This window comes from Caballeronia sp. dw_19, from assembly GCF_018449515.1.
Classification (GTDB): domain Bacteria; phylum Pseudomonadota; class Gammaproteobacteria; order Burkholderiales; family Burkholderiaceae; genus Caballeronia.
In genome coordinates this window covers 114,948-172,148 of record NZ_JAAVUQ010000005.1, presented here as the reverse complement: position 1 = coordinate 172,148, position 57,201 = coordinate 114,948, and the positions used below count along the sequence as shown (strand labels likewise).

The window sequence follows — 57,201 nt, the reverse complement described above, 5'->3', positions numbered from 1 at the left end:
CGCCAACGCCGCCGCGCTGACCGAAGCGTGTCCGGCGGAGTATCGCGACAAGATCCGGTTGCTGATGGAGTTCGCGACCCGTGACGACAGCCGTGTGGTCGTCGACCCGTATTTTGGCGGCGACGAAGGCTTCGAGCGCGTGCTCGATCAGTGCGAGGATGCCTGCGAAGGCTTGCTGCGAGCGCTTCGCACACAGTTGGTGGTCTGATCGCGGCCCCGGAAGCAGGTTTCAATCGGTGCAATATTCTCAGCAAATTCCTAAGAAAATGCCTGTAGATACTTGACTAAATCCGTAGGCTATTTATACTTGACCAAAATCATCCAGTATTAGCCGTAGCCCCCGGTAGCTTACAAACTATGAGACTCACCACGAAAGGCCGTTTCGCCGTCACGGCGATGATCGACCTGGCTTTACGCCAGGAGCAGGGCCCGGTGACGCTGGCAGGAATCAGCCAGCGCCAGCATATCTCGTTGTCCTATCTCGAACAGTTGTTCGGCAAGTTGCGCCGGCACGAGATTGTCGAGTCGGTGCGCGGTCCGGGCGGTGGATACAATCTTGCGCGCCGCGCCGAGAACGTCACGGTCGCAGACATCATTATTGCGGTGGACGAGCCTATCGACGCCACGCAATGCGGTGGCAAGGGTGCTTGCGAAGGCACCAAGCAGCACGACGGCCACTGCATGACCCACGAACTCTGGTCTACGCTCAATCAGAAGATGGTCGAGTATCTCGACTCGGTCTCGCTGAAAGATCTCGTCGACCAGCAGCGCGCACGCGAAGGATCGCCAGCGGTATTGCGCGACCGGCGTACCGAATCGGCGGGCGTGGAACCGGTGCGCGTGGCGCCGAAAGGACCGAATTCCGTTTTCAACCTGGCCGGCTGACGGCTGCCGCGTTTATTTGAGTATCTATTCAATGACGCGGCCGTCTCGCCTTGAACGAGCCAATTGAGTCATATCCCCGGAGCAACTGATGAACAACGACATTCCCCACCTGCCCATTTACATGGACTACAGCGCAACGACCCCGGTCGATCCGCGCGTGGTGGACAAGATGATTCCGTATCTGCGCGAGCAGTTCGGCAATCCGGCATCGCGTAGCCACCAATACGGCTGGGACGCGGAGCGGGCTGTCGAGGAAGCGCGCGAGAACGTCGCGAAGCTGGTCAATTGTGACCCGCGCGAAATCATCTGGACGTCGGGCGCCACCGAATCGGACAACCTCGCCATCAAGGGCGCGGCGCATTTCTACAAGAGCAAGGGCAAGCACATCATCACGGTGAAGACCGAGCACAAGGCCGTGCTCGATACCTGCCGTGAACTCGAACGCGAAGGTTTCGAAGTCACCTACCTGGATGTGAAGGACGACGGTTTGCTCGACCTGGACAAGTTTCAGGCAGCCATCCGTCCGGACACCATCCTGGTTTCCGTGATGAGCGTGAACAACGAGATCGGCGTGATCCAGGACGTGGCGGCGATCGGCGAGATCACGCGTGCAAAGGGCATCATATTTCACGTCGATGCAGCGCAAGCGACCGGCAAGATTGAGATCGATCTGCAAAAGCAGAAGGTCGACCTGATGTCGTTTTCGGCGCACAAGACGTACGGCCCGAAGGGTATCGGCGCGTTGTTCGTGCGTCGCAAGCCGCGTATCCGTATTGAAGCGCAAATGCACGGCGGCGGTCACGAGCGCGGTATGCGCTCGGGCACGCTGGCCACGCATCAGATCGTCGGCATGGGCGAGGCGTTCCGGATCGCGCGCGAAGAAATGGCCGTTGAAAACGAGCGCATCCGCATGTTGCGTGACCGCTTGCTCAACGGCTTGAAGGAGATGGAAGAGGTGTATGTGAATGGCGACATGGAAACCCGTGTGCCGCATAACCTCAACATCAGCTTCAACTTCGTGGAAGGCGAATCGTTGATCATGGCGGTGAAGGACGTGGCGGTATCGTCGGGTTCGGCATGTACGTCGGCTTCGTTGGAACCGTCTTATGTGTTGCGGGCGCTTGGCCGCAACGACGAGCTCGCGCACAGCTCGATCCGTTTTACGGTTGGCCGCTTCACGACCGAGCAGGACGTGGATTACGTGATTAACTTGCTCAAGGGCAAGATTCAGAAATTGCGCGATCTGTCGCCGCTTTGGGAAATGCATAAGGACGGTATCGACATTTCGTCGATTCAGTGGGCTGCGCATTAAGCGCTTGGCTGGCCGCTTTGACGGCGGCTCATTTGCGCTCATGTTTGAACGCACACGCATACGAATTCAAGGAGTTTGATCATGGCTTATAGCGACAAGGTTCTGGACCATTACGAAAACCCGCGCAATGTCGGTTCGTTCGGCAAGGACGATGACACCGTCGGCACCGGCATGGTCGGCGCGCCGGCATGTGGCGACGTGATGAAGCTGCAGATCCGCGTGGGCGCGGACGGCGTGATCGAGGATGCGAAGTTCAAGACATACGGCTGCGGTTCGGCTATTGCTTCCAGCTCGCTCGTGACCGAGTGGGTGAAGGGCAAGACGCTGGATCAGGCGCTGGAGATCAAGAACACGCACATTGCCGAAGAACTGGCACTGCCTCCGGTAAAGATTCACTGTTCGATCCTGGCCGAAGACGCAATCAAGGCCGCCGTTGCTGACTACAAGCAACGTCATGGTGCGGGCACGGTGGAAGCTGCTCCGGTTGAAGCGAAGCAACACGCGGCTTAAGCGGTAGGTAGTAATCAGCAATCAGGTTCCGGGAAGGGCGCTTGGGTGATCAGTTAGTCGATCAGTTGACTTCAGGCGCTCTGGTTTTCGATTCAAAGCAAGGCTGCAGCGTGGCGGCCGGAGAAACGATTGACTCCGGGCGAGCGGCTGCTGATGAGAGACTATGGCAATCACGTTGACGGACAAGGCAGCACAACACGTGCAGAAGTATCTGGTTCGACGCGGCAAGGGCGTTGGCCTGCGCGTCGGCGTGCGCACAACCGGCTGCTCGGGCCTCGCTTACAAGCTCGAGTATGTGGACGAACTCGCGCCGGAAGACCAGGTGTTCGAGTCGAGCGGCGTGAAGATCATTGTCGATCCGAAGAGCCTGGCTTATATCGACGGGACCGAGCTGGATTTCGCGCGCGAAGGGCTGAACGAAGGGTTCAAGTTCAATAACCCGAACGTGAAAGACGAGTGCGGTTGCGGCGAATCGTTTCGCGTATAGCGCGGCGCAAGAACAGCAAAAGAGGCGGCGCGTGCCGCCTTTTTCTTTAATGCCGCCGGTTTAGAAGTCTCTCTTAGCCCTGCTTTCCGCTGATCTTTCACTCATTTTCAACATGGCAACGCTCAACGACAGTCACTTCGATCTGTTTGACCTCCCGCCGACCTACGCCATCGATGCAAAAACACTCGACGACGCGTACCGGACGGTGCAGGCGCAGGTTCATCCCGATCGTTTTGCGGCCGCTGGCGACGCGCAGAAACGCGTCGCGATGCAGTGGGCCACGCGGGCGAACGAGGCGTATCAGACGTTGCGCGATCCGCTAAAGCGGGCAACGTATATGTTGTCGCTGCGTGGCGTGCATGCCGACGCGGAGAACAACACCGCGATGGAACCGGCCTTCCTGATGCAGCAAATGGAATGGCGCGAAAACATAGAGGACGCGGCTGACGCCAGGAACCTTGGCGCGCTCGAAGACTTGCTCCGTGAGTTGCGCGATCAGGAACGTATCCGCTTTGAAAAACTAGCGGCGCTGATCGACAGCCATTCCGACCAGGCGGCGAGCGAAGCCGTGCGCCAGCTGATGTTCATTGAGCGCGTGGCGAGCGAGATCGGCGTGCAGATCGAGAAGCTCGACTGAGCCTGACGCCATATATAAAACCAGACGACACCAACCCCCACTAGATCAACGATGGCTTTACTGCAAATTTCAGAACCCGGCATGGCTCCGGCGCCGCATCAGCGGCGGGTAGCTGTGGGTATCGACCTCGGTACGACCAATTCGCTGGTTGCCGCCGTGCGCAACAGCGTGGCCGAAGTGCTGCCCGACGAAGACGGCCATTACTTGCTGCCGTCAGTGGTCCGGTATCTGGAGAAGGGCGGCCGGCGGATCGGCCGCGTGGCGAAGGAAGAAGCGGCGCTCGATCCGCGCAATACCATTGTGTCGGTGAAGCGCTTCATGGGCCGCGGCAAAAGCGAAGTGGAAGGGGCGGAAAACGCGCCGTACGATTTCGTCGATGCACCCGGCATGGTACAGATTCGCACCATCGACGGCGTGAAAAGTCCGGTGGAAGTATCGGCGGAAATTTTGGCGACGCTGCGATATCGCGCGGAAGACACGCTTGCCGACGAGCTGGTCGGCGCGGTGATCACGGTTCCTGCTTACTTCGATGAAGCCCAGCGGCAAGCCACGAAAGACGCCGCGAAACTCGCCGGTTTGAACGTGCTGCGCCTCCTGAACGAACCGACCGCCGCGGCGATTGCGTACGGGCTGGACAATGCATCGGAAGGTTTGTATGCCGTGTATGACCTGGGCGGCGGGACCTTCGATCTGTCGATCCTCAAGCTCACGAAGGGCGTGTTCGAAGTGCTCGCAGCGGGCGGCGATTCAGCGCTCGGCGGCGACGATTTCGATGCGATGCTGTATCGGCATGTGCTGGTGAAATCCAAGGTAACGCCCGCTACGCCGGAAGACGTGCGTCTGCTGCTGGATCGCGTGCGCACGGCTAAGGAAGCGCTGTCCGACGCGCCTGAGGCCACCATTCAAGCCACGTTGTCCGATGGCAAGCAAATCGATTTCACTATCACCGAAAGCGACTTCGCTACGCTGACTGACGCACTGGTCGCCCGCACTTTGACTCCCACGCGCAAGGCCTTGCGCGACGCCAAGGTCGCGCCCGCCGAGATCAAGGGTGTGGTGCTCGTTGGCGGTGCCACGCGCATGCCGGTGATCCGCCGCGCGGTGCAAACTTACTTCGGCCAGCCGCCGTTGACCAATCTCGATCCGGATCAGGTCGTGGCGCTCGGTGCCGCCATCCAGGCGGACCTGCTCGCGGGAAATCGTCGCGGAGAAGGCGATGACTGGCTGCTGCTCGATGTCATTCCGCTGTCGCTCGGCGTTGAGACCATGGGCGGATTGACCGAGAAGATCATTCCGCGCAACTCGACCATTCCGGTCGCACGCGCGCAGGATTTCACGACCTTCAAAGATGGCCAGACGGCGATGGCAATCCACGTCGTGCAAGGCGAGCGCGAGCTGGTCTCGGACTGCCGTTCCCTCGCGCGTTTCGAGTTAAGGGGCATTCCCGCCATGGCCGCCGGTGCTGCGCGCATTCGCGTGACGTATCAGGTAGACGCGGACGGGTTGTTATCCGTGTTCGCGCGCGAGCAATTGTCGGGCGTGGAGGCGTCGGTGGTGGTGAAGCCATCCTACGGTCTCGCCGATGACGACGTCGCCCGCATGCTGGAAGAAAGCTTCACGACCGCCGAAGTCGACATGCGCGCCCGTGCGTTGCGCGAGGCGCAGGTCGACGCGCAGCGCTTGGTGGAAGCATCGCAGGCGGCGCTCGGCGTGGACGGTGAACTGCTGGACGAAGCGGAGCGGGTCAACATTGAAGCGCTGATCGTCAAGCTCTCGGCGGTCACGGGCGGGGACAGCGTTGATGCCATCGAAACGGCGACGAAAGAGCTTGCCGCCGCCACCGATGAATTCGCTGCCCGCCGCATGAACAAGAGCATTCGCCGCGCGCTCGCCGGCCGCAGGCTCGACGAAGTCTGACTATTCACTGACGACGCGCCGAGCCTCTCACGTACAAAGAACGGAAAGAAATTCATGCCTCAGATCGTAGTATTACCCCACGTGGAATTGTGTCCTGACGGCGCTGTGATTGACGCGGATACGTCGAAGAGCATTTGCGACAACTTGCTGGACAACGGCATCGAGATTGAACATGCGTGCGAAAAATCGTGCGCGTGCACGACCTGTCACGTGATCATTCGCGAGGGTTTCAACGCGCTTGTGCCGTCGGAGGAGGACGAGGACGATTTGCTCGACAAGGCCTGGGGACTTGAGCCGACGTCGCGGTTATCATGTCAGGCGATGGCGCCGGCGGACGAGGATCTGGTTGTCGAGATTCCGCGCTACACCATCAACCACGCCAAAGAGAATCACTGAACTTAAATCAGCGACCACGAGACAGGAGCGCTCGCCATGAAGTGGACAGATACGCAGGATATCGCGATGGCACTGACCGACGCGCATCAGAACGTCGATCCGCAATTCGTGCGATTTACGGATTTGCATCGCTGGGTGACAGAGCTTCCGGGCTTCGACGACGACCCTGCAAGGTCCAACGAGAAGATTCTCGAAGCGATCCAGGCGGCGTGGATTGAAGACGCGGATTATTGAATCCGGTTGGTTTTCTCGAACCGCAAACGCTGCGGACAAGGCAAAACGGCGATTCCATCGGGAATCGCCGTTTTGCTTTTGTGGCTTCGTTTCTGAAATTTCCGGCTATAAATCAGCCCGCAGCCAGCGTGCCGTTTTCAATCCGCACGCGTTGCCCTTGACTGAACGGCGGCGCTTGGCGATACGTGAAGTAACGCGTCTTGCCGCTTTCCATCCGCACGCGTACCGAATAATCGGTTTCGCTGCGCAGATGTTTTTCGACCGCATTGCCGCCCAGGCCACCGCCGAGCGCGCCGAGAATCGTCATGCCAGTTCGACCGCCTCCGCGTCCGAACTGATTCCCGATAAGGCCGCCTGCGACCGCGCCGCCCACCGCGCCAATGCCGGTTCCCTGCCCTTCATGCCGTACGGCCGAGATCGCTTCCACCGTACCGCACGTCGAGCAATAGGCGGGTTGAGCGGGTTGCTGCTGTGCGTAGTTAGGCTGCTGCGCAGGGACAGGCTGCTGCTGTGCCATCTGAGGAGGTGCCGCCTGTTGCTGTTGTTGCTGCTGGGCTGCCGCGCGCTGCTGAGCTTGCTGTTGAGCAAGCTGGTCCTGCTGCGCCTGCTGTTGCTGAGCAGCAGTGGGCTCGGCGGGTTGCGTTGCCGGTTGCGTCGCAACTTGCGCGGCCTGGGTCTGGTCGTTGGTCGGGGACGTACTCGATGCTTTCGGGAACAGTCCGGTGACTGCTGCCGTGGCAGCAAGGCTGGCAATGATCACCGCGCCCGCGGCGGTTGCCACCAGCGGATGAATCTTGCGGTCGCGTGGCGCGTCGGGATTCGGTGAATTCGATGTGGTCATGTTGTTGCTGTTATCCATTTTTGGACCTCCGTCTCAAGGCAGAGTGTGGCATTACCGGGTGTGACGTTGCTCATTCACGAAAGCAGTGTCGAACAATCTGAAGCGTAAGGTTTGTCAATTTGTAACGTTTCCAGGTATCCATCAGTCGCAAGAAACGCACCGGATTGAAGATGTGCCGGATGGCTTTGTTTTATAAGGGTTTTCCAGATAAAGCCGGCGTCAAGCGGTAGTCTTGGATGGAGGTTTTTACCGAAAGTTACAAATCCAGCCATTCTTCAGGACGAAAAAAAGGCGCTTTCGCACCTTTTTTACAAACTTGCCGTCCCTGCGTGCGCTCAGTCTTCGCGACGCAAATGCGGAAACAGGATGACGTCGCGAATGCTTGGGCTATCGGTCAGCAACATGACCAGCCGGTCGATACCGATTCCGCAGCCGCCCGTCGGCGGCATGCCGTGTTCCAGCGCGCGAATGTAGTCGGCGTCGTAGAACATGGCTTCCTCGTCGCCGGCATCTTTCTGGTCGACTTGTTTCTGGAACCGCGCTGCCTGATCTTCCGGATCATTCAGCTCCGAGAAACCGTTCGCAATCTCACGCCCCACAATGAACAACTCGAAGCGTTCCGTAATGCCCGGAGCCGTGTCCGATGCCCGCGCCAACGGCGAGACTTCCAGCGGATAGTCGACAATAAACGTCGGCTCCCACAATTGCGATTCGGCCGTTTCCTCGAACAGCGCGAGTTGCAACGAACCGACGCCTGCGTTCAAAAACTGCGGCTGCGATGCATCGACGCCGAACTTCTTCAACTCGGTGCGCAGGAACGCGGCATCGGCGAGTTGTTCGTTCGTGTATTGCGGCGCGTATTTCTGGATCGCTTCGCAGATCGTCAACCGATGGAACGGCTTCGACAAATCCAGTTCACGCCCTTGATACACGATGTTCGCGTCGCCGCGCGCATCGATGGCCGCCTGACGGATCAGCGCTTCGGTGAAGTCCATCATCCACGTGTAGTCCGTGTACGCGGCGTAGAACTCCATCATGGTGAACTCGGGGTTGTGTCGCGGCGACACGCCTTCGTTACGGAAATTCCGGTTGATTTCGAACACGCGTTCGAAGCCACCGACAACCAGGCGCTTCAAATACAGTTCCGGCGCGATACGCAGGAACATCTGCATGTCGAGCGCGTTGTGATGCGTGACGAACGGCTTCGCTGCCGCGCCGCCGGGAATCGGATGCAGCATCGGCGTTTCCACTTCCATGAAATCCGCCTTCGCCATGAAGCTGCGGATCGACGCGAACGCTTTCGTGCGCGCAATAAACGTCTGGCGCGTTTCCGGCGTCACGATCAGGTCGACATAACGCTGGCGATAGCGCATTTCCTGATCGGCGAGGCCGTGGAATTTATCGGGAAGAGGGCGCAGCGCTTTGGTCAGCAGGCGCAGTTCCGTGCAACGCACCGACAATTCGCCCTTGTTCGTGCGGAACAAAACACCCTTCGTCGCGATGATGTCGCCCAGATCCCACTTCTTGAACGCGTCGTAGACTTCCTGGCCGACGTCGGCGGGCGTGATGAAGAACTGGATCTGGCCGCTGCCGTCTTGCACCGTCGCAAAACTGGCCTTGCCCATCACGCGTTTCAACATCATCCGGCCCGCGACCGCGACTTGCAGCGGCTCGGCTTCGAGCGCTTCCTTGTCTTTATCGGCGTAGTCGGATTGCAGCGCGGCGGCTTGGTGTGTCGGCCGGAAATCGTTCGGAAATGCGATTCCTTGCTCACGCAGCGCACGGAGTTTGTCGCGACGCTCGGCGAGGATCTGGTTTTCTTCCAGTTCGGGAGCTGCGCCCGGCTGAGTCGGTTCGGTCATGATGTGTTTGGCTTTGAGTGCGATGATTGCGGCGTGGTCGTGGGCCTGAACTGCGTCCAGGTTGTTTGCGTTTCACCGCGTGAATGACAAGGTTGAAACACAGCGCAGGAACACAGGCACACGGATGGTCGCAAAATATTAGCGATGCAATGCTGCGATGGATTGCCGTGAACGAAGCAACGTCGAAACGATGCGGTTGGCGCGGCGGCGTGTTACTGAAGCCGCGCCATTTGCTCGACTTTTGCTTATACGCCCTGTTTGAGACTCGCGCCGATGAAGTCGTCCAGGTCGCCGTCCAGCACGGCTTTCGTGTTGCTGATTTCCACGTTCGTGCGCAAGTCCTTGATGCGGCTGTTATCGAGCACGTACGAGCGGATCTGGTGACCCCAGCCCACGTCGGTCTTGCTGTTTTCCAGGTTGTCTTTCTCAACCTGCCGCTTGCGCATTTCGAACTCGTACAACTTCGCTTTCAGCATCTGCATGGCTTCGGCGCGGTTACGGTGTTGCGAGCGGTCGTTCTGGCACTGCACAACAATCCCGGTGGGCGCGTGAGTCAGGCGCACGGCCGAATCGGTCTTGTTGATGTGCTGGCCGCCGGCGCCCGATGCGCGATACGTGTCGGTGCGAATGTCGGCCGGATTGATATCGATTTCGATGGAATCGTCGACTTCCGGATACACGAAGATCGATGAAAACGACGTATGGCGTCCGCCCGATGAGTCGAAGGGCGATTTGCGTACCAGCCGATGAACGCCCGTTTCCGTGCGCAGGAAGCCGTACGCGTATTCGCCTTCAACCTTGATGGTCGCGCTTTTGATACCGGCAACGTCGCCGTCGGATTCTTCGAGAACTTCGGTCTTGAAGCCTTTGCGTTCACAGTAGCGAAGGTACTGGCGCATCAACATTGCGGCCCAGTCGCACGCTTCCGTGCCGCCGGCGCCGGCCTGGATATCGATGAAGCAGTTGTTCGGGTCGGCCGGGTTCGAGAACATCCGGCGGAATTCCATGTCTTCGACGCGTTTTTCGAGCGCTGCCGTGTCCGCTTCGCATGAGACGAGCGTGTCTTCGTCGTTTTCTTCGCGGGCCATGTCGAAGAGATCTTGCGTGTCGCGAAGATCGTTATCGAGGTCCGTGATGGTGGAGACGACGTTGTCCAGCAGCTTTTTCTCGCGGCCCAGGGCCTGGGCGTTTTTCGAGTCGTTCCAGACGTTCGGGTCTTCTAGTACCCGATTTACTTCTTCAAGACGCAAGGCCTTGTCGTCGTAGTCAAAGATACCCCCGGAGCTCGCCAGCGCGACGGCGCAGGTCGGCGAGGAGGTTCTCGATTGCGTTTAGACGTTCCGCTTCCATTTTTGATCGTTTTCAGGTTTTTTGGCTAAGAGGGAAATTATAGCTTAGGACGGGGTGCCTGCTGGACGCCCAAGGCCGCCGCCGCGGGAGCGCGCGCGGGTCGTTCGCACGGATGGCGGGGGGCATGAGTGGTCCAGGCCGGACGCGCCTTACCCCAGCGCATGTTCCACGATCATCTGTACCCGCGCGACTCCGTTCCAGGTATCGGAAACGAGCCGGTACGCCACGACGGTGCGTGTGGGCAGCGTTTCCGTGTGATTAAACCAGATAGCGTTGAACCGCTGCTGCCCGCGCCGCAATTGCAGCTTCAAATGCTTGTCCTTGACCAGCGCCTGGGACGCCACTTCAAACTCCCCGGAAAACACGGGCGCCGGAAAGCCTTGCCCCCACACCGCGCCATCGATCAATTCAACAAACTGCGGCGTGAAATAAGCGTCCTCGAGTTCGCCGTCGGTTTCGACCACCCGTGACAAGGCATCGGACGTCAACCACTCGCGCCCGACGGCTTCAAACGCCGCAGTAAACCGCGCGATGTCAGCGGTAACAATGGTCATCCCAGCCGCCATTGCGTGGCCGCCGAATTTCACGATCATCCCAGGCTCGCGCTTGGAAATCAGGTCGACCGCATCGCGCAGATGAAACCCCGGAATCGAGCGCCCCGATCCCTTCGATAAAACCCCGCTGTCATCGGCATGAGCAAACGTGAACGATGGCCGGTGAAACTTCTCCTTCAGCCGCCCCGCGACAATCCCGATCACGCCCTGATGCCACGCCGGATTAAACAGCGTCAACGTGGCTGAATCCGAAGGATCGATATTGGCAAGTTCCTCAAGCGCCTGTTCCTGCATCCCGGCTTCGATTTCACGCCGCTCGCGATTGATCGAATCCAGTTGCTGCGCGAGTTCCCATGCGCGGCCGATGTCATCGGTGATCAGGCATTCAATCCCAAGCGACATATCCGATAACCGTCCCGCCGCATTCAGCCTCGGCCCAAGCGCAAAACCGAGATCGAATCCGGACGCTGCGCGCGCATCGCGCGCAGCCGCGCGGAACAGCGCCGCGATGCCCGGTTGCATTCGTCCCGCGCGAATCCGCTTCAGGCCCTGCGCGACCAGGATCCGGTTGTTCGGATCGAGCTTCACGACGTCGGCGACCGTGCCGAGCGCAACCAGATCGAGCAGGCCGTCCAGACGCGGTTCAGGCGCGTCGGTGGTGAAAGCATCGCGACGACGCAGCTCCGCCCGCAATGCGAGCAGCACATAGAAAATGACCCCCACGCCCGCGATGCATTTACTCGGAAACGCACAGCCCGGCTGGTTCGGATTGACGATGGCGCGCGCGGGCGGCAGTTCATCGCCGGGTAGGTGGTGATCGGTCACCAGCACGTCGATACCCAACGCATTCGCAGCCTCGACGCCATCCACGCTCGCAATGCCGTTGTCCACGGTAATCAACAGATCCGGCTTCCCGCCCGCGCGGCGCGCGGCCAGAGCAACGATTTCCGGCGTCAGGCCATAGCCGTATTCGAACCGGTTCGGCACCAGGTAATCGATCTGCGCGCCGAACATCCGCAAGCCGCGCACGGCAACGGCGCAAGCGGTGGCGCCGTCGCAATCGTAGTCGGCGACGACCAGCATGCGGCGTTTCGCCGCGAGCGCGTCGGCGAGTACGGCGGCGGCTTCATCGCAACCTTTCAGCCCGACGGGCGCGTGCAATTTCTTGAGTTCGGTCTCGATCTCTTCCGGCGAACACACGCCACGCGATGCATACAGACGCGCAATGACAGGATGAACGCCATGTCGCACGAGGACGGCGGCATCGGCGGGAGAGGGCGCGCGGGTGACGATTCGGGTCATGCGGACAGGCCGGTGAGGATTCTTTTCATTCGCTTCATCTACTCGTATCGTTTATTCGCTTCGTTCATTCGATAAGCAGCGCCGCGATCGGACGCCGCCGCCAGAATTTGCGCAACGCGCCGCGCGTGACGGTCAGCGACACTGAGCCCGTGTCGCTGCACAACGTGAGGCGCAACGTGCCAAGCGTTCCGTTCTCGAGCGCGGCAAGGGCCGGCGCGAACCAGTCGCGCTCGAGCGTGCCGAGCGCGTCGTTCCAGCGCGCCCAGTCCTGCTCGATGAACGGTGCGGAAAACGGGTCGAGTTCGACAAGCGCGCGGCCATTGCTTGCCGTTGCAGAAGCCATGAAAGCGGCGAAAGAGTCCGGCGGCGCTTGCGGCACGATATCGGCTGCCAATGCGAGCCCGCGTGTGGCCGGAGCGTTCGACATTACGTGTACGAATGGGCTCGTTACGCTGCGTAGCGCGCCTTGCGCGTGCAGCCAGATGGAGTTGATCGCGGGCAAGCCACGCGCTTCACGTGCTTCGTTGAGCGGGTGTTCGAACCACGCCATCTGCACTTCGTTCTGCAGCTTCATCCACGCACGCGAGCGTTCGCCGGTGCCTGCTTCATGCGGCAACCAGATTTCGATATTGCGCCCGCTCGCTCTCAACGGCGACGCGCCCGCGAGCTTGCCGAGATTCGGTCCGGCGACGTACCAGCGTGCCGGCTGCGGTGCCTGAATGGTCAGTCCGAGGTCTTCTATCAGCGGCTTGACGACATCGAATAACGTGCGTGCTTCCTGATCGTCTACACCCAGCGTGGCCGGATCGATCAGCACCAGATGATCACGCGCGATCCGCACGTGCACCGGCTCGATGCATGCCCAAATGGTATCGCCGGGCGTTCCGCCGTCGGCGAGCAACATATAGGGCGCGAGCGGCGCTTCGTCGGAGGCTTGTCCGGGCGCCTCGTTCACGACGCCAAACTGCCGTGCGATCCAGCGCTCGTGCGGCAGAGTGCGCTGGAAATCCTCGCCGATCACGCGCTCATCGAGCGTCGCCCGGGCGAGCAGCCGGTCGAGCGCGGGGCGGTCCAGCTTGTGCAGCGCAGTGGCGGCGTCCGCAGCCGATGGCAGCGCGAACGGTAAGAGAAGGTGAAGGTCTGGGAGCTTGGACGTGGGCATGATGCTGCGCATTGTATGGCAAAGGCCCCGGTGTCTTCCGGGCGCTTGCCGTTTGCCTCGGTGCTATACGCTACATATGCGTAACAAGTAATACGTGGATAGTTGCCGGACACACAAAGTCGATCCTGGATCACGTCAAGGCTGGGCTGTGGCAGCGAAGGTGCGCGTGTTGCACGCCGGGACCGGTCCATCGCTCGCGGATCAATTCCGCTAACCCAACTCCGCAGACCTTGCCCCAAGGTTTTACGACGACACCCGGAGTCAGGTCACACCACATTTCCGTGCCTGCCTGGGTTGATGCATCACGCGCGCGACAACTCACGGGGTTCAACCTTGCGATCGATTTCACTGCGCGTTGGCAATGTTTTCAAGTCGTACATGGCTTGGAGATTCAACCAGAACTCGGGGGTCGAGTCGAAGTAGCGTGCAAGGCGATAGGCGGTGTCGGCCGTGATGCCGCGCCGTTCTTTCACGATTTCATGCAGACGCGTTGCAGGCACATTCAACGCCAGCGCCAGGGCGTTCACGCTCATTTCGAGCGGGACCAGATAATCTTCCCGCAATATCTCGCCCGGGTGAACCGGACGCATGCCGTTCTTGGACATGTGCTTTCCTAGTAGTGGTCAGTGATAGTCGATGATTTCGACGTCGACGGGACCCTTCGTCGTCCATTTGAAACAAACGCGCCATTGACCGTTGATCCGGATACTGAGCTGACCGCGCCGGTCGCCGGAAAGGGATTCGAGCCGGTTGCCGGGCGGCGACTTCAGGTCGCGTATTTCCACTGCAGCGTCCAATGCCGTAAGCCTTCTGATAGCAACATCAGCAATTGCCCGAAACCGTTTCGGTGTTCCACCTTCGTACAGTGCTTGCGTGTCCTTGCATCGGAACGTTTGGATCATTATGTTCATCGTATTACGTTTTGCGTAATACGTCAAGAGTGATGAAATTAAGCCGTTGCTGCGGCTGAAGCCGGTTTTTCGGAGGGACGATGCCGTGTGGGTGAGCCAGGCGAGTATGGACTGCGAGATGGCCGACGGAAATCGTCCGAACGGCCAGCATGCTGGCTTGCGCCGTCGTTTTCCCATCCGCCGCGACATCCCGGCTAAAGCGTGGGCTAAAGGTTCGGCTAAGAATTGTGTGGCAAACTTCGCGCTTGATTGCAGACGGATCGGTGCATCCGGTTGCGTTCGATCGATGCGGTAAGGGTAGAAAAGGCGTTGTGACCGCCACCCGATTGACCTGGCTCGGGTCAGAAAAACGGCGCAAGCCGCAAGGTTTCAGCCGTGCGCCGAATGCGCGATGTAAAGATCGAAGAACGTTAGAACGCTGAAAAGGAATCGCTTGAAACTTCCCTACGAATGGCAGATCGGCTGGCGCTATACCCGCGCCGGCAAACGCACCACCGGCAACGGTTTCATCTCGTTTATCGCGCTGGTATCGATGGCTGGTATCGCCCTTGGCGTCGCGGCGCTGATCGTGGTGCTCTCGGTAATGAACGGGTTCCAGAAAGAGGTCCGCGACCGCATGTTGTCCGTGCTCGCGCACGTTGAAATATTCTCGCCGACCGGGTCCATGCCCAACTGGCAACTGACTGCGCAGGAAGCGCGCAAGAATCCGGAAGTGATCGGCGCGGCGCCTTACGTGGACGCCCAGGCGCTCCTGACGCGTCAAGGCGCGGTCAGCGGCGTGGCGTTGCGAGGTGTGGAGCCGTCGCTGGAACCGGAAGTGTCGGATATCGGCAAGGAGATGCGGGGCGGCAAGCTCACAGATCTCGTGCCCGGCGGCTTCGGCATTGTGCTCGGCGCGGATCTGGCGACCAATCTCGGCGTGACAACGGGCGACAAGATCACACTGGTCGCGCCCGAAGGCACGATCACGCCGGCGGGCATGCTGCCGCGGCTCAAGCAGTTCACCGTGGTCGGCGTGTTCGAGTCGGGGCATTACGAATACGACTCCACGCTGGCGCTGATTTCCATTGCCGATGCCCAGGCGCTGTTCCGGCTGCCGGCGCCCACGGGCGTGCGCCTGAAGCTGAAGGACATGCAGCGTGCGCCGGAAGTCGCGCGGCAACTGTCGCGAACGCTTTCCGGCGACCTCTATATCCGTGACTGGACGCAGCAGAACAAGACCTGGTTCTCGGCCGTGCAGATCGAGAAACGCATGATGTTTATCATCTTGACGCTGATTATTGCGGTGGCGGCGTTCAACCTGGTGTCGTCGCTGGTGATGACCGTGACCGATAAACAAGCGGACATCGCCATCCTGCGCACGCTTGGCGCGCAACCCGGCTCGATCATGAAGATATTCGTGATCCAGGGCGTGACGATCGGCTTTATCGGCACGGCGCTTGGCGTGACGCTGGGGTGCCTTATCGCGTGGAGCATTCCGTGGCTCGTGCCCATGATCGAGCATCTGCTTGGCGTGCAGTTCCTGCCGCCATCGGTGTATTTCATCAGCGAATTGCCGTCCGAACTCGTCCCCGCCGACGTCGCGCGGATCGGCCTTATCGCATTCGGATTGTCATCGCTCGCAACGCTCTATCCGAGCTGGCGCGGCGCGAAGGTTCGCCCGGCGGAGGCACTGCGCTATGAGTGATAACAACAGCAACATCGTGCTCGAAGCATCGGCGATTTCGAAGACGTTCGTGCAGGGCGGCTTCAACGTGCAAGTGCTCGATAACGCAGAATTGCAGGTCCGGCGTGGCGAGAAACTGGCGATCGTAGGCGCATCGGGGTCGGGTAAAAGCACGCTGCTTCACGTGCTCGGCGGTCTCGATGAACCCAGCGCCGGCAAGGTTTCACTGCTGGGCAAACCGTTCACCGCATTGCGTGAACGCGAACGCAACGAACTGCGTAATCGTGCGCTCGGTTTCGTGTATCAGTTTCATCATTTGCTTGCCGAATTCACCGCGCTCGATAACGTCGCGATGCCGCTGCGCATTCGCCGCATGAGCGAAACGGACGCGCGCAAGGAGGCCATGGCCGTGCTCGAACGCGTGGGGATTGGCCATCGGGCTAAGCATCGGCCGGGCGAATTGTCGGGCGGCGAGCGTCAGCGCGTGGCGATTGCACGTGCGCTGGTCACGCGCCCGGCATGCGTGCTCGCCGATGAGCCGACCGGCAACCTCGACGGCGCCACAGCGGATACGGTGTTCAACCTGATGCTGGAGTTGTCCCAGACGTTTGAGACGAGCTTCGTGATCGTCACGCATGACCCCGATCTCGCCGCACGCTGCGACCGCATCATGCGCTTGCGTGACGGCGTGTTGTTCGAGGAGCCGGTCGTCCCTGTTTGATCGCTGGATAACCGCTGGAATGCTGGAGGCCTTGCATGTGGATCGACACGCATTGCCATCTCGATGCATCCGAATTCGATGCCGACCGCGATGACGTCGCGGCGTCGGCGTTGAAAGAGGGTGTCTCGCGGATCGTGATTCCGGGCGTGGAGCGCCAGAATTTCGACCGCGTGCGTGAGCTTGCGCATCGTATTGAAGGCGGTGCTTACGCGCTTGGCATTCATCCGTTGTTCACGCCGCGTGCGCACGACGACGATCTGCGCGTGTTGCGCGAGCAGATTGCCGAGAGTATGGGGGACCCGAGGTTCGTGGGTATCGGCGAGATCGGGCTGGACTATTTTGTACCCGGCCTAGACGATGCGCGCCAAACCTTCTTCTATTACGAGCAGCTCAAGCTCGCACGCGAGTTCGATTTGCCGGTGATCTGCCATGTGCGCAAATCGCAGGACAAGGTGCTCAAGGGCCTGCGCGTGTTCTCCGTCAAACTCGGTATTGCGCACGCGTTCAACGGCAGTTTTCAGCAGGCCGAAGCGTTCATCGCGCATGGCATGCGCCTGGGTTTCGGCGGCAATCTGACCTTCGAACGCGCTCGCCAGATTCGGCGCCTCGCCGCAGAGTTGCCCCTGGACGCGATCGTGCTTGAAACCGATGCGCCCGATATTGCGCCTTCATGGCTCTACAAGCATCGCAATGCGCCGGATCAGGTGCCTGGCATCGCGCGGGTCCTTGCTGAGTTGCGCGGCATTGACGAAGAGACGCTTTCCTTAGGCACAACGGCTAACGCGCACGCCGCGCTGCCGCGGCTTGGCCTTATCTCCGCATAATCAGTTCCTTGTTTTCGTTCGATCGTAGGCATTGAAGGGCAGTTCTTTCCTTCGATGCGTCTGCGCTCGCGTCGAGTTTTTGAGGAGCGTGCGTGCGCGGTATCTTGATCGGCTTTGCGCTGGGAATCATGTGTTTGCAGCAGCAAGCTGCGTTGCCCGGCGCCCTTGTTTTATGGGCGCTTTTGCTCCTGCTCGGGCTTGCCTGTGCGCTCGCGGTTTGTTTCCCGCGGTTTCGCGCGGCATCGCTGATTGCGGCTGCATTGGTTATTGGCTTCGGTTACGCCGCCTGGCGCGCAGACACGCGATTGCAACGCGTTTTGCCCGTTGCGTTCGAGAATCGCAACATCGAGTTGACCGGATTCGTGCGCGGACTGCCAATGCAAGGCGCGGACGGCACACGCTTCCTGTTTGAAGTCGAATCGAACGATGCCGCGTTGACGAACTTCCCGCGTGTCGTACAACTATCGTGGATGGCGGTTGACGCGTCCAAACGCGGTCCTGCCGTCGCACCGCCGCCTGCTCTTTGGGCCGGGCAACGATGGACGCTGGTCACCCGATTGAAACGTCCGCATGGCAATGCCAATTTTCGGGGCCGCGATGCTGAAGTGGCGCTGCTCGCTCGCAACATTCGTGCGACCGGTTACGTTTCCGTGCCGGGCGCGGCGCGGCGTTTGCCCACGGATGCGCACGGTTTCGCGCTGACGATCGATCGTTGGCGTGCGCGGTTGCGCGAGCAGGTTCTAACGGCACTCGACGGTGCTCCGCATCGAGGAATTATCGTCGCGTTGGCCACAGGCGCCCAAGACGTGGTCAGCGATGCCGATTGGACCTTGCTGCGCGCGACCGGGACGAGTCATCTCGTGGCGATTTCCGGGCTGCATATTGGCTTTGTCGCAGGACTCGCGGCGCTTTTGTGCGGCGGGTTATGGCGACGCTTGCGATGGCGCGGGTTGCCGGCGCCGCTGATCGTATCGGCGCAAAAAGCGGCAGCAGCCGGCGCAGCGATATTCGCGGCCTTCTATGCGGCGCTCGCCGGATTCAACGTTCCCGCGCAACGATCGATGTGGATGCTTTGCTTCGTCGCGCTCGCTGTGTTGAGTGGCCGCCGACCGGCGTCTTCGCTGGTGCTCGCTTGGGCACTGGGGCTTGTTCTGCTTGCCGATCCCTGGGCGGTGACGGCGGCGGGATTCTGGTTGTCGTTCTGCGCCGTGGCGGCCATTCTGTTCGCGATTGCATCGCGTGGACGGCGAGCATCGGTCGGCTTCGCGGAGGAGTTCGCGGCGGCCCAGGCAGACGATCAGGCAGACGAAGATCCTGCCGCGAGCGATCTCATCGATGAAGCTGGAAGTCAACGACGTCGCCCTATGCGCGACCGGCTTGGCGACCTGATCGGTCGAATCCGGGTTCGCTCGCTGGCGTGGCTCAGACCTACGGCACGGCGCGTCGGCCGCGGGATCGCATCCAGTGCGCGCGTGCAGTACGCCATAACGCTCGGACTCGCACCGCTCACCGCGTACTGGTTTTTCCAGATTCCACTGCTGGGGCCGCTTGCCAACGCGTTCGCGATTCCGTGGATCAGCTTTCTCGTGACACCGACCGTGCTGGTGGCCGTTTTGCTGCCCGCACCGCTCGATGGTTTCGCCTACCGCGCGGCGCATGGCATGCTGACCCCGATGTTCGACGCGCTCGCCCATCTGTCTGGACCCACATGGACGCTCTGGCGTTTGCCGCAACCGGACGGGTTTGCGCTGACGGCAGCGGCGTTTGGCGTGATATGGGCGCTGGCTCCGCGCGGCTGGCCGCTGCGGTTCGCTGCTCCGCTTACCTGGTTGCCGCTCGTGCTTCCAGTTTCTCAAGCGCCTCCGAACGGCACGTTTCGCGTAACGGCGCTCGACATTGGCCAGGGGTCTTCCATCGTCATCGAAACCATGCATCACACCTTGCTCTTCGATGCAGGTCCGGGCCCGGAATCCACGCACGCGGGTGAACGGCTTGTCGTGCCGTATCTATTCGCCCACGGCCTTTCCACGCTCGATACGCTGATGATCAGCCACTCGGATTCCGATCACTCGGGCGGTGCGCCCGCGGTGCTCGAAAGTATTCAGGTCAGGCAATTCGTGGCGTCGCTGCGGCCGCGCGAACTGTTGTGGAAGACGGCACAGGATCACGGCAGCGCTTTGTTGCGCTGCGTCGCGGGGCAGCGCTGGCAATGGGACGGCGTGGTGTTCGACGTGCTGTGGCCGCAGGCTGGGCCGCTCGCGGCCAAACCGAACGCGACGTCATGCGTGCTGAAAGTGACCAGCGCGGCAGGGCGCTCGGCGCTGCTGGCCGCCGACATTGAAGCCGACGTCGAGCGCCAGCTATTGCAACTCGGGCAACTCGGGCAACTCGGGCAACTCGGGCAACTCGGGCAACGCGGGCAACGCGGGCAACGCGGGCAACGCGGGCAACGCGGGCAACGCGGGCAACGCGGGCAACGCGGGCAACGCGGGCAACGCGGGCCCGCCGGGCTGCAGGCAGACGTGCTGATCGTGCCGCATCACGGCAGCAAGACGTCGTCTACCGAGCCTTTCCTAGACGCCGTGAGGCCGCGCGTCGCGGTATTTCAGGTAGGCTACCGCAACCGATTTAACCACCCGCATCCGACGGTTTTCGAGCGGTATCGATTACGTCATATCGAGTTATCGCGCAGCGACGAAGACGGCGCGGCGCGCATGGAGGTGTCGGCTGAGGTGTCTATCGAACGTTTCAGGCAGACTCACGCGCGTTACTGGATGGGGCGGTGAACAGAACGTTAATAATGAGACGCTGCAAAGAGACGTTGTAAAAAAGAGAGGGCACGGCGCTTGAAAGACATCCTGCATTTTTCGCACGCTAACGGGTTTCCCGCATCGACATACCGGACGATCTTCGCCGAACTCGCCGACGACTACGAGATTCGCGCGGTTGAACGTTTTGGACACGACCCTCGTTTCCCCGTGACGCGCGACTGGCCGCATCTGGTGGATCAACTGCTCGAAGACATTGACGCCAGACGTCCAGCCGACGTGAAAGTGTGGCTGGTCGGGCATTCGCTGGGCGGTTACCTCTCGTTAATGGCGGCTCTCAAGCGGCCGCAATGGGTGAAAGGCGTCGTGATGCTGGATTCGCCGGTGATCGCCGGCTGGCGCAGCAGTGTGCTGCGTTTATCGCAATGGACGGGGCTCGACACACGGCTTTCGCCTGCCGCCGCCACTAAAAACCGGCGCATGCACTGGCCGAGCCGCGAAGACGCCTGGCGTCACTTTCACGCGAAAACGGCGTTCGCCCGCTGGGACGAGCGGATGCTGTCGGATTACATCGATTTCGCGATTCCGGCGGAGGCGCATAACGGAGGTGGCATTGGCGGTATCGATGAAGCGGCCGGCGCCGTCAACCGCCAACGCAAGCTCGCTTTCGATCGCGAGGTGGAATTCCGCATATACAAGACGTTGCCGCGCACGCTGGGTGCGCGGGTTGCGCATGGCGTGCCGGTGCCGGTCGGGTTTATTGCGGGAACGCATTCGAAGGAAGTCCGCCACGTCGGGCTGGAAATGACGCGGCGTATTGTGGGCGGGCATTTCGAATGGATCGAGGGCAGCCATCTGTTCCCAATGGAACACCCGGTGGAAACGGCGCGCGCATTGCAGCGCACGCTTAACGGGCTGCGGGCTTGATGCACTAATGCACATCAGTAGCGCATAGGAGTAACGCACCCCGGCGAGACGCCATTCAAACCGCATTCAGGCCGCCGATAAACACGCGACCAAAACCCGCCGCTCGCGGTAAATCGGGTTCCAACGCGGGTCCCTCCCGCGCTGGGTTATGGGGCGCCTTTCGGGTATAATCCGTTTTTCCCGCGAGCACCTAGCGATGACCAAATATGTATTCGTCACCGGCGGCGTAGTGTCTTCCCTCGGCAAGGGTATTGCCGCCGCTTCCCTCGCAGCGATCCTCGAATCGCGCGGTCTGAAAGTCACCCTCTTAAAGCTCGATCCCTACATCAACGTCGACCCCGGCACGATGAGCCCGTTTCAACACGGGGAAGTGTTCGTGACGGAAGACGGTGCGGAAACGGACCTCGACTTAGGCCATTACGAGCGCTTCATCAGCACGAAGATGCGCAAGGCCAATAACTTCACGACCGGTCAGATCTACGAGTCGGTGATCCGCAAGGAACGCCGGGGCGAATATCTCGGCAAGACGGTTCAGGTCATTCCGCATATCACCAACGAAATCCAGGCGTTCCTGCAACGCGGCGCGGCTGCGGCCACGTGCGGAGAGCCTGACGTGGCAATCGTGGAAATCGGCGGGACGGTGGGTGACATCGAATCGCTGCCGTTCCTCGAAGCCGCGCGCCAGATGAGCCTGCGGCTCGGCCGCAACAGCGCATGTTTCGTGCACCTGACGCTTGTGCCGTACATCGCGACGGCGGGTGAGCTCAAGACCAAGCCCACGCAGCATAGCGTGCAGAAACTGCGTGAAATCGGCATCTCGCCGCACGTGCTGCTGTGCCGCGCGGATCGTCCGATTCCCGGCGACGAACGCGCGAAGATTTCGCTGTTCTCCAACGTGCCGGAAGACGCGGTGATCTCGGTGTGGGACGTGGACAGCATCTACAAGATTCCGCAGATGCTGCACGACCAGGGTCTCGACAACATCATTTGCGAAGAGCTCAAGCTCACGGCGAAACCCGCCGACCTCAGCATGTGGGCCGGCCTCGTCCAGAAGCTCGAAAACCCGCAGAACGAAGTCACCATTGGCATGGTCGGCAAATATGTGGAACTGACTGAATCGTACAAGTCGTTGATCGAGGCGCTCAAGCACGCGTCCATTCATACGTCGACGAAGGTCAATATCGAGTACATCGATTCCGAGCAGATCGAAACGGACGGCGTGGCCGGTCTGAAGCATCTCGACGCCGTGCTCGTGCCGGGCGGTTTCGGTGCGCGTGGAACAGAAGGCAAGATCAAGGCGATCAAATACGCACGTGAGTCGAAGACGCCGTACCTGGGCATTTGCCTCGGCATGCAACTGGCTGTGATCGAATTCGCTCGCGACGTCGCCGGCTTGGCCGATGCGAACAGCACGGAATTCGATACATCGACGACCAATCCTGTTGTCGCGCTCATCACCGAGTGGTACGACCGTGCAGGTCACGTTGAAAAGCGCACGGAAGAGTCTGATCTGGGCGGCACGATGCGCCTCGGTTCACAAAAATGTCCGATCAAGCCGGGCACCATGGCCGCACGCATCTACGGTACGGATGTGAACGAGCGCCATCGGCACCGGTATGAAGTGAACAACCGCTTTGTGCCGCAACTCGAGGCGGGCGGGCTGGTGATCAGCGCGCGTACGCCGAGCGAAGATCTGCCGGAAATGATGGAGCTGCCGGAATCCATGCACCCGTGGTTCGTCGGCGTGCAGTTCCATCCGGAATTCACATCGTCACCGCGTGATGGTCATCCGTTGTTCAAGGAATTCGTCGAAGCGGCGCGCGCGCATCATCTGGCGCTGAAGGCGAACGGGCAGGCGGGCACTGCTGCTGAACACGCCCCTGCACCGGCCGTGGCGGTTTCCGTCGGAGCGCAAGCATGAAGCTGTGTGATTTCGAAGTGGGTCTCGACCAGCCGTTTTTCCTGATCGCGGGCACGTGCGTGGTCGAGTCGGAGCAAATGACCATTGACGTCGCCGGCCGTCTCAAGGAAATCTGCGCGAAAGTGGGCGTTCCGTTCATCTACAAATCGTCGTACGACAAGGCCAATCGCAGTTCCGGCAAGTCGTTCCGCGGACTCGGCATGGACGAAGGCCTGCGGATTCTCGGCGAAGTGAAAAAGCAACTCGGCCTGCCCGTCCTCACCGACGTTCATTCCGAGCATGAGATTGAAGCGGTTGCGTCGGTCGTGGACGTGCTGCAAACGCCCGCGTTCCTGTGCCGCCAGACTGACTTTATTCACGCATGCGCGCGTTCGGGGAAGCCGGTCAACATCAAGAAGGGCCAGTTTCTCGCGCCGCACGACATGAAGAACGTTATCGATAAAGCCCGCGACGCCGCCCGCGAAGCCGGCTTGTCCGACGACCGTTTCATGGCGTGCGAACGCGGCGTGTCGTTTGGTTATAACAATCTGGTTTCGGACATGCGCTCGCTCGCGATCATGCGGGAAACCAACGCACCTGTCGTCTTCGATGCCACGCATTCCGTCCAGTTGCCGGGCGGGCAGGGCACGAGCTCCGGCGGACAGCGCGAATTCGTACCGGTACTGGCACGCGCCGCGATTGCAACTGGCGTTGCGGGCGTGTTCATGGAGACGCATCCGGACCCGGCGAACGCGAAATCCGACGGGCCGAACGCCGTACCGCTGCACAGAATGGAAGCACTGCTGGAGACACTCGTTGCGCTGGATCGGGCCGTGAAGCGCGGACCGTTTCTCGAGAACGATTTCAGTTAAGGACGCTGCGGGCGTTGTGTGTATTTCAGCACAGGTGCTCGCTTAAGCATCCACATCCGCGATGTACCGGCAAAGGCGTGTCATGGCGAAAGGGTACATCTCCATGAACGCGAACCCTACTGACCCCGATAAATTCACCGCATATCAGCCGTTAGCAATGCACGCGATTGACGCATACGGTGGTAAGTTTCTGGTGCGCAGCGGACGGAGCGAGGCGTTTGAAGTATCCATTCGCCCACCCTCGGTCGTACTCGCGTTCGTCGACACCATTCGTTGACGACGAGACGGCCACACAATGGAATCACTCCGCTCAATATGAAGCGGCGCGCCACGTGAGAGCGGGCGCAGCAGAATTGAACATGATGGTCGTAGAAGGCCTCTGAAGCCGGGCGTTCGCGCCCCGGCGAGATGTTAAAAACCGACCCGCTGTCTGACCTGATTCAACGTCATTTCTTGAGGAAACCATGAGTGCTATCGTAGATATCATCGGTCGCGAGATTCTCGACTCGCGAGGCAACCCCACCGTCGAATGTGACGTCCTGCTGGAGTCGGGCACGATGGGCCGCGCTGCAGTGCCGTCGGGCGCATCCACCGGATCGCGCGAAGCGATCGAATTGCGCGACGGCGAAGCCGGCCGCTACGGCGGCAAGGGCGTGCTGAAGGCAGTCGAACACATCAATACCGAAATCTCCGAAGCCATCATGGGCCTCGATGCATCGGAACAGGCCTTTCTGGACAAAACCCTGCTCGAACTCGACGGCACCGACAACAAGTCGCGCCTGGGCGCGAACGCCATGCTGGCTGTGTCCATGGCGGTTGCAAAGGCTGCAGCAGAAGAAGCCGGCTTGCCGCTGTACCGCTACTTCGGCGGCTCGGGCGCCATGCAATTGCCCGTTCCCATGATGAACATCGTGAACGGCGGCGCGCACGCGAACAACAGCCTGGACATCCAGGAATTCATGATTGTCCCAGTCAGCCAGCCGACCTTCCGCGAAGCACTGCGTTGCGGCGCTGAAGTGTTCCACGCGCTGAAGAAGATCCTGAGCGACCGCGGCATGAGCACGGCGGTGGGCGACGAAGGCGGTTTCGCGCCGAACTTCGGCAGCAACGACGAGTGCTTGTCGACCATCGTCCAGGCGATCGAGAAGGCTGGTTATCGCGCGGGCGAAGACGTCTTGCTTGCCCTGGACTGTGCAGCAAGCGAGTTCTACCACGATGGCAAATATCAGCTCGCGGGCGAGGGTTTGCAGTTGTCGTCGGCGGAATTCACGGATTACCTCGCCACGCTCGCCGATAAATTCCCGATCGTTTCGATTGAAGACGGCATGCACGAAAGCGACTGGGACGGCTGGAAGATTCTCACCGATAAACTCGGCAAGAAGATCCAGCTCGTGGGCGACGACCTGTTCGTGACGAACACGCGCATCCTGAAAGAAGGCATCGACAAGGGCATCGCCAATTCGATCCTGATCAAGATCAACCAGATCGGCACACTGACGGAAACCTTTGCGGCAATCGAAATGGCGAAGCGCGCGGGTTACACTGCGGTCATCTCGCATCGTTCGGGCGAAACTGAAGATACGACGATTGCAGATATTGCGGTCGGCCTGAATGCTGGTCAGATCAAGACGGGTTCGTTGTCGCGTAGTGACCGGATCTCGAAGTACAACCAGTTGTTGCGCATTGAAGAAGATCTCGGTGACATCGCGAGTTATCCGGGTAAATCGGCGTTCTACAATCTGCGCTAAAGCTTCGGCCGGATTGGGACGTTAGTGAGTCCGGACGGTTGTCGATTTACTCAGTCCGCTGCCTCGTGTTCTTTTGAATCCGGGGCAGCGCCAAATACAGTTGCAGTGTTAGCGTTTTTCTCGCCTCTTAAATGCGGATTGTCACCTCTGTTCTGATCCTGCTGCTGGCGATGATCCAGTATCCACTGTGGTGGGGACACGGCGGCTGGTTACGTGTCCACGAACTGCAGCAGCAATTAGTCAACCAGACAAAGAAAAACGCCGACCTGAAACTGCGTAACGAACGCGTGCAGGGTGAAGTGGCGGACTTGCAGAACGGCACATCGGCTGTTGAAGAGCGCGCGCGTTACGAAATGGGGATGATGAAGGACAGCGAGGTCTTCGTGCAGTTCGTCTCGCCGAATTCGCCGGCGCCTGCTAACTCGGTGAACGCGCAATCGAGTGCTTCCACGCGCGGGCAAGTGTCCGCCGCGCCGTTGCGTGTAGTGCCTAATCCGGTGTCGCGTTCGAAGGAAGAGCGCCGGGCGTTCGAACGGCAAGCGACGAAGGACAAGATGGACGCGGCGAAGAAGAAGCAGGGTGGTTAGCGCGCGGCGCGTCAATCGAAGTAATCGACCGGCAACGGATGTAAAAAAAGCTGTTTCAACGTGAGTTGAAACAGCTTTTTTATTGCGCTTGGCCACTTTGCGGCGAACGACGCGCGTCTGAGACGCTACCAATAATACCCAGGGTATCCGTAGCCAAAGCCCGTTCCCCATCGGTTACCCCAGCCACCGCTCGAATATCCGCCGTACACCGTAACCGGCGGCCGATAGTACTGCGAGTAGGCCTGGGCGGCGGCCTCTGCAGCCATTGCCTGCTGCTGCTCGGCCAGCACTTGCCGGTCGATCTGGTTATAGCGCTGCTGCTCGGCCTGCGAAAGCGGCTGCGGCGCCTGGTTCTGCGCGGCCGGCAAGCGGCTGTAAATGGGCGAAGGCCCCGGCGGATCCATCATGCAACCGCCGAGAGCGAGCAGCGTCGCGCCGGACAACGCCACGACCAGTTTCTTCGATATACATCCCAAGGATTTCATTTCGACCTCCAGCGGGCCGGACACTAAACGGAACCGGATCATGACACGCCGCGGCACAGCAGAGGGTCATCCTGCGACCTCTTGTTACAGAGAGCCAGAGACCGCAGTTGGATTTAATGCCGTTGATCCGGCGCCGGACTCACACCCTGGGAGAGTTCTCCAGCCACAAAAAGTTGCGCCACGTCCACGGGATCGAACTCGTAGCGCTGGTTGCAGAACTCGCAGTGCACTTCCACGCTGCCGCGTTCTTCAACCACGCTGTCCACTTCGCCGCGTCCCAGCATCTTGAGCATCCCGCCCACTTTCTCGCGCGAACACGTGCATTCGAAACGCGCTTGCGCCGGCTCGAAATGTTGCACGTTTTCCTGCCAGAAGAGCCGCTTGAACACCACTTCCGGTTCTTCCTTCAGCAACTCCTCGTTCGAGAGCGTACCGCCGAGGTGGCATACGCGCTGCCATGTATCGGCGTCGTGTTCGCCCGGATGCGGGACGATACCGCCATCGCCGGGAAGCTTTTGCAGCAGCATGCCCACGGCGCGCTCGGTGTTCGCGGCGAGCCACATGCGCGTGTCGAGTTGCTCGGAGTGGTGCATGTAGTGTTCAAGCACTTCCGCCATCGACGCCAGCGGCCCATGCTCGCCGCTCAACGGCACGATGCCCTGATAAGCCTGCTGCCCGGGCTTCTTGTCGCGCGGATCGAGTGTGATCACGCAGCGGCCCTGGCCGTTGCGGTTGAGCAGGTCGGGGAGCGTCATGTCATCCGTGATTGGCACGGGTGCTTCGCTCGCGCCTTCAATGGATTCCGCCAGCTTCGCGGTTGCCCGCAGCGACAAGTCCGAATTGCATTGCACGACAAGCATGGTCACCGGCCCGTCGCCGTAGATCTGCATGATGAGCGTGCCGTCGAACTTGAGATTCGCCGACAGCAGCGCGCACGCGGCCATCATTTCGCCGAGCACGTTGCGCACGGGCGTGGGGTACGAGCGGCGCGTGAGCACTTCCTGCCAGGTGTCACGCAGCGAGACAATCTCGCCACGCACCGGCGCCGCGTTGAACATGAATTTTTGCAGCTGGTCGTTAACCACGCTTGAGTCCTTTGATCGACGGCATAACGCGTGTCAACCGGCGTTCAGCCGATCCGCACGAGCTGCGCCTTGTAAAATTCGCGACGGTCCGCGTAACCACGCGTCCCCGCCTGCATCTGGGCAATATCCGCTTCCGTGAGCTCGCGCACGGCTTTCGCGGGTGCACCGAGGATCAGGGTATTGTCTGGGAAGGTTTTACCTTCGGTCACCACGGCGCCCGCGCCAACCAGGCAGTTGCGGCCGATTACCGCACCATTCAAGACCACAGCCTGAATTCCGATCAGTGCGCCTTCCTTGATCGTGCAGCCGTGCAGCATGGCCTGATGGCCGATCGTCACGTTGGCTTCAATGGTCAGCGGATAACCCGGGTCGGTATGCAGCACCGCGCCTTCCTGGATATTGCTGCCTCGGCCAAGCACGATCGGCTCGTTGTCGCCGCGCAGGGCGGCGCCGAACCAGACGCTTGAGTTTTCTTCCAGCGTCACACGGCCGATGATGGTCGCCGTATCAGCGACAAATACGCTTTCGTGGATGGTCGGGGCGGCGTCGCCGAGCTTATAGATTGCCACTGTGTCTCCTGTGAGGGCCTGACTTGAGCCATGATGCCCGGATTGGCCGGCTGGCCTGGGGCTGCGGGCATACCGGTACCGTCGATGCTATAGACTGCGGCGCGCGGCCGCCTCAAGCCAAAAATCTTCCGTGGAAAGTGCTATTTTAGCCGGTTGCGCAAAAGCGACGTGCGGCCCGGCTTTTACACGACTGATCGATGGGTTCTGAAACGGCAATTCCAAAACCGGCGTTTCTGAACCGGCCTGCCCGGGCGGCGGCGCCCCCGGCGGGGTTGCCAGCCAACCGTTACCGTTTAAAAGCACCCCATAAGTAACCCAAGGCAAACCGGAATCATGTCCGAACAGCTCGATTATTCTGCGTCCAATGGCGTCCGGCCGACCGCCCTGGCGTTGCTCCGGGAGCGCGATCCCGCCGCCAAGGCGCGGGCTACCCAGCGTTTCTACGAGCGTTTGCTATCGGGGGACACCACGCTCGACGCCACCACCCACATTCCCGATCCGCTCGATTTACCCGGCCGCCCGGCGTCGCCGGAACTGGTCGCGCCGTCATCGCTGAAACGCCGCAGCATGCAGTCGGACGCGGGGCGTGCGGTGTTGCTGCACGCCTTGGCGCATATCGAGTTCAACGCGATCAACCTCGCGCTCGATGCCGTCTGGCGTTTCCCTTCCATGCCCGACGCGTTTTATCGCGACTGGTTCAAGGTCGCGGCCGAGGAAGCGCGCCACTTTTCGTTACTGAGCGCGCGTCTGGCGGAATTCGGTCATCGGTATGGCGATTTTCCCGCGCACGACGGCCTGTGGGAAATGGCGGAGCGCACGCGTGGCGACGTGCTCGCCCGCATGGCGCTCGTGCCGCGCACGCTGGAGGCGCGCGGTCTGGACGCTGCGCCGCCCATTCGCCGCCGCCTGGCTCAAGCGGGCGACCACGCATCGGCGGCCATTCTCGATGTGATTCTCCACGATGAAATCGGCCACGTGCTGATTGGCAATCACTGGTTCCGGCACTTGTGCAGCGAGTCCGGCGCCGATCCGCACGCCACCTACGCGCAACTCGCCGAGCAATATCACGCCCCCAAACTACGCGGTCCGTTCAACTTCGAAGCGCGTCGCGATGCCGGTTTCGACGAAGCCGAATTACGCGCGCTCGCGGGTCTGGACCCAATCGATTCCATTCAAGCTGTCCCCAATCCCCGATGACCCCTCTTAAAACGCCCGTTTCCGAATTCGTCACCACGCGTGGTACGCGGCTGCATGTGCGCCGATGGGGATCGCCCGACGCGCCCACATTGTTCATGCTGCATGGCTGGATGGATATTTCGGCATCGTTTCAATTTGTCGTCGATGCCCTCGCCGGTGACTGGCAGGTGATCGCACCCGATGCGCGCGGCTTCGGGCTGTCGGACTGGCCGGTCCAGCAGGGAAAGAGCGGCCATTACTGGTTCCAGGACTATCTGGCGGATCTGGATGCGCTGCTCGACCACTACGCACCGGCGTCGCTGCGTGGGGAGCAGGTGAACCTGGTGGGCCACAGCATGGGCGCGAACGTTGTTTGCCTGTACGCGGGCGTGCGGCCGGAGCGGGTGCGGCGCGTGGTCGATCTTGAGGGGTTCGGCATGGCAGCCACCAAGGCGGAGCGTTCGCCCGCACGGCTCGGGCAATGGCTGGACGATTTGCGCGCGCCGCCAACGCTCAACACCTACGCCACGCTCGATGACGTCGCCCAGCGGCTGATCCGCACGAATTCGCGCCTGCCGTTGGCGAAAGCACGTTTTTTAGCCCAGCAGTGGGCCAAGCCCGACGATACCGGCCGTTTCCATCTGCTCGCTGACCCCGCGCACAAAATACGCGGACCATTGCTGTACCGGCTGGACGAGGTGATGGCCGTCTGGTCGAAGGTGCGGGCGAAGGTCCTGCACGTTGAAGCGCTGGCTTCGCCGACCCTCGCGATGATCGCCGGCGAGGTTCCAATCGACGAATTCAAGCAGCGTTTCAAGGCGTTCACCGACTGGCGCGAGGAGATCGTCGATCACGCGGGCCATATGCTTCATCACGATCAGCCCGAACGCGTGGCGGCGCTGATCGAGACGTTTTGTGCCTGAGCCCGGGGGTGCTGGATCGTGCAATGGAACGATCGGTCAGCGATGTAACCCGTTTGACGCGTTGCAGTAGAATGATAATTAATTCCCAGAGCTTCCATGATGAACGCCGACCTGCATTGCCACTCCACCGTTTCTGACGGCCAACTCGCTCCAGCCGAGGTTGCCGCGCGCGCTCACGCGGGCGGTGTGACGCTGTGGGCGCTCACCGACCACGATCAGCTTGGCGGCCAGCGCGAGGCGCGTGAAGCTGCGCAAGCGCTTGGCATGGGGTATCTGGGCGGGGTGGAGATTTCGGTGACGTGGGCGGGGCGGACGGTGCATATCGTCGGGCTGAACGTGGATGCTGAAAACCAGGGGCTGATCGACGGCCTGGCAGCCACGCGCAGCGGCCGCCAGGCGCGCGGTGAAGCCATAGGCGAGGCATTAGCCAGCATCGGCATCCCGGGCGCCTATGAAGGCGCGCTGCACTATGTGAATGATCCAGCCATGATCTCGCGTACGCATTTCGCACGCTATCTGGTCGAAAAGGGCTACGCGGAATCGACCTCGGACGTGTTCTCGAAATATCTCGGCGACGGCAAGCCGGGTTATGTCGGCCATCGCTGGTCCAAACTGGCCGATGCCATGAAGTGGATCAAGGCAGCGGGCGGCGAAGCGGTCATTGCGCATCCGGGGCGCTATGATTTCTCGCCAGTCGAATTCGCCGCGTTTTTCGATGAATTCATCCAGCTCGGCGGCCGCGCTATTGAGGTCGTGACGGGTAGCCACACGCCGGACCAGTATCGCGAATACGCGGATGTCGCGCGGCGATACGGCTTTCTCGCATCGCGCGGCTCGGATTTCCATGCGGCAGGCGAAGGGCGAATCGACCTCGGCCAGTTGCCGCCGCTTCCCGCCGATCTCAAGCCGGTGTGGGAGTGCCTGGTTTAAAAGGTGTACTGCGAAGGTGCGCCGCGCGGCCTTATATAACGCCGCGTTGAACCGCGTGAAAAAGCTGCGCACGATCCTTGGTCTTCATCCACTTCTGTTTGTCGCGCAACTGCGTGCATTTGCGGGTATTCTCGCGTGTCCGCATGGGTACCGCCCGGCGCTTTTTATCTGAAATCTGGCTTAAATACAGCTTGAATCCAGTTTGAAGCCGCGGGTGTTATGCCTGATGCGTAAAACATAAAAATGCAACGCGAGCGCCCAGCGTCTTGGCGCCGGTTGGCAACAAGCTTTCGGACAACCTATCTACGTCATCTGGTCATGTCTCAATTCTTTCGAATTCATCCTGACAACCCGCAGCCGCGCCTGATCAACCAGGCGGTGCAGATCATCAATGATGGCGGCATTGTCGCGTTGCCGACCGATTCCAGCTACGCGCTCGCGTGTCATCTCGACGACAAAAACGCCGTTGAGCGGATCCGCCGGATTCGCGGACTCGACGAGAAACAACTGCTCTCGCTGCTGGTGCGCGATTTATCGGAACTGTCGAATTTCGCGATCGTCGATAACCGCAACTATCGTCTGATCAAATCGGTTACGCCCGGCCCTTACGTGTTTGTGCTTCAGGCGACGAAGGAAGTGCCCCGGCGCCTGTCGCACCCGTCGCGAAAGACGATCGGCCTGCGCGTGCCGAATCACGCGATCACGCTCGCGCTGCTCGAAGCGCTGGGTCAGCCGCTGCTCGGCTCAACGCTGATCCTGCCGCCCGACACCCATCCGCTCAACGACCCCGAAGAGATTCGCCAGCGGCTGGAAAAACAGATCGACCTGGTCATCGACGCCGGTGCGTGCGCGATGGAACCCTCCACGGTGATTGACCTGACCGGCGACGAACCCGTGCTGGTGCGTCCCGGCCGAGGCAGTCTGGAACCATTTGGCCTTACCGCTGAAAACGCCTGAAAAACCCCGCACGATGACACAATAGGCAGTGAGTTGCGTTCGGGCGAACAGCCCCGGGCGCAAACTCACCGCCTCGACGCTCGCGCCCCATCGCCCTGGGCGAACGCCAAACCGTCCGCCAACGAGTGGCGCCACAACTGCTTGATACAATAGCGAGCTATGGATTCCTCCCTGATACAAACCATCGCGGTCTACGCGCTCCCCGTGATCTTCGCGATCACGCTGCATGAGGCCGCTCACGGCTATGCGGCCCGCCTGCTGGGCGACAACACGGCGTACGTGCTCGGGCGCGTCTCGCTCAACCCAATGCGCCACATCGACCCCGTCGGTACGCTCGCTATTCCGTTGATCCTGTATTTCGTCACCAGCGGCGCGTTCATGTTCGGTTATGCGAAACCGGTGCCCGTGGCGTTCGGCAACCTGCGCAATCCGCGTTGGGGCAGCTTATGGGTCGCGGCTGCCGGACCGGCAAGTAATTTCGTCCAGGCGCTGATCTGGGGCGTGATCGCGGTGCTGCTGGCGTCGTTCAATATCGATGAACCGTTTTTTACGCGCATGGCGGCAGCCGGCGTTGGCGTGAACCTCGTGCTTGGCGTGCTCAACCTGTTCCCCTTGCCGCCGCTCGATGGTGGACGTGTGCTCATGGCGCTGCTGCCCGTGCGCGCGTCGATCATGCTGTCGCGGCTTGAACCTTATGGTTTTTTCATCGTGATGGCACTAGTCATGACCGGCACTTTGACGCGTTTTTGGCTCGGGCCGCTCGTGAGCGCCGGGTATGTCGCGGTGTCGGCCGTCCTGAATCCACTTGCCTCGCTTTTACAATAAATCCATGTTCCCTGACCGTATCTTCTCCGGCATGCGGCCGACCGGCTCGCTGCATCTAGGCCACTATCACGGCGTGCTCAAGAACTGGGTGCGGCTGCAGTCCGAGTACCCGTGCTTTTTCGCGGTCGTCGACTGGCATGCGCTGACGACCCACTACGAAACGCCTGAAGTCATCGAGAAGAACGTCTGGGAAGTGCTGATCGACTGGCTCGCGTCCGGCATCGATCCGGCGCAAGCCACGCTCTTCATCCAGAGCCGCGTGCCGGAACACGCCGAGCTTGCGCTGCTGCTTGGCATGAGCACGCCGCTTGGCTGGCTCGAACGCGTGCCGACCTACAAGGAGCAGATCGAGAAGCTGAAGGAAAAGGATCTGACCACGTACGGCTTTCTCGGTTATCCGGTGCTGATGGCGGCAGACATCTTGCTGTATCGCGCGTCGCTCGTGCCGGTCGGCGAGGACCAGGTGCCGCACGTGGAAATGACGCGCGAGATCGCGCGACGCTTCAATTATCTGTATGGGCGTGAGGCGGATTTCGAAGAGAAAGCACTCGATGCCGCGAAGAAACTCGGCGGCAAACGCGCGAAGCTTTATCACGAACTGCGGGTTGCGTATCAGCAGGAAGGCGACGACGAAGCGCTCGAACAGGCGCAGGCTATGCTGCAGGAATCGCAGAGCCTGTCGATGAACGATCGCGAACGGCTGTTCGGTTATCTGGAAGGCGCGCGCAAGATCATCCTGGTCGAGCCGCAGGCGTTGCTGACCGAAGCGTCGCGCATGCCGGGCCTCGATGGCGCGAAGATGTCGAAGTCGTATGGCAACACCATCGGCCTGCGTGAGGACGCCGAGACAATCGCGAAGAAAGTGCGCACCATGCCGACCGATCCGGCGCGGGTTCGCCGCACCGATCCCGGCGATCCAGACAAGTGTCCGGTGTGGCAACTGCATCAGGTCTATACCGACGAAACCACGCACAAGTGGGTGCAGACGAACTGCCGCAGCGCGGGAATTGGTTGCCTTGAATGCAAGCAACCGGTGATCGAAGGCATTTTGCACGAGCAGCAACCCATGCTGGAACGCGCGCAGAAATACATGGACGATCCGTCGCTGTTGCGCGCGATCGTGGCCGACGGTTGCGACAAGGCGCGCAAGTTTGCGGTAGAGACCATGCGCGACGTTCGCGACGCAATGGGCCTCTCGTATAACTGATGATCGCAATGTCAGCGCCTGAAAAGTCACCCACGCCACCCACCACCGCCAGTGCATGGATCGAGCAGTGGTCGCATCTGGTGGAGCAGGGCGGCGCGGTGCTCGACGTCGCGTCGGGCAATGGCCGCCATGCGCGTTATTTCGCGTTGCGGGGGCACCCGGTGCTGGCGCTGGATCGCGATGAAACCGCATTGGCAAGCCTCGCTGCCGTGCAGCATGTCACCACGCGCTGCGCCGATCTGGAAAACGCGAGCTGGCCGCTGCGGGATGACGAGAAATTCGCTGCGGTCGTGGTGACGAATTACCTCCATCGGCCGCTGTTCCCCTATTTATTCGATGCCCTCGCACCCGGCGGCGTGCTGCTGTACGAGACCTTCGCGGCGGGCAACGAACGGGTTGGGTTTGGCAAGCCGTCGAATCCGGACTTCCTGCTCAATCCCGGCGAACTGCTCGACGCCGTGCGGGGCCGCTTGCGGGTCATCGCTTATCAGGATGGTTTTATCAACGCGCCGCGCGCATCCTGCGTACAGCGCATTGTCGCTGCCGCCCCATTGCGGCCCCCGCCAACAGGCCTTACGGAACGTAACAATGCATCAGATCCCGTTCGTTACGTACTGCAGGGCTAATCCGCTACAATCGCGGTTTACCGACCAATTTCATAGCGTTTCATGACAAACGGAACACACGGCGGCATCCAGATCCGCGGCAGCATTCCTGCCATCGTTACCCCGATGCACGAGGACGGTAGTCTCGATCTGCCGGCGTTTCGAAAACTGATCGACTGGCATGTTGAAGAGGGCACGAACGGCCTCGTCGTGGTCGGCACCAGCGGCGAATCGGCCACACTTTCAGTTGATGAACACATCCTGATGGTGAAAACCGCCGTTGAACACACGGCCAAGCGTTTTCCGATCATCGCAGGCGCGGGTGGCAACTCCACGTCGGAGGCGGTCGAGCTGGCAAAAGCGGCGAAGGAAGTCGGCGCCGACGCCACGCTGCAAGTAGTCCCTTACTACAACAAGCCAACGCAAGAAGGCATGTACCAGCACTTCCGCCGAATCGCGGAATCCGTCGACCTGCCCGTCATCCTGTATAACGTTCCGGGCCGGACCGTTGCGGACATGAACCACGACACCGTGCTGCGTCTCGCCGACGTGCCGGGCATCGTGGGCGTGAAAGAGGCAACGGGCAATATCGACCGTGCGGCAAACCTGATCAAGTACGCGCCGGCGCATTTTGCGATCTACAGCGGTGACGATCCGACCGCGATCGCATTGATGCTGCTCGGTGGCCACGGCAACATTTCGGTGACGGCGAACGTCGCGCCGAGAGCGATGAGCGAACTCTGCCGCGCGGCCCTTGCCGGCGACGCGATTACCGCGCGCAAGATTCACCTGAGCTTGCTGTCGCTGCACAAGCAGATGTTTTGCGAGTCGAATCCGATTCCCGCGAAGTGGGCGCTTGCTGCGCTCGGGCGCATGGAAAGCGGGATTCGTCTGCCGCTGACGCCGCTCGACGCGCGCTACCACGATGTCGTGCGCGACGCGTTGCGCGAAACAGGACTTCTGGCCTGACGGCCGGCGGCGGGGCGCATTTAAAACATGCGCCTCACTGCAATGCAGTGGTTTCGGCCTTATTACCGTTTGGCCAGCCAGCGAGTGTCATCAACCCGTCGTTCATCGACCCGTTCCCGGCTTAGCTTCCAGGCAACGCGCATTCAGCATCACGAAGGACCTCATGAAACGTTCCGCCTTATTCAATCACGCTCGCACCCTGAGCGTGCTGTCGCTTGGAATCGGCACGCTGATCTCGCTTGCCGGTTGTGACACGTTGAACGACTGGCTCGCGCCGGATCGGGTCAATTACAAGGGTGCTGAAACGGCGCCTACGCTGGCCGTGCCATCGGATCTCAGTACCGCGGACATTAGCCAGCGTTATGCCGCACCGCCCAAGCTGAATACGCTTGGCGGCGCCGCGCCGCGGGCGCTTACGCCTGCAGGCAACGCAACCGTGGGCGTGCCGACGCCGCAAGACCCGTTCGGCATGCACGTGGAGCGTGATGGCGATCGCCGCTGGCTAGTCGTCGATGGCCGTTCCCCCGACCAGCTCTGGCCGCAGTTGCAGGAATTCTGGGAGGAGAACGGTTTCACGCTCAAGACCGATGCCGCTGCTACTGGCATCATGACGACCGACTGGGCTGAAAATCGCGCGAACATTCCGGACGACTGGTTCAGGAAGAGCATTGGCAAGCTGGTCGACTTTGCGTATTCATCGGGTACGCGCGATCAATTCCGTACGCTGGTCGAGCGCGGTTCGAGCGGTTCCACCGACATCTCCATCAGCCACAGCGCGATGGAAGAAATGCTGACGGGCCAGGACAAGACCTCGTCGAAATGGGTCGAGCGGCCGCGGAACCCGGCTCTCGAAGCCGCGTTCCTCGCGAAGCTGATGGAGAAGTTCGGCCTTACTGACGCGCAGGCGAAGCAGCTGTTGACCGATGCAACCCCGGCGACTGCTACGGCAAGCGTGGATCCGACCGGTGGCCCGTCCACGCTGGATCTCTCCGAGCCGTTCGACAGCGCCTGGTTGCGTGTAGGACTTGCACTCGACCGGACGAACTTCACCGTCGACAATCGGGACCGCGCGAAGGGCCTGTATTACGTGCGCTTCTCGGACTCCATGCAGGAGTTGAAGAAGGACGGATTGCTCGGCAAGTTCTTTGGCGGCGGCGCACCCAAGCCTTCACGCGAGTTCATGGTCAACGTGCGTCCGAAGGCCGATACGATTACGGAGATTGCCGTGGTCGACGCCAATGGGTCGGTGGATACATCCACCGACGCGCAACGGATTGTTGCGTTGTTGCACGCGCAGTTGAACTAGGTTTTCGCCGATGCGTTTTGCCAGTCTCGGCAGCGGCAGCGAAGGCAACGCGTTGCTGGTCGAGTCGGTCAGCGGTACGACTACTACGCGCGTGCTGCTGGATTGTGGTTTCTCCGCGAAGGAAGTCGAGCGGCGCCTGGCGCGGCTCGACGTGCGGGCGGACCAGATCGATGCCATTCTCATTACGCATGAGCATGCGGATCACATTGGCGGTGCGCTGACGCTGGCGCGCAAATGGTCTATTCCGTTGCACATGAGTTGGGGCACCGCACGCGCAGTGGGTGCCGATGACGCGCCGGTAGATCTTCGAGTGCTCTGGGGCGACGAGAGCGTGGTGGTAGGGGACCTGGAAGTGCTCCCTTATACCGTGCCCCACGACGCGCGCGAGCCTCTCCAGTACGTGTTCTCGGACGGCACAAGCCGTTTGGGCGTCCTGACGGATGTCGGGGGCGCTACTGCCCACATCACGAATGTACTGAGCGGTTGCGATGCCTTGGTGCTCGAGTCGAATCACGATGTCGAGATGCTCGCGACAAGCCGCTATCCAGCGTCGCTCAAGGCGCGGATTGGCGGTATGCATGGACACCTCAACAACGACGCTGCAGCAGGGATTCTCGCAGCGCTCGATCGATCGAAGCTGCGCCATCTGGTGGCCGCTCACCTGAGTCAACAGAACAACTTGCCTGAGTTGGCCCAGGCGGCGCTCGCCGCCGTGCTAGGTGGCATTCCGGCTGATGTCGTGGTGGCTACGCAAGCCGATGGGTTCGACTGGCTGTCGTTATGACGCCACTTTGTGTTTCCCTATAGCGCGCTGCATAAACGCCGCATAGTGGCATTCCGCGTATTCACGCCAAGAACCAGCAGACATAAAAAAACCGGCCCTCGGGCCGGTTTTTTCATAAGCCTCTCAGAATGACATCCTGCGAGGCTTATTGCGGAGGCTTCGTTTTCAGCTAGATGAAACAGCTAAAGAGCGGAAAACTAGACCCCTGACTAGGTGCTTACTGGCTTGCGCCCGAAGCAGGAGCAGCTGCAGAAGCTGCGTCCGTTGCCGATGCAGCAGCGGCAGTTGCGTCGCTTGCAGCAGCCGTAGCGCTCGAAGCTGCGTCGCTAGCAGCAGCTGCAGAATCCGAAGCAGCTGCAGCAGGTGCCGAAGCAGCCGAGGTATCGCTAGCAGCAGCCGAGGTATCGCTAGCAGCGCCCGGAGCAGCCGTATCGCTAGACTTGTTGCATGCAGCAAGCGCAACAGCAGCCAACAGGGATGCTACGAGGAGAGATTTCTTCATGATCACGTCCTTTTATGGTTAAAGGTAAGCAACAGCGCAAAGTACCGGTAATGTGTGCTCCAACACCGACCCGGGCCGTTGTGGACTCACATTATGTATGTCTGTGAGACTTCCTACGGCTTGGGCGGAAATTATATGCACTTTCGTATCGACCGTCGATAAATCAGGGGACAATACGTTGTCTTTCTCATACATTTCAACCCGCGGAACAGCAAGACAGGCCAAACACTAGGCGTTTGCGTCGACTTGTATCCAGCCCGCACAATACCACTCGTGTAGTAGCACTGTCATTGACGAATCGCCTGAGAGTGTTACAAAGCGTTTCCCCTCCAAATACCGTTTGTCGGCGAGTTCAGGAAGCCATTTCTTGAGCTTTCCCGACAATAAATCCTGCTCGCCATTCATAAAATAAGCGTGCTTGTCATAAAGCAGCCCGGTCTTTTTATCGAGCTTCAAACCGGACTGTTTCGCGCGTTCGATAAACCGGGTCTCATTCAAAGGGCGCCGCGGCGGATCGAATACGACATTCGGCTTCGGTTCGCTCAGGTACGTTCCGAGAAACGAAGCGACGTCCTTCTCATCCCATTCGATATTCGCAAGGATCGCGCCAACTCGTTCGATCATGAGCGGTGGCAGTAGCGCCGGGTGGCTGACCGCCGACTGCGAGGGGTCACGGTAGCGTTGTGCGCCAGCCTTGGCGCTTTTTGCGCCAGCGCTGCCGGCATCGTCCAGGCGCTCCGCGAGGTGATACAGGAACTGGCCTGACAATTCGCTTGCAGAAGGTGCCCGGAAGCCGATCGAGGCGGTCATGCACTCGCCTTCTGCCACACCGTCATGAGCGATGTGAGGCGGCAAATAAAGCATGTCGCCCGGTTCCAGCACCCACTCCTCGTCTGCTTCGAAGTGCTGTAAAACTTTCAACGGCAACCCCTCTTTTAGCGAGAGATCGCGCTGGGCGCCGAAGCGCCAGCGCCGTTTGCCGTGGATCTGCAACAGGAACACGTCGTAGGAATCGAAGTGCGCACCCACGCCGCCGCCGTCGGTGGCGTACGAAATCATGAGGTCATCGACGCGGGCGTCGGGGATGAAACGGAAGCGATCCAGCAGCGCGCGGGCACGGTCGTCGTGCAGGTTCACCCCTTGCACGAGCAACGTCCAGTCACGCTTTTTCACAGATGGCAATTCGTCGGGCGCAAAAGGCCCGTGCTCCATTGCCCAGGACTTGCGAAAATGCGTGATAAGGCGCGATTCTGCGTCTTCGCTGTCGGCGAGTTCGAACAGTTCGTCGCGGGATAGCGGCGCTTGAATGTCAGGAATCGCCTGACGGATCAGGAGCGGTTTTTTCTGCCAGTACCGGCGCATGAATTGCGCTGGCGTGAGGTTGCCGAGCAGGGTTGAAGGTTCGTCGGGAAGCGGCACCGCGAAAGGACTTGAGGGAACGTTAGGGGACCGCGTTGGCATCGTATAATTGAGGCTTGTATCTTGGAGAATCCAATGAAAATCGCAAAAGACACCGTCGTATCAGTAGCCTATAAGCTCTCGGACGCTCATGGCAATCTGATCGAGGAAAGCGACGAGCCGATGGTCTATCTGCACGGCGGCTATGATGGCACGTTCCCCAAGATCGAGGAAGCACTCGACGGTCAGGAAGCCGGCTATCAGACGCAGTTGCAGCTCGAACCGCAGGATGCGTTCGGCGAGTACGATCCCGATCTCGTGAAGGTGGAGGCGCGAGGCCGCTTTCCGGAACCGCTCGAAGTCGGCATGCAGTTTGAGGGCACCCCGGAAGACGGCGAGGACGAACTCGATTCGCTGATCTACACGGTCACCGACGTGGCTGAAGATAAGGTCGTGCTCGACGGCAATCATCCGCTGGCGGGCATGGCGCTGCGCTTCGCGCTGAACGTGCAGGAAGTCCGGGAAGCCACCGAGGACGAGAAGGAACATCAGCACGCGCATGGCCTTGACGGTCTCGAAGTCCTCGACGAGGACGACGAAGAGCCGGGCAAGGACGCTGGCCCGACCTTGCATTGAGGCGTGTGTAGGGGGCGAGCCCAAGCGATGTGAAACAAGGCGCAGGCAGGTTGCTGCGCCTTTGTTTTATTTTTCGCGCGGTTGATCCGTGAACGGGCTTATTGGCCCGTGCCTGCGCCCGATGCGCCGCTCGTGGGACTCGCCGGTTCCGGCAGGATTGGCGGCAGGTTCGCGGGCGAGTTCAAGTTCAGCGTGGGCGGTACTGAAGACGCGGGCACGCCGGTGTCTGGTTGAAGTGCCGGCGCGGAATGTTGCACTTGCTGCGCCGGCTGCACTGGCTGCATCTGCTGGAAAAACGATGACGGCCCGGGGGTCTCGTTTTCAACGCCGGGGATCGAAGAAGGCGACGAAGATGGCGAAGGTGCCGACGACGGTATTGGCGAAGACCCGGGCACGGTCGGCGCCGGTGCCTGGCCGGGTGCCACCGGCCGCACGATCACGTCGCGTACGCGCACCCGAAAGGGCGGCCGCCAGGCGAAGTCGGACTCCACCTCCAGCCATTGCGATTGCGGTTTCTTCAAACTGATCGCGATGCGCGTCAGATTGGCGACCACCGTGCCTTTGTCGTTGCGCAGCGGCTGGTCGATGCGAAAACCCCTGGGTATCGGCGTATCCGACATGTGGATCACGATCACGGGTCCGCGAAACAATTCGGCGGCTTTGACAAGGCTGCGCTTGAGTTCGAGAAAACCATCGCGCGACGGTTCGCCGCGAGAAAAGTGCAGCCATGCGAAACGATCGCGACGCTCGTAACGCGCGAAGTCGGGATCACCCTGCAGGATCACGACGACCGCACGCATGTCCGAACGTCGCGCGGTTTCAACTGCATGTTCCAGCCAGAACGCGTTGGCGACGGAACGGTCCTCGAATTCTCCGTTGCGCCCACCCGCGGTCAGATAGTGATTGTTTGGCGCGGGCGCGTTCAAACCAATGAACGCAATACCGTCGGTTTGCCATCGGACATTTTCGCGGAACGGCCGAAAGCGAGCGACATCGCTTTCGCGGATCACGTTCATAGGCGTCTGACCGAGCGAACTTGAGTCGCCGAAGAACAACTGGCGGATGAAATCCAGTCGCTCGACCGGATCGTAACTGCCTGCTTGTGCGAGACCGCAAGATGCCCAGTCGCTGCCGCCGGGCAGCAGGACGACCGGTTTGCGGGAGCTATCGAAGATTTGCTGGCGCGTGTTGTAGAGCGAATCCCGGCACGGTTCCGTTTCGCCTTTGAGGTTGCCATCGTAGATGATGAACGACGTGTTTCGTTCTTGCCCGATGGCGTTGATCAGATGCTGGAGCGCAGTTTCGCCGGCGGGCTTGTCGAGTACATTAGACGCGATCGCGAATGTCAGCGGTGTGACCGGCGCGAGTGGCGGCGCTTCAGCTTGGGCGCGCTGCGGTCTCCCGGCCAGCAGGAAGAGGGCGCATAAGCCAGTAACGATGACGCGGGTGCGCACCATGCGTCGCGCGCCCGGCCAGCCGGTGGCAAAGTCCGCTTTAACGCGACGCATCCGGAGCGTTCGACGCCAGCTCATGTAGTTCGTAGAGCAGATCGAGTGCGTCGCGTGGTCGCAATTCGTTCCGATCGATTGCGCGCAGCCGGTCGAGCGCGGGGTGCGGTGGCGCTTCGACCGGTTCGTCACGTTCGTAGGCGTCGGCTATCTCCACAACGGGTCCCGCGAACAGATCGAATTGCGGCGATGGCTGGCCGATCGACTGCTGCTCCAGATGCGCCAGGTGTTTCCTTGCAGCCTTGATGACGGCCGGCGGCACGCCTGCCAGTTGCGCGACCTGCAAGCCGTAGCTCTGGTTCGCCGGACCTTCGCTTACCGAGTGCAGGAACACGATACCGTGGTCATGTTCGACCGCCGACAAATGCACGTTTGCTGCCTGAGCAAACTCAGCCGGCAACTGCGTCAGTTCGAAATAATGCGTCGCGAACAACGTATGGCAGCCGTTATGCGACAGCAGATGCCGTGCGATGGCCCATGCAAGCGCGAGGCCGTCGAACGTGGACGTGCCGCGGCCGATTTCGTCCATCAGTACAAGACTCGACGGCGTGGCGTCGTTGAGAATGGCCGCCGCTTCCGTCATCTCGACCATGAAGGTGGAACGGCCGCCGGCGAGGTCGTCGGCGGCGCCGATGCGCGTAAAGATCCGGTCGACTGGTCCAAAGCATGCGCGTTTCGCGGGCACATAGCTGCCCACGAAAGCCAGTAGCGCGATCAACGCGGTCTGTCGCATGAACGTCGACTTACCGCCCATGTTCGGTCCGGTGATCAGCAGCAGCTTGCGCTCGGTATTCAAGCAACAATCGTTTGCGATGAACTGCTCGACCTGCGCTTCCACCACCGGGTGCCGCCCTTGCTCGATATCGATACCTGCATCGGCCGCGAATGCCGGGGCGATCCAGTCGAGCGCGAGCGCCCGTTCCGCGAACGCGCCAAGCAGGTCGAGTTCAGCGAGCGCCGCCGCCACGCGCTGGCAGTCGCCAATGTGCGGCAACAGGGTTTGCAGCAGCGCGTCGTAGAGCAAACGCTCGCGGGCCAATGCCCGGTCCTGTGCGGACAGCGCCTTGTCTTCGAAGGTTTTCAACTCCGGCGTGATGTAACGCTCGGCGTTCTTCAGTGTCTGGCGACGGCGGTAGTCATCGGGAACCTTGTCCGTCTGACCGCGCGTGACTTCGATATAAAAGCCATGCACCTTGTTGTACTCGACCCGCAGGTTCGCGATGCCCGTTCGCGTGCGTTCACGGGCCTCCAGGTCGATCAGGAACTGGTCGCAGTTCTCGGAGATATCGCGGAGCTCGTCGAGGTCGGCGTCGTAACCGCGCGCGATCACACCACCGTCGCGGATCAGCGCCGCGGGTTCCGGCGCGATTGCGCGGCTCAGCAGCGCGAGGCATTCGGGCGGTGGCTCGAGTGATATATCGATACGTTGAAGCGATGCCGCATTCATCTTCACGGCGGCAAGCCGTTCGCGCAGTTGGGGCAGTGCAGCAAAGGTATCTCGCAGGCTGGAGAGATCGCGCGGCCGGGCCGACAGCAGCGCCAGCCGTCCCGTAATCCGTTCGATGTCCGAAATCTGCCGCAAAGCTGCGCGCAAACCATCCAGGCTCGCCGTTGCAGGCGCGTCCAGCAATGCGCCAATTGCACGCTGCCGGCTTTGCGCGATAGTGAAGTCGCGAGGCGGATGATGTAGCCAGTGCCGCAGCAGACGGCTGCCCATGGTCGTGCAGCATGTGTCCAGCAGCGAGCACAACGTGGGCGATTCCGTTCCGCGCAAGGTCTCGGTCAGTTCGAGATTACGCCGCGTGGCCGGGTCGAGACCAATGTACTCCGACTCGTACTCCACCTTCAGGCTGCGCACGTGCCGCAACTGCTGTCCCTGGGTGGCGGCTGCGTAAAGCAGCAGCGCGCCGGCGGCGCCGCACGCGCAGGTTAGCGAGTGCGCACCGAAGCCGTCGAGGCTGGCGACATCGAGTTGCTCGCGCAGACGTTGCGTGCCCGATTCAATATCGAAATGCCACGCGGGTGCCCGTGTTGTCGCCCCTGCGTTTGGTACTTCGAATGGCGCGTTGGTCGTAGAAAACGAGTCAGCCACCAGCGTTTCCGCTGGGCGAATGCGCTCGAGCGCCGCGCTCAGTTGATCGGGCGCGACTTCGGCAAGGCGCAATGCGCCGCTCGCCAGGTTCAGCCACGCCAGGCCGACGCTCGTGAGCACGCCGCGGCGGTTATGCGCCGGGCAGAGCGCTAACAGGAAGACGTCGTTTTTGTCCGAGAGAAGCGCGGCATCAGTCAGCGTTCCGGGCGTGACTACGCGCACGACCTTGCGCTCGACCGGTCCCTTCGATGTCGCCGGGTCGCCGATCTGCTCGCAAATAGCGACGGATTCGCCAAGCTTCACGAGTTTCGCCAGATATTGCTCGCACGAATGATGGGGGATGCCGGCCATCTTGATCGGGTTTCCGCCAGACGCCCCGCGTTGTGTCAGCGTGAGGTCGAGCAGGCGCGAAGCTTTGACGGCGTCGTCGAAGAATAGCTCGTAGAAGTCGCCCATCCGGTAAAACACGAGCGTGCCGGGATGCTCCCCTTTGATGCGCAGATATTGCTGCATCATGGGAGTGTGGTGCGACAGATCGACCGCGGCGCCGGGTTCCTGCGCGGCGGGGCCCAAGTCTTGAGCAGTAGACGAAACGGAGATATGCGTACCCATCTTGCGTGCGTGAATGTGCGAAAGTCCTAAGGGCACGAGTGTACCGCGTTGGCTGGTCGCGGGAATGTCGGCCGACTGGCTAACACGGCATGGAATGTTATTTCCCTGAGCGCGGCCAATACGGTTGACCATCACAAAACGGCGCCTGGACAAGCAAAAGCGCCGGAGATGCCGGCGGTTTTACTCCTTCGGGAATCTCAAGCAAGACGAATCGCGGTCACCCCGCTGGGAATCAGACCAGCAGGGTGGGTTCTGCAACGGCACCGAGCGGGGAGAATGGTCGAAAGGGTGGTTGCATGCCAAGGGTCACATTACCCTCTGTACTATCGCCTCGGCGCTAGCCGTTGCAGCCGTGGCGAGCGCGAGGCTTACCTCGGAATGGATCAGATAGTCGGCTTTCACGCGGGCATCGATCAGCGGACGGAGCTTTTTGCTGAGCGCTTGGGAGACAAAGTAATTGTCGTTTTGTTTGCTGCATGTCGGATTTGACAACTGAGCGATCAACTGCTGATGGCGTCCCCGCGCGGAGCCCACCGATCCTGGCGCGGAAAGCGCATTGTGAAACGTATTGGCAGCATGAAATGCGCCATAGTACGCGCGACTGCACACCGCGCGATACTGCGGCTCGCCCAAGGCCTGCCTCAGCAACTCAGCAGCGCAGTCAACCAGCTCTCGGGGCGTGGAACTCAAGATGCCACCGCTTCGAAGACGACGTCGAATGCAACGTTCTTGTTGATGCCGGCTTTATCTTCTACTCTAGCCAATTCCACGTTCATGTCGAACGCTTTTCCGGCGCCCACGGGTACCGCGAGAGAATAAGTGACGCCGCTAAAAAAATCGTCCGCCGAGGTTACGAGCACTGACACGTTCGGCCGGATTTGATGACGTCGAAGGACCATGCCTGCCACGTCGAGCTGCCGTCCAATCTGTTGATCCGAAACTCCGGCATGACGAAGGATGGCGTCGGCCTTCATAACTTCCTGGACTTGATTCTCACCCCATTTGATGCGCATTTCTCTAGCCCTCTCAATGAACGAAGCTGCTTGCCCAATCGCGCCGGTTTTATAGCCGTCCTCGAGCAGCAGTGTGAAGTAACCCGTTTTCGGATGTCCTATGGCCGTGTAAAGGCTCTGGGCGGCAGAAAACAGGCCGAGGTTCAAGCGAGTGATCATCCAGTTTTCACGGTTCGAACCGGAGTTTCCCAGTCGAACGCTGTTCGCAAATGCGATTTCAGTTCCTGCCGTGTCTCCAGCGAGACCCTTCCATGCGCCGGCTGCTTCCCAAGCAGCGCACGCGTCTACCTTCATTAGTGAATCAATCTCGTTCTTGATCTCCCGCCATTCGCGCACGAAAGGCGTCAACTGCGATGAGTTGAAGTAGTGCGAAGTTGTTGACTGGAGAGCGTTGATCCGGTCGAAAATTTGCGCTGTCTTTGGTTGAGCTATCGCTTTCATTAGTCCTACTGTGCTGACGTCAGGAGCGTACGCTGGTTGGGGATTCTTCGCCTGTCAAACTGAGACGTGTGAAGAAATAAATTTTTTGCTTATCCGTGCAAGTTGTTCTTGACAGCTTCTACGGGCGGTAGGACCAGGTGTTGGGCGTGTTAAAAGTGCTGCGAACGTGTGGTCGTTCGATCGCGGAAGTGCCAAGACATAAGGCTAGCGCGTTGGCCCGGCGTGGTAACCCTGACTGGATGGCTAACGCGGGAACAGGCGCAACTTCCACTTGTGTGCGCAGACCGCAGACCAGACGTTAGGGGCCGCTAAAAAGCACGCGTCCAAAAGCAAAAACGCCGGCATGCCGGCGTTTTTGCTTTACCTCGGAATCCAACGCAAGGCCGATCAGGATCTTCCCGCCAGAAACCCGACCAGCAGCGCAAGTCCTGCCACCGCGCCCAGCGTATGCCACGGCTTGTCGTGGACGAATTCATCGGCGTAACCGGCGGCGTCGTTCAGCCGTCCGGCAATGGCGGAAGACGAACCGTCGAACTGGGCGCGCGCCGTCTTCAGCTTGGCTTGCAAGTCTTTGCGCAGCTTGTCCACGTCGATGTCTTTCGCATCGCGGATCGAGCTGTCGAGGTCGTCGAGCAGGCCGCGCAACTGCGTGCTGGCGGTATCGACCGCGTCGCTTGCGCCCTGAACCGCGCGATGGCCCACTTTGGCCGCGCCATTGATGTTGCTATCGAGTGTGGAACGTGTGAACAGACCCATTTGCAGCTCCTTTGACGTGTCGTTTGTTTGTTTCAGACCATGCTCCTCGCGTTTCAATCCACACACTCCGCGAAGAGCGCGGCTTTCTTGCCGGCCGAACAAAGCATGCAGCAGATTCCATTCCTGCACTCTGATCCGTGTCACTCCGTCACTCTTCGACCAGCGCGCCCAGATCCACGGTCCGCTCATTGCGGGCATGGCGCCGCATGGCAAGCCACATCATCACGCAGATAAACACGCCAAATACCACGATAATCCATTCCACCGGCAGATTGGTCGTCAGCAAAAGCGCGTACGCCCCGAGCATCGACAAAACAGCGAGGTTCTGATTGAAATTCTGAACCGCGATGGATGCCCCGGCCGACAGCAGCGTCGCACCGCGATGCTGCAGGATGGCGTTCATCGGCACGATGAAAAAGCCCGACAGCGCGCCCAGCAGAATCATCAGCGGATACGCGCCCAGGATAAAAAGTGGCACGAACAGCGGGCCGATATGCACGCCGGAACCCGCCGGAAACAGGTCCTTGTTATAGAACGCCATGCCGACCGCCACGGCACCCGTCACCACGCCGATCGGCAGGACCTTGAGCGAACTGCGCAACGGCACCCACGCGGCGGCCGCACTCGCGCCCATCGCAATACCGAGTCCCGTCACGCCCTGCAACACAGCCGCTTTCGATAACGACAAACCCAGGTTCGCCGCCGCCCATTTGAGCACCAACAGTTGCAGCGTGACCGCCGCACCCCACAGCAAGGTGGTGACCCACAATGCGATCTGCGCCAGCTTGTCGCCCCATAACACCTTGAATGCATGGGTGAAATCGCCGACGAGCTTTGACGGTTCCTTCAGCCGGTTAGGGTATCGCGCGCCGGTATCTGGAATGCCGATATTGATTAGCGCGGCCGCTGCATACACAACCATGACGGCGAACATGGCGGCGTCGGCGGCCGAGCGGATCAGTATCAGATGTGCGCCGCTCACAAAGTGCTGAACGTACTGGCTGACCAGCGCACCGCCGATCACCGTGCCGAGAATCGTCGATCCGACTGTTGCCGATTCAAGCCACGCGTTGGCCGGGATGAGCTTTTCGGGCGGCAAAAGCTCGGTGAGGATGCCGTACTTCGCCGGGGAATACGCTGCGGCGCCGAGACCGACCACGCCGTAAGCGATCATGGGATGCACGCCGAGGATCATCAGCGCGCAGCCACCGGCCTTCAACGCGTTGGAGACGAACATGACATAGCGTTTCTGGATGGAATCGGCGAATGCACCCACGAACGGCGCGAGCAGGACGTACGACACCGTGAAGAAAATCTGCAAAAGCGGTGTGACCCACGATGCGGAATGCATCACCGACAGCATCGCTATGGCGGCGATCAGCAGCGCGTTGTCGGCGAGCGACGAAACGAACTGCGCGGCAATGATCGTATAGAAGCCTTTTTTCATTAGATGGAGAGCAACGGCGGCAGAAAGGATGAGGAATGCCGCGGACGGCTAGCAGGACACTTTAGCGGAGCCGGCGACGACGCGCAGAATTGCGCGGGGAACGTCAGGCTTTCGGGCGCTGGCAGCGTGTTTTGGCATGGGTGCGAAAGCCGACTCGAAGCCGCTGCGACGCCGCTCACGGAGCGTGGCTCGGGGACCGCGAGCTCAAACAAAAAAGGCGGCCGCAGCCGCCTTTCTTCAACCCGCTTTTCCCTCGTTACGCGCTCTGGCGCGTGGTGGTGAAGGGATCGAGGATCTTGATCATCTGCGCATAGACCTTCGGATTGCCCGCGACGATCTCGCTCTTGTGCAGGAAATCCGATTCGCCGGTGTAGTTACCCACCAGCCCGCCCGCTTCGGTGATCAGCAAGCTGCCCGCCGCCACGTCCCATGCGTGGATGCCTTGCTCGAAGAACGCATCGAGCCGGCCTGCGGCCACATTCGCCAGATCCAGCGCGGCCGCGCCGGGGCGGCGCAAGCCGGCACAGGCTTCAGTCATCTGCGAGAAAAGTTTCGCATACGCGTCAAGGCCCGCGCCGTCGCGGAACGGGAAACCCGTGCCGACGAGCGCATCGCCGAGGCGATCCAGTTTTGCCACGCGAATGCGCCGCTCGTTCAGATAAGCGCCGCTGCCGCGCGACGCGGTGAACAGGTCGTTGCGGGTGGGGTCGTACACGACCGCTTGCGTGATGATGCCCTTGTGGGCGAGCGCGATGGAGACGCAGTAATACTGGAAACCGTGGATGAAGTTGGTCGTGCCGTCGAGCGGATCGATGATCCACTGGAACTCCGAGTCCTTGTCCTGCACGCCCGATTCCTCAGCGAGGATGGAGTGCTTCGGATAGGCGGTGGTCAGCGTTTCGATAATCGCTGCCTCGGAGGCCTTGTCGACTTCCGTCACGAAGTCGTTATGCTGTTTTTTGCTGACCTGGATGCGGTCCAGGTCCAGCGACGCGCGATTGATGATCTGTCCGGCGCGGCGAGCGGCCTTGACAGCAATATTGAGCATCGGATGCATGAAAATAGTCCTTTGGCCGGCGGCTGCGCTTCACGCACGCGCTTGAAGCCGCACACGAAGTCTCAACCCCGAACGGAAAACGGCCCAAACCAGCGGGCAAAAACGACGTATGTCGACGGCAACGAATTGAAGAAGAGCGGGGCGCGTGCCTTCTTTGAACCTGCAATAGCGCTTGATTACAGCGACTTGCAACAGCGGACACACGCGAACGGCGTATTTTACCCGAGTCGGCCGCCGGCGCGTCATGCCTCGCGCAGCTTATGTCGCCGGATGGGCCGCGCGGCGATACCATGACGTCTCTTTCAACCTTCCGGCAAGCGTTTCCCCTTGGACCTGAACCCCTCATCAAACTCCCCGGATCGCCCGGACGACGCTTTTGCGTCAACCCGCTTCGTGCTGGTCGAACCGAGCCATCCCGGCAATGTCGGCGCGGCTGCGCGCGCGCTCAAGACGATGGGATTTTCCCGGCTGGTCGTCGTCGCGCCGAAAATCGCGTTCGTCACGCGCGAGCCGGAAGCGATCGCGATGGCGAGCGGCGCCGACGACGTGCTCGCGTCGGCGCAAGTTGTCGAAACACTCGCCGATGCCCTGACTGGCGTGCATTGGTCGATCGCGTTGACGGCGCGTTCGCGGGAATATGGGCCGCCGCAGATGGCGCCGCGCGCCGCAGCAGAGAAAGCCTGCGAGTTCGTGGGTCGGGGGCACGTCGGAAATTCGGGCACCATCGCGCTCGTGTTCGGTAATGAGCGCGTGGGCTTGTCGAATGCCGACGTGGAGCGCTGCAGCGCGCTCGCGCACATTCCGGCGAATCCCGCCTATAGCTCGCTGAATCTGGCGCAGGCGGTTCAGGTTCTGGCCTACGAGCTGCGGCTGGCGCTGCTCGGTCGCGGGGACGCAATGCCAGCCATTCCCGCGACGGCGAGCCCGACAACGTCCGTCCCAAGCGCGTCCAGCGACGAGATAGAAGGCATGTACATGCATTTGGAACAGGCGTTGGTCGAGCTCGATTTCCTCGATCCGGCCAACCCGAAGAAACTGATGTCGCGGTTGCGACGGCTTTTTTCGCGCTCGGGACTGGAGCACGAGGAGGTGAACATTCTTCGGGGTATCGCCAAGCATATTCTTCTAAAGATCAAGCGATAGGAAGGATTTTATCCCGCACGGCAATGGCGAAGACGCGTCGCGCGTTGTCCGCGTTTCGCCGCTCGCGCATCTTGTGATCAACGCGAGCCCCCAACCCCTGACCGCTTTGCTAACGGGGGCATCGCAGCGGAATTCCACGGCTCGTCCTACAATCTGCGGAAATTGAACTATCGATTCCCGAATCCGTGCTGAGCCGCGCATCCGAGAGTCGGCACCCGGTCACCCCACAGAGCCACCGCCATGTTTAACCGACTCCGCGAAGACATCGCCGCCATCCGCGAGCGCGATCCGGCCGCCCGCAGCGCCTGGGAAGTCGTGACGTGTTATCCGGGCTTTCATGCTGTCGTCCTGCACCGGATCGCGCACGCTTGCTGGCGCGCGGGCTGGCGTTGGCTTGGGAGGTTTGTCTCGCAGTTCGGGCGTTTCATGACGGGCATCGAAATCCATCCCGGCGCGACGCTTGGACGGCGGGTCTTCATCGATCACGGCATGGGCGTGGTGGTCGGCGAAACGGCGGAAATCGGCGACGATTGCACGATCTACCAAGGCGTGACGCTTGGCGGTACGTCGCTCGCGCGCGGCGCGAAGCGGCATCCGACGCTTGAGCGCGGCGTGATTGTCGGGGCGGGCGCGAAAGTGCTCGGCGGGTTCACGGTCGGCGCGGAGGCGAAGATCGGTTCGAACGCGGTCGTGGTGAAGCCGGTTCCGGCGGGCGGAACGGCCGTGGGTAATCCGGCTCGCGTGGTCATGCCGGCAGCCGTCAAACCAGTGCAAAAAGGCTCCGCTATGCCTGAGCGCGCGGCGTTCTGCGCATACGGCATCACGCCAAACGCCGACGATCCGGTATCGCTCGCTATCCATGGCCTGATCGATCACGCGTCTACGCAAGCGTATCGTGTGGATGAAATTGTGGCGGCGCTTGAGAAACTGGGCACGCGCATAGATGCGATCAGCGGCGTCGAGAATGCCGCGTTCATCGATCTAAAGCGCCTCTCCGATGCAATGAAAGGCGAAGCAGCGCGTCGCTGAAAGCGAGGGGGGGGCATCGGGCATTGGCCCAAAAGCCCGCAGGAAACCTCCCGCCTGAATTCACTCCAGCGGCAATGCCCGAATACCATCAGCATCCACGCGCAGATATCCGCCGCGTGGCTCGCCGTGATCCAGTTCCCAATCAGGCATGACCCAGCGAACGCCGTCTGCTTCACGATGACGCGCGGGCAAATGCGTGTGGCCGTGGATCATCGTGTGGGTGCCGGTGCTCGAGAACAGCTTTGCCACCGCGTCGCGCGTCACGTCATATTTCGCCTGCGCCGGACGCATTCTTCCGTCTTCGCTGGTCGAGCGCATGCGCTCCGCAATCGATAAGCGCAGCTTCAGCGGCAAGCTCAAGAAGAGTTGTTGCGCAACCGGGTTACGCGCAAACCGGCGAAAGCGCTGATACGCGGGATCGGCCGTGCAAAGCGCATCCCCGTGGGCCGCCACAATACGCGTGCCGAACGCGGTGATAACAAAAGGATCGGGCAACGGCAGCGCCCCGGCGGCCCGCATGAAACGCTTGCGGAGCAGGAAATCGCGGTTGCCGTGCATCACATACAACGCAATGCCGCGTTCGGACAACGTATGCATCAACGCCGTCATGCGCCTCGCGAACGCGGCGCGCGGACCGGCCACCGACGCATCCAGCACATCGTCGCCCACCCAGAATTCGAACAGGTCGCCGAGGATGAACACCGAATCGGCATCGTTCGCCGTCACCTCGATGAAATGCTCGAACGCCGCCACCGTGTGCGGAATGGCGTCGCTCAAATGGAGATCGGAAATGAAAAACAGCGGGCGCGCTGTATCTGTCGCGCCCGCTGTTTCGGCTGTTTCGATCACGCTGTGCGTCGAGTCGATCATTCCCCGGCGACGACAGCCTTTTCGATCACGACGTCATCCACCGGCACGTCCTGATGGAAACCCTTCGAGCCCGTCTTGACCTTGCGGATCTTGTCGACGATATCGAGGCCTTCCACGACCTTGCCGAACACCGCGTAGCCCCAGCCCTGCGGCGACGGCGACGAGTGGTTCAGGAACTCGTTGTCGCCGACGTTGATGAAGAACTGCGCCGTGGCCGAATGCGGGTCATTCGTACGCGCCATCGCGACGGAACCGTGCTCGTTCTTCAGGCCGTTGTTCGCTTCGTTGTCGATAGGTTCGTCCGTCGGCTTTTGCTTCATGCCCGGTTCGAAACCGCCGCCCTGGATCATGAAGCCGTCGATCACGCGATGGAACACGGTGTTGTCGTAGTGGCCTTTCTTTACGTAGTTCAGAAAGTTTTCGACCGACTTGGGCGCCTTCTCAGCGTTCAGTTCGATCTTGATGATGCCGTGATTCGTATGCAGTTCGACCATGATGAGTTCCTTTCCCTTTCAAGAGTAGATGGAGCAATACGCGATGCGCACGGCGTATGCCTGCTTCATGCCTGCTCGCCGTGAAGGCGAGCGGCTACGACTTGTCCCCGACTTGGGCTTTTGCGGCCCGCTCCCAGGCTTATTCGCGAGCTTACTTCCCGACCACACTAGCCGACTGGATCACGACGTTCGTTTGCGGCACATCGCCCATGGGCCCGCGCGTGGTCGTCGGCGTTCCTTCGATCTTCTTCACTACGTCCATGCCCGCGACCACCTTGCCGAACACGGCATAACCGTTGCCGTCGCCGTTGGGGTAATCGAGGCCGGTGTTGTCGACCGTGTTGATGAAGAACTGCGACGTCGCCGAATCCGGATCGCTCGTGCGTGCCATGGCGAGCGTGCCGGTCGCGTTCTTCAGCCCGTTCTTGCTTTCAAGCGGAATGGGCGCGCGCGTGGGCTTTTCGACAAAACTGGTCGTGTAGCCGCCGCCCTGAATCATGAACCCCGGAATCACGCGATGAAAAATCGTGCCGTTGTACTGGCCGGACTTTACATAGTCCAGAAAGTTGGCGACGCTTTTCGGCGCCTTCTCAGGATACAACTCAACCTTGATGTCGCCTTGCGAAGTCTTGAGCAGCACGGTCGGGTGAGCAGCAGTCTGCGACGACTGAGCGAAGGCGGGCGCCTGGGCGATGAGTGCAGCGCTGCCGAGCGCCAACAACAAACTTTTCATGAGTAATCGATCCTCTGGTTGGAGCAGCTACGGGTGAAGACTTGTCGAACGTTCAAATTATTCAGTTGCCTGGCCGTCTGAACGTTCGATCCTGCCGGATTATCGGAATTATGGATTCGTGGGCGCGAAGTAAGGCGTGGTCGAAAGCGGCACGCTGGGTCCGCCGAACGGCGAGTAAAGCGGCGACGACATGTCGTTAGTGTTGGACGTAGTGCCCGACGTGGTACCCGATGTCGGCGCCGTCCAGTCATTAGAGGTTGCACTCGACGAAGACGCGGCCGTTGCCGATGAAGCCGCCGCCGGCGCCGAAGCGGCCGAACCATTCGACGCACCCGACGCTGCCGCTGCCGCCGCCGCTTCCGGACGACGTCGCGGCGGAGGCGACACGATCTTCTGAATGTCGCCCACGCGCTGTGTGGTCAACGGACTCTTCGATCCGAGCGCCTGCGCTCGTTTATACGATTCGCTCGCGAGCCGCAGATATAGATCGCCGAGATTTTCGTACGCCAGCGCGTAACTTGGATTCGCCTTCGTCGCCGTTTCGAGCGCTACGCGTGCTTCATCATAGCGGCCCTTCTTGGCGTAGAGCGCGGCAAGATTGTTGTATGGCTCGGGCAGTTCGGGGTACGCCTGGGTAAGCTCGGTGAACGCGCTTATGGCTTCGTCGTCCCGGTTCAAACGCGCGAGTACGGTCGCACGCTTGAACTTGGCCTGCACGTCGCGCGGGTTGGTCTTCAGGCGTGCGTCGAGCTGCGCGAGCGCGCTTGGCCATTGCTTCTGCGCAATAGCCAGGTCGATGGCGGGCGTGTCGTCCGCGGTGGCGGTGGAGACTTGTGCAAGCACCGGCGCAACTGGCAAAAAAGTTGCGCCAAGTCCGAATGTGACGGTTGCAAGGGCGGTCGCCGCTAGCTTGGCAACGCTTGATGCGCGGCCGCTTGAAGGTTTCATAGGCTCTGGTCTGGATGTTATACTCCGACCCATTCTAACAAAACGTCTGCAACGTTCCGCTGAACGTCCAGACAGTCTTTACGCCACTCGCGGCCGCCTCCGTTTTGATCGCAGCGTGACCGTCATGTTTCTCGCGACGGCGCGCACGGTTCGCAGCGCTTCAAGTTCGAAGCCGGGCCGGGTCAAACATGTTGAATGTGCTGGAACTTGCTGGAACGTGTCACATCGCTGATGTTCGCGTCGACGTCGTTCTCGTTGCCGGTCTCATTGTCGTTTTCGATGTTGCTGTCGTTTCACGGCTACCTGTAGCATGGGCCGCAGCAGTGCAGAAAGCACCGTTGCCACCGTTGATATTGGCAGCCGGAAACGAATGCGAGCGAAATGCGAACAACGCGGACATGCAGCACGCCGTCACAACCGCACAAGCCGTTACAACACAGCCGTCACAACACATTAGCCAGCAGTCGAAACACGGATGTCCCGGCCCACGCACCATCGCCTATGAACTCATTGCGCATCTACAACACGCTCGCGCGTGACAAGCAACCTTTCGTGCCGCTCCGTGCCGGAGAAGTGCGCATGTACGTTTGCGGAATCACGGTGTATGACTATTGTCACGTCGGGCACGCACGCATGATGATCGTGTTCGATATTGTCCAGCGCTGGCTTCGCACGCTCGGATACAACGTGACTTATGTGCGCAACATCACAGACATCGACGACAAGATCATTCGCCGCGCAGTTGAAAACGGCGAGTCGATCAAGGCGCTGACGGGGCGATTCATCCAGGCCATGTATGACGACCTCGATGCGCTCGGCGTCGCGCGTCCCGATCTCGAACCGCGTGCGACCGACTTCGTTCCGCAGATGCTGGGCATGATCCAGACGCTCGTGGAGAAAGGGTACGCGTATCAGGGGAAAGACGGCGACGTGAACTATGCGGTGCGCAAGTTCGAGGGCTACGGCAAGCTGTCGGGCAAGTCGATCGAAGACCTGCGCGCGGGCGAGCGCGTGGCTGCAAACGACGCGAAGCAAGATCCGCTCGACTTCGTATTGTGGAAACGCGCGAAGGAAGGGGAGCCGCCGGACACGGGCTGGGACTCGTCATGGGGACGCGGCCGGCCGGGCTGGCATATCGAATGTTCGGCCATGGGCTGCACCTTGCTGGGGGACCGTTTCGACATTCACGGCGGTGGTCAGGACCTGCAGTTTCCGCACCATGAGAATGAAATTGCGCAGAGCGAGGCGGCAACGGGCGTTCAGTTCGTGAACTACTGGATGCATAACGGCTTCGTGCAGATCGACAGTGAAAAGATGTCGAAGTCACTGGGCAACTTCTTTACCATTCGTGAAGTCCTCGAAAAATTCGATGCGGAAGTCGTGCGTTTTTTTATTGCAAGGGCACACTATCGTTCGCCGCTCAATTACAGCGACGTTCATATAGAAGACGCACGTGGAGCGCTCACACGTTTGTATACAGCGTTGAAAGACGTGACGCCGGATGTCGCGCCGCTCGACTGGAACGAAGCGCACGCGCAACGTTTTCGCGCGGCAATGAACGACGACTTCAACACGCCGGTTGCGATCGCCGTGTTGTTTGAATTGGCGAGCGAAGTGAATCGCTCGCAGGACACCGTGCTCGCACGTCAATTGAAGGAACTGGCCGCTGTGCTCGGGTTGTTGCAACGTGAGCCGCGTGCGTTTCTTCAGGACACACCGCGCAGCAGTCGCGAAAGTGATGGCAAAGAGGGTGCAGAAAACCTCACGCCTGCCGATATAGACATGAAGATCGCCGCTCGTGTTGCTGCGAAGCAGGCGAAGAACTATGCCGAAGCAGACCGGATTCGCGCCGAATTGCTCGAAGCCGGGATTGCACTTGAGGACAAACCGGGCGGGTTGACCGAATGGCGCCGCAGCTAAGCGCCTCTCGTTCCCTTTGATCGATTCGCCAGGTAGGAGGCATGATGGCAACGGCCAGAAAGGCGCCGGCTAAACGAGCCGCGTCCGGTAGTATCGCGGCGCCCGCGAGCAAGGTCGCGCGGCGCGCGCAAGTGAAAACGTCGAAGGTGTCGACGCCCGAGGCGAAGTTCGCCAACGGTGCTGGCCACGACGGAGAACGCAAGACGGCGTCGAAGAAACGTGCGGTCAATGGCGTGGTCCATGACGCTGTCGCTAAAACGGCTAAAACGAACGGTCTCGTTCGTGCACGCAAGACAGTGCGGGCAACTGCGCCTTCAGGGTCACATAAGGTGTCATCCAAGGTGTCTGCCAAGAAGGTGAGCGGCAACACCAATGGCGTGCTCGACGTGAAAACCGATGAGGTAGACA

The 57,201-nt window shown here is 60.7% G+C and carries 56 protein-coding genes (2 of these 56 running past the window's edge); 33 read left to right on the top strand and 23 right to left on the bottom strand.

All coding sequences use genetic code 11. The features are described from left to right. From HB376_RS09370 to iscX, 9 genes are all read left to right on the top strand, one after another. Nucleotides 1–208, top strand: partial view of a low molecular weight protein-tyrosine-phosphatase gene (locus HB376_RS09370; RefSeq protein ID WP_213763321.1) — the end only. Its footprint begins 275 nt before the window's first position; 208 of the gene's 483 nt are visible here — the last part of the coding sequence; its start codon lies off the left edge, out of view; the stop codon is at nt 206–208. Between the two features lie 149 nt (nt 209–357). Then, nucleotides 358–885, top strand: coding sequence for a Fe-S cluster assembly transcriptional regulator IscR (iscR, locus tag HB376_RS09365; protein WP_213763320.1), 528 nt, complete (start codon nt 358–360; stop codon nt 883–885). Between the two features lie 88 nt (nt 886–973). Continuing rightward, nucleotides 974–2,197 (top strand): IscS subfamily cysteine desulfurase, encoded by a 1,224-nt coding sequence (locus tag HB376_RS09360; RefSeq protein ID WP_213763319.1) that lies wholly within the window; start codon nt 974–976, stop codon nt 2,195–2,197. Between the two features lie 81 nt (nt 2,198–2,278). Beyond that, on the top strand, nt 2,279–2,707 hold the full coding sequence (iscU, locus tag HB376_RS09355) for a Fe-S cluster assembly scaffold IscU (protein WP_213763317.1): 429 nt from the start codon (nt 2,279–2,281) through the stop codon (nt 2,705–2,707). Nucleotides 2,708–2,870: 163 nt separating this feature from the next. Next, nucleotides 2,871–3,194, top strand: a complete 324-nt coding sequence (iscA, locus tag HB376_RS09350) for an iron-sulfur cluster assembly protein IscA (protein ID WP_213763315.1) — start codon at nt 2,871–2,873, stop codon at nt 3,192–3,194. Between the two features lie 112 nt (nt 3,195–3,306). Continuing rightward, the gene (gene hscB, locus HB376_RS09345; RefSeq protein WP_213763313.1) at nt 3,307–3,831 is read left to right on the top strand and encodes a Fe-S protein assembly co-chaperone HscB; all 525 of its coding nucleotides are present in this window, start codon (nt 3,307–3,309) and stop codon (nt 3,829–3,831) included. A 51-nt stretch (nt 3,832–3,882) separates the two neighbouring features. Further along, a complete protein-coding gene (gene hscA, locus HB376_RS09340; protein WP_213763311.1) occupies nt 3,883–5,748 on the top strand; it encodes a Fe-S protein assembly chaperone HscA in 1,866 nt (621 codons plus the stop codon). A gap of 54 nt (nt 5,749–5,802) precedes the next feature. Further along, entirely contained in the window at nt 5,803–6,144 is a 342-nt protein-coding gene (gene fdx / locus HB376_RS09335; RefSeq protein ID WP_060816902.1) for an ISC system 2Fe-2S type ferredoxin, read from the top strand. A gap of 36 nt (nt 6,145–6,180) precedes the next feature. After that, nucleotides 6,181–6,378 (top strand): Fe-S cluster assembly protein IscX, encoded by a 198-nt coding sequence (iscX, locus tag HB376_RS09330; protein WP_213763309.1) that lies wholly within the window; start codon nt 6,181–6,183, stop codon nt 6,376–6,378. 112 nt (nt 6,379–6,490) lie between these two features. Here iscX and HB376_RS09325 read toward each other — a convergent pair whose 3' ends face one another. From HB376_RS09325 to HB376_RS09295, 7 genes are all read right to left on the bottom strand, one after another. Continuing rightward, nucleotides 6,491–7,237 (bottom strand): glycine zipper 2TM domain-containing protein, encoded by a 747-nt coding sequence (locus HB376_RS09325; RefSeq protein WP_213763307.1) that lies wholly within the window; start codon nt 7,235–7,237, stop codon nt 6,491–6,493. 317 nt (nt 7,238–7,554) lie between these two features. After that, a complete protein-coding gene (gene lysS, locus HB376_RS09320; RefSeq protein WP_213763306.1) occupies nt 7,555–9,081 on the bottom strand; it encodes a lysine--tRNA ligase in 1,527 nt (508 codons plus the stop codon). Nucleotides 9,082–9,326: 245 nt separating this feature from the next. After that, nucleotides 9,327–10,431 (bottom strand): peptide chain release factor 2 gene (gene prfB / locus HB376_RS09315; protein ID WP_213763304.1). Its coding sequence is split into 2 segments (ribosomal slippage): nt 9,327–10,349 and nt 10,351–10,431, totalling 1,104 coding nucleotides; the frame shifts between segments, so codons are not numbered across the junction. A gap of 149 nt (nt 10,432–10,580) precedes the next feature. Next, the gene (gene recJ, locus HB376_RS09310) at nt 10,581–12,287 is read right to left on the bottom strand and encodes a single-stranded-DNA-specific exonuclease RecJ (RefSeq protein ID WP_213763302.1); all 1,707 of its coding nucleotides are present in this window, start codon (nt 12,285–12,287) and stop codon (nt 10,581–10,583) included. 64 nt (nt 12,288–12,351) lie between these two features. Beyond that, entirely contained in the window at nt 12,352–13,461 is a 1,110-nt protein-coding gene (locus tag HB376_RS09305) for a regulator (protein WP_213763300.1), read from the bottom strand. 290 nt (nt 13,462–13,751) lie between these two features. After that, a complete protein-coding gene (locus HB376_RS09300; protein ID WP_213763298.1) occupies nt 13,752–14,054 on the bottom strand; it encodes a HigA family addiction module antitoxin in 303 nt (100 codons plus the stop codon). 18 nt (nt 14,055–14,072) lie between these two features. After that, nucleotides 14,073–14,360 (bottom strand): type II toxin-antitoxin system RelE/ParE family toxin, encoded by a 288-nt coding sequence (locus HB376_RS09295; RefSeq protein WP_276572808.1) that lies wholly within the window; start codon nt 14,358–14,360, stop codon nt 14,073–14,075. A 433-nt stretch (nt 14,361–14,793) separates the two neighbouring features. On the opposite strand from HB376_RS09295, the gene HB376_RS09290 reads away from it, so the two are divergent. The 9 genes from HB376_RS09290 (at nt 14,794) to ftsB (ending at nt 26,373) form a co-directional block, all read left to right on the top strand. Next, nucleotides 14,794–16,047, top strand: coding sequence for a lipoprotein-releasing ABC transporter permease subunit (locus HB376_RS09290; RefSeq protein WP_213763295.1), 1,254 nt, complete (start codon nt 14,794–14,796; stop codon nt 16,045–16,047). Further along, complete coding sequence (gene lolD, locus HB376_RS09285; protein ID WP_213763293.1) at nt 16,040–16,747, top strand: lipoprotein-releasing ABC transporter ATP-binding protein LolD; 708 nt, start codon at nt 16,040–16,042, stop codon at nt 16,745–16,747. Before HB376_RS09290 ends, lolD begins: the two co-directional genes overlap by 8 nt. A 35-nt stretch (nt 16,748–16,782) precedes the next feature. After that, the gene (locus HB376_RS09280; RefSeq protein ID WP_213763291.1) at nt 16,783–17,571 is read left to right on the top strand and encodes a TatD family hydrolase; all 789 of its coding nucleotides are present in this window, start codon (nt 16,783–16,785) and stop codon (nt 17,569–17,571) included. A 92-nt stretch (nt 17,572–17,663) separates the two neighbouring features. Beyond that, the gene (locus HB376_RS09275) at nt 17,664–20,357 is read left to right on the top strand and encodes a ComEC/Rec2 family competence protein (protein ID WP_213763290.1); all 2,694 of its coding nucleotides are present in this window, start codon (nt 17,664–17,666) and stop codon (nt 20,355–20,357) included. 60 nt (nt 20,358–20,417) lie between these two features. Next, nucleotides 20,418–21,266: an alpha/beta hydrolase gene (locus tag HB376_RS09270; protein WP_213763288.1), complete on the top strand. Its 849-nt coding sequence runs from the start codon at nt 20,418–20,420 to the stop codon at nt 21,264–21,266. A 196-nt stretch (nt 21,267–21,462) separates the two neighbouring features. Beyond that, a complete protein-coding gene (locus HB376_RS09265) occupies nt 21,463–23,187 on the top strand; it encodes a CTP synthase (RefSeq protein ID WP_213763286.1) in 1,725 nt (574 codons plus the stop codon). Continuing rightward, complete coding sequence (gene kdsA, locus HB376_RS09260; protein ID WP_031363912.1) at nt 23,184–24,038, top strand: 3-deoxy-8-phosphooctulonate synthase; 855 nt, start codon at nt 23,184–23,186, stop codon at nt 24,036–24,038. The genes HB376_RS09265 and kdsA overlap by 4 nt, the downstream gene beginning before the upstream one ends. Nucleotides 24,039–24,502: 464 nt before the next feature. Then, nucleotides 24,503–25,786, top strand: coding sequence for a phosphopyruvate hydratase (gene eno / locus HB376_RS09245; RefSeq protein WP_213763281.1), 1,284 nt, complete (start codon nt 24,503–24,505; stop codon nt 25,784–25,786). Between the two features lie 131 nt (nt 25,787–25,917). Then, on the top strand, nt 25,918–26,373 hold the full coding sequence (gene ftsB, locus HB376_RS09240; protein ID WP_213763279.1) for a cell division protein FtsB: 456 nt from the start codon (nt 25,918–25,920) through the stop codon (nt 26,371–26,373). Between the two features lie 125 nt (nt 26,374–26,498). On the opposite strand, the gene HB376_RS09235 is transcribed toward ftsB, so the two are convergent. The 3 genes from HB376_RS09235 to HB376_RS09225 all read right to left on the bottom strand — a co-directional run bounded on the left by HB376_RS09235 (nt 26,499) and on the right by HB376_RS09225 (nt 28,512). Next, complete coding sequence (locus HB376_RS09235) at nt 26,499–26,858, bottom strand: hypothetical protein (protein WP_213763277.1); 360 nt, start codon at nt 26,856–26,858, stop codon at nt 26,499–26,501. A 113-nt stretch (nt 26,859–26,971) separates the two neighbouring features. Further along, a complete protein-coding gene (locus HB376_RS09230) occupies nt 26,972–27,943 on the bottom strand; it encodes an Hsp33 family molecular chaperone HslO (protein ID WP_256983812.1) in 972 nt (323 codons plus the stop codon). A 44-nt stretch (nt 27,944–27,987) separates the two neighbouring features. Beyond that, nucleotides 27,988–28,512: a gamma carbonic anhydrase family protein gene (locus HB376_RS09225; RefSeq protein ID WP_158936688.1), complete on the bottom strand. Its 525-nt coding sequence runs from the start codon at nt 28,510–28,512 to the stop codon at nt 27,988–27,990. A gap of 333 nt (nt 28,513–28,845) precedes the next feature. Between HB376_RS09225 and HB376_RS09220 the strand changes: the two genes are divergently transcribed. From HB376_RS09220 to HB376_RS09175, 10 genes are all read left to right on the top strand, one after another. Further along, nucleotides 28,846–29,709 carry a ferritin-like domain-containing protein gene (locus HB376_RS09220; RefSeq protein WP_213763275.1) on the top strand — a complete coding sequence of 288 codons (864 nt, stop codon included), beginning with the start codon at nt 28,846–28,848 and terminating at the stop codon, nt 29,707–29,709. Beyond that, nucleotides 29,706–30,611: an alpha/beta hydrolase gene (locus tag HB376_RS09215; RefSeq protein WP_213763273.1), complete on the top strand. Its 906-nt coding sequence runs from the start codon at nt 29,706–29,708 to the stop codon at nt 30,609–30,611. Before HB376_RS09220 ends, HB376_RS09215 begins: the two co-directional genes overlap by 4 nt. Nucleotides 30,612–30,710: 99 nt before the next feature. Continuing rightward, complete coding sequence (locus HB376_RS09210; RefSeq protein WP_213763529.1) at nt 30,711–31,541, top strand: 3',5'-nucleoside bisphosphate phosphatase; 831 nt, start codon at nt 30,711–30,713, stop codon at nt 31,539–31,541. 318 nt (nt 31,542–31,859) lie between these two features. After that, nucleotides 31,860–32,498 (top strand): L-threonylcarbamoyladenylate synthase, encoded by a 639-nt coding sequence (locus tag HB376_RS09205; protein WP_213763271.1) that lies wholly within the window; start codon nt 31,860–31,862, stop codon nt 32,496–32,498. 159 nt (nt 32,499–32,657) lie between these two features. Then, nucleotides 32,658–33,323, top strand: coding sequence for a site-2 protease family protein (locus HB376_RS09200; RefSeq protein ID WP_213763269.1), 666 nt, complete (start codon nt 32,658–32,660; stop codon nt 33,321–33,323). Between the two features lie 4 nt (nt 33,324–33,327). Next, a complete protein-coding gene (locus tag HB376_RS09195) occupies nt 33,328–34,530 on the top strand; it encodes a tryptophan--tRNA ligase (RefSeq protein WP_213763267.1) in 1,203 nt (400 codons plus the stop codon). Nucleotides 34,531–34,538: 8 nt separating this feature from the next. After that, complete coding sequence (locus HB376_RS09190) at nt 34,539–35,156, top strand: class I SAM-dependent methyltransferase (protein ID WP_255631250.1); 618 nt, start codon at nt 34,539–34,541, stop codon at nt 35,154–35,156. A 42-nt stretch (nt 35,157–35,198) separates the two neighbouring features. After that, complete coding sequence (gene dapA / locus HB376_RS09185; protein ID WP_213763263.1) at nt 35,199–36,104, top strand: 4-hydroxy-tetrahydrodipicolinate synthase; 906 nt, start codon at nt 35,199–35,201, stop codon at nt 36,102–36,104. Between the two features lie 163 nt (nt 36,105–36,267). After that, nucleotides 36,268–37,410, top strand: a complete 1,143-nt coding sequence (gene bamC / locus HB376_RS09180) for an outer membrane protein assembly factor BamC (RefSeq protein WP_213763261.1) — start codon at nt 36,268–36,270, stop codon at nt 37,408–37,410. A gap of 10 nt (nt 37,411–37,420) precedes the next feature. Beyond that, nucleotides 37,421–38,194: an MBL fold metallo-hydrolase gene (locus HB376_RS09175; protein WP_213763259.1), complete on the top strand. Its 774-nt coding sequence runs from the start codon at nt 37,421–37,423 to the stop codon at nt 38,192–38,194. 217 nt (nt 38,195–38,411) lie between these two features. On the opposite strand, the gene HB376_RS40880 is transcribed toward HB376_RS09175, so the two are convergent. After that, nucleotides 38,412–38,696: a hypothetical protein gene (locus HB376_RS40880; RefSeq protein ID WP_255631249.1), complete on the bottom strand. Its 285-nt coding sequence runs from the start codon at nt 38,694–38,696 to the stop codon at nt 38,412–38,414. 228 nt (nt 38,697–38,924) lie between these two features. Next, nucleotides 38,925–40,157 (bottom strand): cupin domain-containing protein, encoded by a 1,233-nt coding sequence (locus HB376_RS09170; RefSeq protein WP_255631248.1) that lies wholly within the window; start codon nt 40,155–40,157, stop codon nt 38,925–38,927. Between the two features lie 33 nt (nt 40,158–40,190). Here HB376_RS09170 and HB376_RS09165 point away from each other — a divergent pair, with 33 nt between their 5' ends. Then, on the top strand, nt 40,191–40,730 hold the full coding sequence (locus tag HB376_RS09165; protein WP_031363930.1) for a peptidylprolyl isomerase: 540 nt from the start codon (nt 40,191–40,193) through the stop codon (nt 40,728–40,730). A 98-nt stretch (nt 40,731–40,828) separates the two neighbouring features. On the opposite strand, the gene HB376_RS09160 is transcribed toward HB376_RS09165, so the two are convergent. The 7 genes from HB376_RS09160 to HB376_RS09130 form a co-directional block, all read right to left on the bottom strand. Next, nucleotides 40,829–42,238 (bottom strand): hypothetical protein, encoded by a 1,410-nt coding sequence (locus HB376_RS09160; protein ID WP_213763257.1) that lies wholly within the window; start codon nt 42,236–42,238, stop codon nt 40,829–40,831. Then, complete coding sequence (gene mutS / locus HB376_RS09155; RefSeq protein ID WP_213763527.1) at nt 42,225–44,846, bottom strand: DNA mismatch repair protein MutS; 2,622 nt, start codon at nt 44,844–44,846, stop codon at nt 42,225–42,227. The genes HB376_RS09160 and mutS overlap by 14 nt, the downstream gene beginning before the upstream one ends. Nucleotides 44,847–45,248: 402 nt before the next feature. After that, nucleotides 45,249–45,632 carry a hypothetical protein gene (locus HB376_RS09150; protein ID WP_213763256.1) on the bottom strand — a complete coding sequence of 128 codons (384 nt, stop codon included), beginning with the start codon at nt 45,630–45,632 and terminating at the stop codon, nt 45,249–45,251. Then, complete coding sequence (locus HB376_RS09145) at nt 45,629–46,396, bottom strand: hypothetical protein (RefSeq protein WP_213763254.1); 768 nt, start codon at nt 46,394–46,396, stop codon at nt 45,629–45,631. The genes HB376_RS09150 and HB376_RS09145 overlap by 4 nt, the downstream gene beginning before the upstream one ends. Before the next feature lie 387 nt (nt 46,397–46,783). Continuing rightward, complete coding sequence (locus HB376_RS09140) at nt 46,784–47,152, bottom strand: DUF883 family protein (RefSeq protein ID WP_089165653.1); 369 nt, start codon at nt 47,150–47,152, stop codon at nt 46,784–46,786. Between the two features lie 148 nt (nt 47,153–47,300). Next, nucleotides 47,301–48,599, bottom strand: a complete 1,299-nt coding sequence (gene lplT, locus HB376_RS09135; protein WP_213763252.1) for a lysophospholipid transporter LplT — start codon at nt 48,597–48,599, stop codon at nt 47,301–47,303. A 256-nt stretch (nt 48,600–48,855) separates the two neighbouring features. Continuing rightward, nucleotides 48,856–49,656, bottom strand: coding sequence for an inositol monophosphatase family protein (locus HB376_RS09130; protein WP_213763250.1), 801 nt, complete (start codon nt 49,654–49,656; stop codon nt 48,856–48,858). A 327-nt stretch (nt 49,657–49,983) separates the two neighbouring features. On the opposite strand from HB376_RS09130, the gene HB376_RS09125 reads away from it, so the two are divergent. Beyond that, the gene (locus tag HB376_RS09125) at nt 49,984–50,799 is read left to right on the top strand and encodes an RNA methyltransferase (protein ID WP_213763247.1); all 816 of its coding nucleotides are present in this window, start codon (nt 49,984–49,986) and stop codon (nt 50,797–50,799) included. A gap of 240 nt (nt 50,800–51,039) precedes the next feature. Continuing rightward, nucleotides 51,040–51,828: a serine O-acetyltransferase gene (gene cysE / locus HB376_RS09120; RefSeq protein WP_213763246.1), complete on the top strand. Its 789-nt coding sequence runs from the start codon at nt 51,040–51,042 to the stop codon at nt 51,826–51,828. Nucleotides 51,829–51,888: 60 nt separating this feature from the next. Here cysE and HB376_RS09115 read toward each other — a convergent pair whose 3' ends face one another. The 4 genes from HB376_RS09115 to HB376_RS09100 form a co-directional block, all read right to left on the bottom strand. Beyond that, complete coding sequence (locus tag HB376_RS09115) at nt 51,889–52,698, bottom strand: UDP-2,3-diacylglucosamine diphosphatase (RefSeq protein WP_213763244.1); 810 nt, start codon at nt 52,696–52,698, stop codon at nt 51,889–51,891. After that, nucleotides 52,695–53,192 carry a peptidylprolyl isomerase gene (locus HB376_RS09110; RefSeq protein ID WP_213763243.1) on the bottom strand — a complete coding sequence of 166 codons (498 nt, stop codon included), beginning with the start codon at nt 53,190–53,192 and terminating at the stop codon, nt 52,695–52,697. Before HB376_RS09110 ends, HB376_RS09115 begins: the two co-directional genes overlap by 4 nt. Nucleotides 53,193–53,343: 151 nt before the next feature. After that, nucleotides 53,344–53,925, bottom strand: a complete 582-nt coding sequence (locus tag HB376_RS09105) for a peptidylprolyl isomerase (RefSeq protein ID WP_031363942.1) — start codon at nt 53,923–53,925, stop codon at nt 53,344–53,346. Nucleotides 53,926–54,033: 108 nt separating this feature from the next. Beyond that, a complete protein-coding gene (locus HB376_RS09100; RefSeq protein WP_213763241.1) occupies nt 54,034–54,906 on the bottom strand; it encodes a tetratricopeptide repeat protein in 873 nt (290 codons plus the stop codon). Nucleotides 54,907–55,374: 468 nt separating this feature from the next. Here HB376_RS09100 and cysS point away from each other — a divergent pair, with 468 nt between their 5' ends. Both cysS and HB376_RS09090 read left to right on the top strand, forming a co-directional pair. After that, entirely contained in the window at nt 55,375–56,793 is a 1,419-nt protein-coding gene (cysS, locus tag HB376_RS09095) for a cysteine--tRNA ligase (protein WP_213763239.1), read from the top strand. 44 nt (nt 56,794–56,837) lie between these two features. Further along, nucleotides 56,838–57,201, top strand: partial view of a DNA-3-methyladenine glycosylase gene (locus HB376_RS09090; RefSeq protein ID WP_213763237.1) — the start only. 746 nt of this gene lie beyond the right edge of the window; 364 of the gene's 1,110 nt are visible here — the first part of the coding sequence; the start codon lies at nt 56,838–56,840; its stop codon lies beyond the right edge, outside the window.

Bases quoted from the DNA above. Each gene is read 5' to 3' on its own strand.
- iscR (WP_213763320.1), top strand. From the start codon at position 358: ATGAGACTCACCACGAAAGGCCGTTTCGCCGTCACGGCGATGATCGAC.
- HB376_RS09360 (WP_213763319.1), top strand. From the start codon at position 974: ATGAACAACGACATTCCCCACCTGCCCATTTACATGGACTACAGCGCA.
- iscU (WP_213763317.1), top strand. From the start codon at position 2,279: ATGGCTTATAGCGACAAGGTTCTGGACCATTACGAAAACCCGCGCAAT.
- iscA (WP_213763315.1), top strand. From the start codon at position 2,871: ATGGCAATCACGTTGACGGACAAGGCAGCACAACACGTGCAGAAGTAT.
- hscB (WP_213763313.1), top strand. From the start codon at position 3,307: ATGGCAACGCTCAACGACAGTCACTTCGATCTGTTTGACCTCCCGCCG.
- hscA (WP_213763311.1), top strand. From the start codon at position 3,883: ATGGCTTTACTGCAAATTTCAGAACCCGGCATGGCTCCGGCGCCGCAT.
- fdx (WP_060816902.1), top strand. From the start codon at position 5,803: ATGCCTCAGATCGTAGTATTACCCCACGTGGAATTGTGTCCTGACGGC.
- iscX (WP_213763309.1), top strand. From the start codon at position 6,181: ATGAAGTGGACAGATACGCAGGATATCGCGATGGCACTGACCGACGCG.
- HB376_RS09325 (WP_213763307.1), bottom strand. From the start codon at position 7,237: ATGGATAACAGCAACAACATGACCACATCGAATTCACCGAATCCCGAC.
- lysS (WP_213763306.1), bottom strand. From the start codon at position 9,081: ATGACCGAACCGACTCAGCCGGGCGCAGCTCCCGAACTGGAAGAAAAC.
- recJ (WP_213763302.1), bottom strand. From the start codon at position 12,287: ATGACCCGAATCGTCACCCGCGCGCCCTCTCCCGCCGATGCCGCCGTC.
- HB376_RS09305 (WP_213763300.1), bottom strand. From the start codon at position 13,461: ATGCGCAGCATCATGCCCACGTCCAAGCTCCCAGACCTTCACCTTCTC.
- HB376_RS09300 (WP_213763298.1), bottom strand. From the start codon at position 14,054: ATGTCCAAGAACGGCATGCGTCCGGTTCACCCGGGCGAGATATTGCGG.
- HB376_RS09295 (WP_276572808.1), bottom strand. From the start codon at position 14,360: ATGAACATAATGATCCAAACGTTCCGATGCAAGGACACGCAAGCACTG.
- lolD (WP_213763293.1), top strand. From the start codon at position 16,040: ATGAGTGATAACAACAGCAACATCGTGCTCGAAGCATCGGCGATTTCG.
- HB376_RS09280 (WP_213763291.1), top strand. From the start codon at position 16,783: ATGTGGATCGACACGCATTGCCATCTCGATGCATCCGAATTCGATGCC.
- HB376_RS09265 (WP_213763286.1), top strand. From the start codon at position 21,463: ATGACCAAATATGTATTCGTCACCGGCGGCGTAGTGTCTTCCCTCGGC.
- kdsA (WP_031363912.1), top strand. From the start codon at position 23,184: ATGAAGCTGTGTGATTTCGAAGTGGGTCTCGACCAGCCGTTTTTCCTG.
- eno (WP_213763281.1), top strand. From the start codon at position 24,503: ATGAGTGCTATCGTAGATATCATCGGTCGCGAGATTCTCGACTCGCGA.
- ftsB (WP_213763279.1), top strand. From the start codon at position 25,918: ATGCGGATTGTCACCTCTGTTCTGATCCTGCTGCTGGCGATGATCCAG.
- HB376_RS09235 (WP_213763277.1), bottom strand. From the start codon at position 26,858: ATGAAATCCTTGGGATGTATATCGAAGAAACTGGTCGTGGCGTTGTCC.
- HB376_RS09220 (WP_213763275.1), top strand. From the start codon at position 28,846: ATGTCCGAACAGCTCGATTATTCTGCGTCCAATGGCGTCCGGCCGACC.
- HB376_RS09215 (WP_213763273.1), top strand. From the start codon at position 29,706: ATGACCCCTCTTAAAACGCCCGTTTCCGAATTCGTCACCACGCGTGGT.
- HB376_RS09210 (WP_213763529.1), top strand. From the start codon at position 30,711: ATGAACGCCGACCTGCATTGCCACTCCACCGTTTCTGACGGCCAACTC.
- HB376_RS09205 (WP_213763271.1), top strand. From the start codon at position 31,860: ATGTCTCAATTCTTTCGAATTCATCCTGACAACCCGCAGCCGCGCCTG.
- HB376_RS09200 (WP_213763269.1), top strand. From the start codon at position 32,658: ATGGATTCCTCCCTGATACAAACCATCGCGGTCTACGCGCTCCCCGTG.
- HB376_RS09195 (WP_213763267.1), top strand. From the start codon at position 33,328: ATGTTCCCTGACCGTATCTTCTCCGGCATGCGGCCGACCGGCTCGCTG.
- HB376_RS09190 (WP_255631250.1), top strand. From the start codon at position 34,539: ATGTCAGCGCCTGAAAAGTCACCCACGCCACCCACCACCGCCAGTGCA.
- dapA (WP_213763263.1), top strand. From the start codon at position 35,199: ATGACAAACGGAACACACGGCGGCATCCAGATCCGCGGCAGCATTCCT.
- bamC (WP_213763261.1), top strand. From the start codon at position 36,268: ATGAAACGTTCCGCCTTATTCAATCACGCTCGCACCCTGAGCGTGCTG.
- HB376_RS09175 (WP_213763259.1), top strand. From the start codon at position 37,421: ATGCGTTTTGCCAGTCTCGGCAGCGGCAGCGAAGGCAACGCGTTGCTG.
- HB376_RS40880 (WP_255631249.1), bottom strand. From the start codon at position 38,696: ATGAAGAAATCTCTCCTCGTAGCATCCCTGTTGGCTGCTGTTGCGCTT.
- HB376_RS09170 (WP_255631248.1), bottom strand. From the start codon at position 40,157: ATGCCAACGCGGTCCCCTAACGTTCCCTCAAGTCCTTTCGCGGTGCCG.
- HB376_RS09165 (WP_031363930.1), top strand. From the start codon at position 40,191: ATGAAAATCGCAAAAGACACCGTCGTATCAGTAGCCTATAAGCTCTCG.
- HB376_RS09160 (WP_213763257.1), bottom strand. From the start codon at position 42,238: ATGCGTCGCGTTAAAGCGGACTTTGCCACCGGCTGGCCGGGCGCGCGA.
- mutS (WP_213763527.1), bottom strand. From the start codon at position 44,846: ATGATGCAGCAATATCTGCGCATCAAAGGGGAGCATCCCGGCACGCTC.
- HB376_RS09145 (WP_213763254.1), bottom strand. From the start codon at position 46,396: ATGAAAGCGATAGCTCAACCAAAGACAGCGCAAATTTTCGACCGGATC.
- HB376_RS09140 (WP_089165653.1), bottom strand. From the start codon at position 47,152: ATGGGTCTGTTCACACGTTCCACACTCGATAGCAACATCAATGGCGCG.
- lplT (WP_213763252.1), bottom strand. From the start codon at position 48,599: ATGAAAAAAGGCTTCTATACGATCATTGCCGCGCAGTTCGTTTCGTCG.
- HB376_RS09130 (WP_213763250.1), bottom strand. From the start codon at position 49,656: ATGCATCCGATGCTCAATATTGCTGTCAAGGCCGCTCGCCGCGCCGGA.
- cysE (WP_213763246.1), top strand. From the start codon at position 51,040: ATGTTTAACCGACTCCGCGAAGACATCGCCGCCATCCGCGAGCGCGAT.
- HB376_RS09115 (WP_213763244.1), bottom strand. From the start codon at position 52,698: ATGATCGACTCGACGCACAGCGTGATCGAAACAGCCGAAACAGCGGGC.
- HB376_RS09110 (WP_213763243.1), bottom strand. From the start codon at position 53,192: ATGGTCGAACTGCATACGAATCACGGCATCATCAAGATCGAACTGAAC.
- HB376_RS09105 (WP_031363942.1), bottom strand. From the start codon at position 53,925: ATGAAAAGTTTGTTGTTGGCGCTCGGCAGCGCTGCACTCATCGCCCAG.
- HB376_RS09100 (WP_213763241.1), bottom strand. From the start codon at position 54,906: ATGGGTCGGAGTATAACATCCAGACCAGAGCCTATGAAACCTTCAAGC.
- cysS (WP_213763239.1), top strand. From the start codon at position 55,375: ATGAACTCATTGCGCATCTACAACACGCTCGCGCGTGACAAGCAACCT.